The sequence below is a fragment of the Microbispora siamensis genome (assembly GCF_016863095.1).
GTDB classification, from domain to species: domain Bacteria; phylum Actinomycetota; class Actinomycetes; order Streptosporangiales; family Streptosporangiaceae; genus Microbispora; species Microbispora siamensis.
This window is the reverse complement of sequence record NZ_BOOF01000039.1, coordinates 54,892-111,994: the sequence shown is the minus strand read 5'-3', so window position 1 is coordinate 111,994 and position 57,103 is coordinate 54,892. Positions and strand designations below refer to the sequence as shown.

Genomic DNA, 57,103 nt, shown 5'->3' with positions numbered 1-57,103 from the left:
ACCTGATGAACCAGGGGGTGGCGCCCACGGCCGGCGTGGCCGTGGGATGGGCGCTGCAGGTCGACAATCCGGGCCTGCCGGCGAAGACCGTCCTGTCCTACAAGCCCGAGAAGCGGCCGGTCGGCGTACGAACCACCATCGACTACGCGGTGCAGGCCGCGGCGGCCCGGGCGCTCGACGGCGTGCAGCGGGCCGCCATCGTCGCCGTACGGCCGTCCACGGGGGAGATTCTCGCAGTCTCCGACAAGCTGGGTGACCGGGCGGCGTTCGAGCGCAAGTACGCCCCCGGTTCGACGTTCAAGACGATCACGGCGGCGGCGCTGCTCAACAACGGGCTGTCTCCCGACAGCACGGTGGACTGCCCGGCGGTCTACCAGATCCCCTTCCACCGGCCGATCCACAACTACAAGGACGAGAACCACGGGACGGTCACCCTGCGGCAGGCGTTCGCCCTGTCGTGCAACACCACGTTCGTCCGGCTGACCATCGAGCGGCTGAACGGTGACACGCTGGTCGATCAGGCCAGGGCGTTCGGCTTCCGCGCGCAGGGGGACAGCAGCGACACGAGCACGTGCGGCAGCCTGCAGCGGCCGGAGAACCCCGACGCGCTCGCCGAGGACTCCTTCGGACAGGGCACGGTCGAGGCGACTCCGCTGTGCATGGCGCTGGTCGCCGCCGCCGTGGAGAGCGGGGAGTGGCGGCAGGCCCGCCCGCTGGCGGACGAGGCGCCGCAGGGGGAGCTGCAAAATAGCGTGCCCCTGCCGTCGAACGTGGCGGAAGGACTGCGCTCGCTGATGAGCGCGGTCACGGTCGACGGGACCGCCGCCGGTTCCGAGCTGCCCCCAGGGGTCGCGGGCAAGACCGGCACCGCCGAGGACGGGCAGGGCGGGCAGGACCACGCCTGGTTCATCGGCTATCGGGGTGACCTCGCCTTCGCCGTGTTCGTCGAGCACGGCGGCACCGGCCGCGGTGCCGCCGTCCCCATCGCCGCCCGCTTCCTGAAAGCCCTTTAGGACTCTCAGACGCCGGGCCAGGCGAACCGGTGCGTGTGGATCCCGAAGTAGGTGAACGCCTCGGCCCTGGTGACGCCCGGCACCCGCTTGACGTGGTCGTTGAGCACGCTGAGCAGCTCGGCCGGTTCCCGGCACACCACCTCGACGAACAGGTCGAACGAGCCCGCCGTGAGCACCACGTAGATCACCCCGGACAGCTCGCTGATCCGGTCGGCGACCTCGTGCACGTCGCTGTCGACGCGGACGCCGATCAGCGCCATGACCGGCAGGCCCAGCGCCATCGGGTCGGTGACCCCGACGATCTGGACGACGCCCTCGTCGCGCAGCCGCTGCACCCGCTGCCGTACGGCGGGGGCGGACAGGCCGGTGGCCTCGGCGAGCGCGGCGTAGGAAGCCCGGCCGTCCCGCTGCAGCTCGCGCAGCAGGACCCGGTCGATCTCGTCCAGGGTCATGCGACCAGGTCGGCGACGGCCGCCGCGAAGACCTCGTGGTGCCGGTCGACGTCGGCCTCGGTGGTGGCGGGGGACATCAGCGCCATGTTGTGGAACGGCGTGAGCAGCACGCCCCGGTTGGCCAGGTAGACGTGCAGGTAGTCGTCCAGGTCGGGGTCGCCGGCCGCGTTCGACTCGCCGCCGTTGCGGGGGGCCGGGCTGGTGAATCGATACTCGGCGCGCGCCCCGAGCTGCGTGACCGACCACGGCAGGCCGTGCGCGTCGATCACCTCCTGGACGCCCTTCGTGAAGCGGGTCGCCAGCTCGGTCATGGCGGCGAACGCGTCGTCGGTGAGCACGTGCTCCAGCGTGGCGCGCATCGCGGCGACCGACAGGGCGTTGCCGGCCAGCGTGCCGCCGACCCCGCCCATGTCGACCAGGTCGAGCCCGTCCATCGCCTCGATGCGCGCGGCGACCTCGGCGGACAGGCCGTAACCGCCACTCGGGATGCCGCCGCCGATCGCCTTGCCGATCGTCACGATGTCGGGCTGCAGGTCCCACGCCTTCGTGCAGCCGCCCGGGCCCGCCGAGAAGGTGTGCGTCTCGTCGTTGATCAGCAGGCTGCCGTACCGCCGGGTCAGCTCCCTGACGCCCTCCAGGTAGCCCGGCTCGGGCAGCACGATCCCGATGTTGGTGAGGGCGGGCTCCATGAGGACCGCCGCGACGTCGCCGTACGCCAGTTCGCGCTCCAGCGAGGGCAGGTCGTTGAACTCCACGACGCGCGAGGTGACGGTGGGATCGACCGGCGCGCCGACGTTGCCCTCGCGGGACACCTGGCGGCCGTCCTGGTCGACGACGATCAGCACCTCGTCCACGCTGCCGTGGTAGCAGTAGCTGTTCACGAGGATCTTGGGCCTGCCGGTGATCGCCCTGGCCAGCCGGATCGCCCATCGGTTGGCGTCCGTGGCCGTCAGCGAGAAGCTCCAGTAGGGCAGGCCGAACCGGCGGCCGAGCTCGGCGCCGACCCAGGCGGCGTCCTCGGTCGGCATCATCACCGTGGCGCCGCCCCGGCGGCCGAACCGGTCGGCCACGGCGTCCACGGTCGCCTGAGGGGAGTGCCCGGCCATCGCGCCGGTGTCGCCGAGGCAGAGGTCGACGTACTCGTGGCCGTCGAGGTCGGTGACGCGGGCGCCGCGGGCCTCGGCCAGGTAGAGCGGGAAGCCCGCGGCCGTCTTGTTCATCCACGTCATCGGCACGCCGCCGAACAGGTGGCCTCTCGCCTGCTCGTACGCGGCGGCCGAGCGCGGGTTGCGCTCCCGGAACGCGTCGCGCTCGCGGTCGAGCAGCCGGGCCAGGCGAGTACGGTCGATCATCATCCCTGCCTCAGAAAAGATCGCTGCACTCCGTGCAGAACCACGAAATCTGAAGCAAAGGTACACAAACGCTTCCGAATCGTCACCCCATGGCCGCGAGCGTCCGTCGCAGTCCCTCCACGATCGCGGCCAGTCCGACCTCGAAGGACAGGTCCGCCGGCGGGCGTCCGCTTGTGGTCGCGGCGTCGTCGCGGGCGCGCACCGTGGCGGCGAAGACGGGGACCTGCGCGGCCAGCGGCCCGGCGTCGAACATGTCGGGCGGCGCCACCAGGTCGAGCGCCGAGCCGAGGATGAACGACTCCACGGCGACCATCACGGGGATGACCATCGCCTCCGGCCAGCCGCCGCGCCGCAGCCCGCCGACGACCTCCTCGTACATCCGCAGCGTCCGCAGGGCTCCGGTGATCGGCAGCGTGGCCAGCAGGGAGATCGCGGGCGGGTGGGCGGCGAACGCGTCGCGGTAGCCGTGGGCCCACCGCACCAGCGCCTCGTCCCAGGGCAGCACGGCGAACATCGAGGCGTCGATGGCGTCGGAGACGATCTCGCGGACCGCCGCCAGGATGTCGTCCTTGCCGCTCACGTGGTTGTAGAGCGAGGACGGCCGCACGCCCAGCCGTTCGGCGAGGGCGGCCATGGAGAAACCCTCGGCTCCGGCGTCGTCGATGAGGGCCAGCGCGGCCCGCGCGATGGCCTCCCTGCTCAACACCGGCTTCGCCGGCCGTCCCACTCGCCGCCGCATTCGGCCCGGAGCCCCCTTCCGCTTTGCCCGCCGACAACCTATCCTCATCCCACTAAACGAACGTCATTCGATTTATCGGGACGCCCATGTCGCGCATCCTGCTTCGCCGCACCCTCTTTCACGGCGGCACCATCTGGACGGGCACCAGCACGACCACCGACGCCCTGTCCGTACGGGACGGCCGGATAGAAGCACTCGGAGCCGCCGCCCTGGCGGGAACCCACGACGACCGTGTCGACCTACGCGGCGGGATGCTGTTACCGGCCTTCGGCGACGGCCACTGCCATCCCGACCACGCCGGGTTCGAGGCGTTGGGCCCGCAGGTCAGAGGGCTGAGCACGGTCGCGGAGATCGTCGAGGAGGTCCGCCGCCACGCCGACGCGCATCCCGGCGACGGGTGGATCATCGGAGGCGGCTACGACGCCACGATCGTCCCCGACGGCCTGTTCGACGCCCGGTGGCTGGACGAGGCGGTGCCCGACCGGCCGGTCGCGCTGCGGGCCTGGGACTACCACACGTTGTGGTGCAACTCCGAGGCCATGCGGCGGGCCGGCCTGGACGCCTCGACGCCCGACACCCCCCGCGGCCGGTTCGCCCGCCGCCCGGACGGCGAGCTGCTCGGAACCATGATGGAGTGGGACGCGGTGGACGCGGTCCTCGCCGCCGCCCCCGACCGCACCACCGAGGACCTCGTCACCGCGCTCGCCGCCGCCACCCAGGCGTACGCGGCGGCCGGGGTCACCTGGATCCAGGACGCGTGGGTGGAGCACGGCACGGTCGAGGCCTACCTGGAGGCGGCCCGCCGCGGGCTGCTGGCCACCCGGGTCAACCTCGCCTTCCGCGCGGATCCCGTGCGGTGGCGCGAGCAACTCGCCGAGTTCGCCGCCGATTGCGAGCGGGTGCGAACGCTCGGGCACGACCGGCTCACCGCCCGCACCGTCAAATTCTTCATCGACGGCATCCTGGAGAACCGCACGGCGTCGCTGCTCGCGCCATACAGCGACGATCCCTGCACCCGGGGCATGCCCGTCTGGCCGTACGGCGAGCTGATCGAGGCCCTGACGGCGGTGGACGCGATGGGCCTGCAGGCGCACCTGCACGCGATCGGCGACGCGGGCATCCGCACCGCGCTGGACGCGATCGAGCACGTGACGCGGGTGAACGGCCCGCGTGACCGCAGGCCGGTGATCGCCCACGTGCAGGTGCTCGCGGAGGAGGACCTGCCCAGGTTCGCCAGGCTCGGCGTGATCGCCAACCTCCAGCCCCTGTGGGCGCGCACCGATCCCCCGATGACGAAGCTGACCTTCCCCAGGATCGGGCCGGATCGGGCCCGGCGGCAGTACCTCATCGGTTCGCTGCTGCGCTCCGGAGTGCACGTATCCTTCGGCAGCGACTGGCCGGTGAGCGACCACCGCCCGCTTGCCGGGCTGCCGGTCGCGGTGACGCGGGAGAACGCCGAGCGTGAGCCGTCCGGCGGCTGGCTGCCCGAGGAGCGGATCGGCATCGAGGAGGCGCTGTCGGCGTACACCGCGGGGGTCGCCCACCAGGCGTTCGCCGAGGAGGAGCGCGGCACCCTGGCCCCCGGAAAGGTGGCCGACCTGGTCTGGCTGGACGGCGACGTCCGGCGGCTGGACCCCCATGACATCGCGGAGACGACGACCGTCCTCGGCACGTGGGCGGCCGGCGTGAGAACCTTCCTCCCAGCCAACAGGAGTGGCGTATGACCGAACCCGCCGGACTGAAGCGCGTCCTCGGCGTTCCCGGACTGACCTTGTTCGGGCTGACCTACCTCGCCCCGGTCGCCGTCTTCACCACCTATGGCGCCGTCACCCAGGTCACCGAGGGCCACCTGCCGGCGGCCTACGTGGTCGCCCTCGTGGTCATGCTGTTCACGGCGTTCAGCTACGGCAGGATGGCCAGGGCGTACCCCACCGCCGGGTCCGCCTACACCTACACCCAGCAGACCTTCGGCGGTCACATCGGCTTCATGACCGGGTGGACGCTGATGCTGGACTACCTGTTCCTCCCGATGATCAACTTCCTGCTCATCGGGATCTACCTCAACAGCCAGTTCCCCGAGGTGCCCCAGTGGATCTTCACCCTGGCGGCGCTGCTGCTGGTGCTCGTGCTCAACGTCGTCGGCATCACGGTGATGAACCGGGTCAACGTCCTGGTCGTCGGGCTGTCGGTGGTGCTGATCGTGGTGTTCGCCGCGCTGTCGCTGAAGCACCTGGCCGGTCACCCCGCGCCGTCGCCCTTCGCGCCCTTCACCCCGGGTTCGGGCGTGTTCGCGGGCGCGGCGATCCTGGCGCTGAGCTTCCTCGGGTTCGACGCCGTCTCGACCCTGTCGGAGGAGGCGAGGGAGCCCCGCCGGGCGATCCCCCGCGCCATCGTGCTCACCACGCTCATCGGCGGCCTGCTGTTCATCCTGGTCGCGTGGATGGGCAGCCTCGTCCACCCCGGCTACGACGACTTCGCCAACGCGGACACGGCGGGTGTGGACATCATGTCCGCGCTCGGCGGCGCCGCGTTCGAGACGATCTTCGTCGGGATCTACGTGGTCGGCGCCTTCGGGTCGGCCATGACCACCCAGGCGAGCGTCTCGCGCATCCTCTACTCGATGGGGCGTGACGGCGTGCTGCCCCGGGCGGCCTTCGCCCGGCTGCACCCGCGCTTCCGCACCCCGATCGTCGCCACCGCCGTGGTGTCGGCGGTCTCGCTCGTCGCGCTGTTCATCAGCCTGGACAACGCCGTGGTCATGGTCAACTTCGGCGCGCTCATCGCCTTCTCCATGGTCAACCTCACGGTCGTCAAGCACTACGTGCTCGACGAGGGGCGCCGCTCGGCCGCCGACCTGGTCAGGTACGGCCTGGTCCCGCTGGTGGGCTTCGCGCTGACGATCTGGCTGTGGACCAGCCTCTCGGGCGTCACGTTCACGGTCGGCCTGATCTGGATGGCGGTGGGGTTCGTCTATCTCCTCGCGCTGACGAGGATGTTCACCCGCAGGCCGCCCGTGATGAGCTTCTCGGATGCGGAACCTACCCTCGCGGCCTGAAAAATGTCCTCTTCAGGTGCTATCTAAGTGGAAACTATTCACATAGACGGCCAGATGTGAGGGAATCATCTCGTTTCCCAGTATGAGGCGGAGGCGAAATGGACCCCACCACTGTGCACGACGCCCTCGCACGGCACCTGCTCGTCGACGGCTACCGTCTCGTGCTCGACCTGGACAGGAGCGCCGGCTCCTGGCTGGTCGACGCCCGGGACGGCCGGAGGTATCTCGACTTCTACACGTTCTTCGCGTCGTCGCCCCTCGGGGTGAACCCGTTCGCCGACGACCCGGAGTTCGTCGCACTGCTCGGCCGGGTGGCCGCCAACAAGCCGGCCAACTCCGACATGTACACCGTCCACCTCGCCGAGTTCGTGGAGACGTTCCGGCGGGTGCTCGGCGACCCCGAACTGCCGCACCTGTTCTTCGTCGAGGGCGGGTCGGCGGCCGTGGAGAACGCGCTCAAGTGCGCCTTCGACTGGAAGAGCCGCTGGAATGAGGCCCACGGCCGCCACCCCGGCCTCGGCACCCGGGTCCTCCACCTCACCCGGGCCTTCCACGGCCGCGGTGGCTACACGCTCTCGCTCACCAACACCGATCCCGTCAAGACCGACAGGTTCCCCCGGTTCTGCTGGCCGCGCGTCGACGTCCCCGCCATCCACTTCGGGGACGTCGAGCGGGCGGAGGAGCGGGCGCTGGCGCAGGCCAGGGAGGCGTTCGAGCGGTTCCGCCACGACATCGCCTGCTTCATCGCCGAGCCGATCCAGGGCGAGGGCGGCGACAACCACATGCGCCCCGAGTTCCTCCAGGCGATGCAGGCGCTCTGCCACGAGTACGAGGCCCTGTTCGTCGTGGACGAGGTGCAGACCGGCGTCGGCCTGACCGGGACCCCCTGGGCGTACCAGCAGCTCGGCCTGGCCCCCGACATCGTGGCCTTCGCGAAGAAGGTCCAGGTCGGCGGCATCATGGCGGGCCGCAGGGTGGACCTCGTGCCCGACAACGTGTTCCGGGTCAGCGGCAGGATCAACTCCACCTGGGGCGGCGGCCTGGTCGACATGGTGCGCTCCCGCCGGATGCTCGAGATCATCGAGCGGGACGGCCTGATCCCGAGGGCGGCGATCCTGGGCGAGAAGCTGCTGGGCGCCCTCCAGGGACTGGAGGCCGAGGGCCTGGTCGCCAACGCGCGCGGACGCGGGCTGATGTGCGCCTTCGACGTCCCCGACCCCGGAGCTCTGGTCACCCGGCTCCGGGAGGAACGCGCGATCCTGGTCCTGCGCTGCGGTGAGCGGTCCGTACGGCTACGCCCTGCCCTGTCCGTCCAGCCCGACGAGCTTGAGTACGGGCTGGACGGCCTGCGCGCCGTCCTCACCGGGGATCTGGCCGGGGGCTGACGGCGCCGCGGGCGCGGGTTCGCCGCGCCAGCGGCAGATGGCCGTCATCCTCGAGTCCACGCCCAGCTTGGCGTAGATGCGGTTGACGTGGTTCTTCACGGTCTTCTCGCTCAGGAACAGCAGCCGGGCGATCTCGCCATTGGAGCGACCGGTCGCGATCAGCTCCATGACCTCGGTCTCCCGCTTGCTCAGCCCCATTGCGGTGCGGTCGTCTGTGCGGTCGTCGATTCTCATCCGGCCTCCGTAGAAGACGATCAGAGATCGCCGAGGCCCCCGCACGGCGGTTGTGAGGCAGCATAACCCGCATCGTCCACCTTTGGGGAAAAGTGAACTGACTTGCCCGGGTCAACGCCCCCCATGGACCGTGACGGTCTCGAGGTGCGGATCGGCGGCGATCTCCGCCTCGGTGAAGCGCTCGGTCACCCACCCGCCGCGCGAGAACAGGGCCGTCTGGTCGGTGTGGTGGGGCGAGGCGGGGTTGGCGGACAGGGAGTAGGTGAGGACGGTCCGCGTGCGCGGGCCTTCGGGAGTGAGCGCGACGGCCATCATGAAGCTGGATCCGGTGTTCACCTCCGGGTAGCGTCCGTCCGCGCCCAGCGGTCCGCCCGTGCGCACCCGGTCGAAGCAGCCCTCCCCTTCCGTGCAGCCGGGAATCGGGATCGAGGCGTAGCTCTGCGCCTGCCCGGGGGTGAGCGTCAGGGGGATCCGGTTGGACGTGAAGTGGAGCACGGCGTCGGCGAGGGCCTGCCGCACGGCCGGGTCGTCGGTTTTGAGCCCGCTCGGGGTGGTCAGCGGACGCGCGGGGTCGAAAGGCACCCGCCAGGGGCTGAAGGCCGGCTCTCCCGGCTTGGTGGGACGGCCCAGCCGGGTGAAGAACTCGCGCCACAGGACGGCGCCCTCGCCGTCCAGGGTGGCGCGCCCGTTCCACTTCCCCAGCGTCCGGCAGGCCTCGCGCGCGTCCCGGAGTTCGGAGTCGGTACGGCACAGCTTCAGCAGGTCGTCGCGCATGAGCTCGAAAGTGAGGTTGCGCTTGCCGCGCACCGTGGCCTGCAGGGTCTCTAGCGTGAAGCCGGGCGCGCCGAGCCCGTCGGTCCCGGACAGCCGCTGGGCGATCATGTCGAGGCCGACCCGGGGACGCGGCTCCAGTTCGGTGCCCGTCTCGCCGTACGCCTTGGGATAGCCGGTGAGCGGCTTCGCCGGGTTCGTCATCCAGTAGGTGTTGTTGGAGTTGGCCACGTAGTCGGCGCGGACCAGCCTCGGCTGGTTGCCCGGCCCGAAGACGCCCGGCACGACGGCGTCGCCGTCCCTGCCCCACAGGCACGCGGAGGTCGAGCCGTCCAGGACGTACGCCTCGAGGCCCGGAACGGGCGAGGGCTTGGCGCAGCGCTTCGCCTCGGCGTCGGTGACGTGGGGGACGACCGAGGTATCGGCGAAGTAGGCGGTTCCGCTCGCGTCGGTGGCGAGGGTGTGGACGAACGGCATCCCCTGGTGGGTCCGCTGGGCCGCCCGCAGCTCGTCGAGGCTGCCCGCCCTGGCCATCGCCAGCCACTCGTCGGCCGCCCGCAGGTTGGCGGCGTTCGCGTCGGCCAGCGCGTACGCGGCCTCGTCGGTACGCCCGACGGCGAGCACCGGGCCGTAGCGGGAGGTGCGGAGCGTGTGGCCGGAGACGGTGCCGTCCGGCAGGGTGACCTCCACCTCCTGCTCGCCCATCGGCTCCGCCCGGCCGTCCACCAGGTAGCTGTGGTCGTCCGCGAGCTTCAGCCGGTAGACGGTGAAGCGCTGCGCGTGGGAGACGGTGTGGGTCCAGGCGACCCTGGCGTTGTGGCCGATCTGGACGACCGGCGTGCCGTACAGGCTGCCGCCGGAGACGTCGAGCACGCCGGGGATGGTGAGCTGCACCTGGTAGAAGCGGCGGATCCCCTTCCAGGGGAAGTGCGGGTCGGCCAGCACCATGCCGCCGTTCCCGCGCGTGGCCTGACGGCCGAGGGCCCAGGCGTTGCTGCCCGCGGCCGGCTGGGGCCGCGGTCCCTCGCCCTCGGCCTCGCCGACCCCGGCGATGGCCTCCTTGAACTGCGAGCTGCCGACCATGCGGTCGAGGTCGAGCAGGTTGTTCCACATGTCGGTGGCGGTGATCGGGCCGACCCACGCCTTGCCCCGGCACGTGGGGTCGGGAAGGTTCTCCACGCCCGTGTCCGCGAGGTAGCGGTTGTATCCGGCGACGTAGCCGTCCACCAGGCGGCGCAGCTCGTCGCTCGGGCCGACCGGCGCGGGCCGGGCCAGCAGCCGCCGTACGACGCCGGATTCGGCGACGCTCTTGTAGTAGACGTCGCTGGCGAGGTTGGCGACCGGGCGGACCGGGTCGTCGGACTCGGCCTTCGGGCCGAAGTAACGGGAGCGTTCGCCGCGCAGCGTCACCACCCAGGAGGCCAGCGTGCACAGGTTGTCCTGGGCGAAGGCGTAGCCGTACCCGAATCCGAGGCCGCCGTAGTCCTTGGCGGTGACGTGCGGGATGCCGTACTCGGTGCGCCGGATCGTGGCCGAGTAACTCCCGTCGGCCGCCGCGGCGGGCACGGGAGGGGCGAGTAACGCCAGCGAGATCGCCGCGGCAGGCATGAGCTTCATGGGGCTCCTATTCGAAACGCGCGTTGTCGGGCGTGGTCATGCGCCGCAGCAGCGGCAGCGTCGTGAGGATCACCAGGAGGGAGGCGGCCAGGCCGCCGCCGAGGGAGGCGAAGTAGACGGGTCCCGGCATCGCGAACGACGCGCTCTTCATCGCGAGGGCGTCGATGAGCGGCTCGGCCACACCGAAGCCGGCGCCGGCGGCGAGCGCGGCGGCCAGCACGAGCGGCAGCGCCGACTCCAGCAGCACCACCGCGGCCAGGGTGCGCGTGGGCGTGCCCGCCAGCCGCAGCAGGGTGAACGGCTGCCTGCGCTCCACCAGCCCGCCGCCGGCCGCCACCACGAGGCCGCAGGCGCCGGCGACCAGGGTGAGCCCGACCATGGCCAGCGCGACGTTCTCCGCCCGGGTGTACAGGTCCGCCCTGACCTGGGCGACCTCGGCGAAGGTCATCGGCGCTTCGACGGTGTAGCCGGCCAGCAGGGTGCGCAGCCGCTCCAACGTCGCGGGATCGCGTGTGGTGATCATGACGGCCGCCAGGTCGAGCCCGTCGGCGGAGGCGGGCGGGCTGGCCGGGCCCGCCAGTGGAAGGAGTCTGTCGACGGTGAGGGGGTTGTCGGCGCCGACGATGCGGGCGAAGTTGCCCGCCACGGCCCGGGCGCCCCTGCCGTCGATGTTCACAGGGCAGCGGCCGAGCACGGGGAAGCGGGCCAGATCGGCGCACTCGACGACGTACGGCGCGGGCGGCGGGCCGTCGGGCCGCGGGGGGACGACTTCCATGTCCGCTCTGGCGTAGATCGGCAGCACGTCCACGCCCGGTCGGGCGCGCAGCCGGGCGAGCAGCTCGGTCCCCGCCCGGGGTGACAGGCCGGAGACGCCAGGCCGGGAGAACCTGGCGCCCAGGACGTCGTTGAGCGTGCCCCCGGCCACCTTCTGCTGCCCGGCGACCACCGTCGGCACGAGGGCCGCGATCGTCGTCCCGATGAACACCGCCAGCACCAGCCCGCTCACCGACCTGAAGGCGGTCTTCGGATCGGCGGCCAGGCGCCGCGCGGCCAGCAGCGTCGCCCCGCCCCGGGTCAGCCGGGCGGCCAGGCGTGCGGCGACCATGGTCAGCCAGGGTCCGGCCAGCATCAGCCCGACCATGACCAGCGCGAGCGCGGCGACGGCCAGCAGGTCGTCGGGCTTGCCGTTGCGGTACACCGGGCCCAAGAACATCCCCAGACCCGCCAGCAGCGGGATCACCCGCCACGCTCGCGGCGGGGACGCGGCGGTCTTCCTCGCCACGCCGAGCGGCGAGATCCGCACCCGGCGCAGCGACCACAGGGCGGCGCAGGCGGCCACCACCGGCACGCCGCCGAGCACGGCCGCGTACTGCCAGAGGTGCGGGGCGACCAGTTCGGGGAAGAACCGGGCACCGGTGATCCGCACCCCGGTCACGGCAGGCCGTACGAGCTGGAAGATCGCGAAACCGGCCAGTGTGCCGGTCAGCGCGCCCAGCGCGGCGTCCACCGCCGCGAGCACGTTGACCTGCCGCGTGGTGGCGCCGACCAGGCGGATCGCGGCGAAGCGGGTCTCGCGGCGGGCCGCGGCCAGCCGGGTGGCGGTGCCCACGAGCACCAGCAGCGGGACGATCAGCCCGACGGCGGCGAGGCCGAAGCCGAACCGGTAGACGTCCGCGCTCTCGTCGACCGCGGGCATGGTGGAAACCGTGTCGACCTGCCTGGCCCCGGGCATGGCGGCGACCTGGTCCGGCGTCCGTCCCACCACGACGACCAGCTCGTCGGGCCCGGACAGCGCCGCGTCGCCGATCAGGCCGGCGCGGGTGCCGGGGAAGCGGGCGGCCAGTTCCTCAGGGGGTGCCGAGTCCAGCAGCGCGGCCAGCGCGGGCGAGGCGTAATACTGCCCCGGGCCGGGCATGCGGGACAGGCCGGGGATGACCGGTGCCCGCGCGCCGAGCGCGGCGGCGTCCAGCCTCTTGATCGTCCGGCCCCCGTAGAAGTCCTCGTGATAGTTCCACAGCGCGCCGTCGGCCGTCGCGTCGAGGGCCCAGCCGCTGGGCGCCGAGCCGTTCGTGCACTCCCAGCAGGCACGGCCGTCGGTGGCCAGGAAGGCGTTGAACAGCGACAGCGTGGCCAGCAGCACGGCGACGCCCGCCGCCACGCCGGCGACGATCAGCGCCAGCCTGGCCGCCGCCTCCCTGCCGCTGCTCAGCGACAGCCGCAGGCCCAGCCGGATCATCGGACGGCCCCGGTCGTGTACGGGTCGGAGACACGGCCGTCGCGCACCACGACCTCCCGGTCGGCGCAGGCGGCCACGCGGGCGTCGTGGGTCACCACGATCACGGTGGCGCCCTCCTCACGGGCCAGGCCCACCAGCAGGTTCATCACGTGCTCGCCGGTGAGCGTGTCCAGCGCGCCGGTCGGCTCGTCGGCGAAGACCACCCGAGGCCGGGTGACCAGCGCTCTGGCGATCGCAACGCGCTGCGCCTGCCCGCCGGACAGCTCCCCGGTGCGCCGGCCGCCCAGGTCGGCCAGCTCCAGCCGCTCCAGCCATTCGGCCGCCCGCCGCTCGGCGTGCTTTCTCCTGGTGCGGCCCAGCAGCAGCGGCAGCATCACGTTGTCGGTGACGGTCAGCTCCGGCACGAGCTGGCCGAACTGGAAGACGAAGCCGAAGGCGGTGCGCCGCAGTTCGCTGCGGCGGCCGTCGTCCAGCGTGTCCAGGCGGCGTCCGTCGAACCACACCTCGCCGCTGTCCGGCGTGAAGATGCCGGCCAGGCAGTGCAGCAGCGTCGACTTGCCCGAGCCGCTGGGACCCATGACCGCCACGACCTCGCCCGCGGCCACCGACAGGTCCGCCTCCCGCAGCGCGGGCGTGCTGCCGTAGGAACGGCTGACCTTCCGAGCCTCGATGATCACGACGCCCGCACCGTCTCGGCCAGGGCCCCCAGCCGGGCCTGGGTGACGTCGATCCATCGCAGGTCCGCCTCCAGGTGGAACATGGCGTGGTCGGCCAGCAGGGCGTCGGTCAGGGAGCCGCCGCGCTTGACCTCCGTCAGTTCCCGCATGCGCCGCATGTGCGTGGCGCGCTGCGCGTCCAGGTAGCCGGCCGCGTCCCGGCCCAGCATCAGCGCCAGCACGACCTTGGTGAACAGCACCGTCTGCAGGTACGGCTCGGCCGCGACCGGCTCGGCCAGCCACGTGGCGACCTCCTGCCTGCCCAGGGGGGTGATGGCGTAGCGCTTGCGGTCCGGCCCGTCGCCCGGTTCGCTCTGCCCGGTGACCTTGCCGTCCCTGGCCAGGCGGCCGAGCGTGGAGTACACCTGCCCGAACGGCAGTGGCCTGCCCCGGCCGAAGAAGGTGTCGTAGTCGCGTTTCAGGTCGTATCCGTGGCTCGGCTCCCGTTCGAGCAGGCCGAGCAACGCGAGGGGAACGGTCATGCCCGCAGTCTATACACCGAGGGTATATACGCGGGTGATAGCTGACGATGAAAAAGCGAACGGCCGGTCCGTCGGGACCGGCCGTTCGCCATTGGGGTGAGTGATGGGACTTGAACCCACGACATCCAGGACCACAACCTGGCGCTCTGCCAGCTGAGCTACACCCACCATGTCCGCCGTGCGAGGCGTACGAAGAAAGTGTAGCGGTATTTCGGAGTCCTCCGCGCCCTCAATACCGCTCGCCCTCCGCGTCAGGGCGTCAGGACCCGGAGACGGTCTCCGCGACCTCGCGGGCGGTGGCGGAGTCGGGGCCGGGCTGTGGCACGAAGACCGCGGCCCGGTAGTAGCGCAGCTCCCGGATGCTCTCGGTGATGTCGGCCAGGGCGCGGTGCCCGCCCTGCTTCTCCGGCGAGGCGAAGTAGACCCGGGGATACCAGCGGCGGGCCAGTTCCTTAATCGACGAGACGTCGACCATCCGGTAGTGCAGGAACGCGTCCACCAGCGGCATGTCCCGGGCGATGAACGCGCGGTCGGTCGCGATGGAGTTGCCGCACAGCGGCGCCTTCTTGGCCTCGGGCACGTGCGAGCGGATGTAGTCGAGCACGACGGCCTCGGCCTCCGCAAGGGTCACCCCCGTCGCGAGCGCCCGCAGCAGTCCGGAGGTCGTGTGCATCTCGCGCACGACCTCGGACATCTGCTCCAGCGTCTCGGCGGGGGGCTTGATGACGACGTCCACGCCCTCATCCAGCTGGTTCAGCTCGCTGTCGGTGACGATACAGGCCACCTCGATCAGCGCGTCACGGCCGAGGTCGAGCCCGGTCATCTCACAGTCGATCCAGACCAGCGGGTCAGTCATGGCTCAAGAGTAATGCTGAAGGGTAATGCGGACGTCACTGAGATTGGAGCGAGTCCTCGACGCGCTTGATGACCGACTGGTCCAGGTTGTCCGGCACCGAGACGTACAGCATCGCGGGACGGGCGTTCTGACCGCGGTCCACCAGGATGATCGCGCCCTTCTCCTTCTTCCACTTCAGGTTGTTGGCCTCGGCGACCTTGGTGAAGTCCATCTCGAACTCGAGGACCCAGCCCTGCTTGCCGCTCACGGTCAGCGCCTCGTTGCGCAGGATCTTGCGATCGTGCTGGATGCCGTACCAGCCCTGGTCGTAGGTGAGCAGCAGCCCTTGAGCGAGCCGCCCGAGGCCCTGGGCGCCGCTGTAGGGGAAGATCTGGGGCACCTCGGCCGTGTAGACGCTGCCGACCCAGTCGTTGCCCCTGCCGTCGTAGTTCGCCTGGGACGTCGCCTGGCAGCCGCTCGTCCACAGCGGACTCGTCGGGTCGGCGGGGTTGTTGACGTCCTTCGACTCCGGCACCTGCCACTTGTCGCCCGGGTACGCGTACGACAGGCCGGTCGCCGGGTCCTGGATGCGGCCACCGGACGGCTGGGGGAGCTGGGGCAGCGGCGGGGCGGACTGCTGCGGTTCCTGCCGGGGCGGCACGGTCTGGTCGAGCTGCGGGGCCGTCGCGGTGGCGTCCGGCCGGGCGACGGTCACGCCGGCGCGATCGCGCAGGACGATGACCGCGCCGCCGATGACCAGCGCGAGCACGACCACCGCCGCGATGCCGCCCACGATCCACGGCCAGACCGGCGCCGTACGCCGCGGCGCGCCGAACTCGGGCATCGGAAGCTGTGCCGTGTGGTTCGGAGGCCCCCACTGCGGCTGCGTCCACTGTGGGGCCTGCTGCGGGGCCTGCTGCGGGACATGCTGAGGAGCCTGCTGTGGGGCCTGTTGCGGGGCCTGGGGCGGCGCCCCGGCCTCCTGCCCGTGAGCGTGGGTGGCGTCGGTCCACTGGGTGCCGTCCCACCAACGGAGGAGAGGGGAGCCGTACGGGTCCGGATACCAGCCGGCGGGGGTCGTCGTCATGCGCGCCACACTAATGAAATCAGCATTTGTAGGTGAAACTTGCCCTGTCCTGGATCGGCTTTCCGGACGACGTGGGGGACAGGACCCGGAGCGTGGCCGTGCCCTTGAACGACCCCGATCCGGTCACCTTCCAGTGCAGGGGGAGGTCCACCGACGTGTCTCCCGAGGAGATCCGCTGCTCCTGCTCCAGCGGCTTGCGGTCGTCGCTGCGGATCCAGAGGTAGCGGATCGTCCCGGCCTCGCCGTTGGTCGTGACGACGCCGACGAAGTCGGCCTTGCCGTCGCAGTGCACCGTCTTCTTGGGCGCCTTGACGTCGACGTCGCTCACCGCGAGCGGCGCGCCCGGCGTCTGACGCAGCCACAGGATCACCGCCGCGATCAGGATCGCCAGCAGCAGCGTCCCCGCCCACGCCGTCGTACGCCTCCGGCGCCGCCGGGGAGCCGTCTCGCCGGTCTGGGTGGCCGTGATGGCGTTGGAGGTCTGCCCGGCCCGCCAGATCTGCGCCGCGGTGGTCTCGGTGGGCACACCCGGCCCGAACCGCATCATCACGTCGCCGGGGCCGTCCGCCGCACCCGGCAGATCGAGCAGGGTCACCGCCTCCCCGCCGGAAGAGCCGGCCGCCGCGCCGGCGGGGAACTCGGGGGACGCGGGCGCGGAGAAGCCGTGTGCCGCCTGGGCCAGTCGTTCCCTGCCCAGGCCGGGGAACGCGTCGCGCTCGGCGAGCAGGGTGTCTCGCGCGGCGGCCAGCCCATGGGCCGCGGCGGCGGACGCGTGCCGCAGCGCCGCCGCGGCGTGCCCCTGACCGCAGTTCGCGGCGAGCGCGCCGGCGAGCGCGACCCATGCCGCGACGTCCTGCTCCGCGGACGCGTGCTCGCCCCGCAGCGCCCGCAGCAGGCCGCGCTCGGCCAGCAGCACCGAGCCGTCCTCCCCGATCACGACGGTTCCGGCATGCAGCGCGCCGTGGGCCGACCCGGCGGAGTGCACGGCGAGCAGCGTCTGCGCGGTCTCCAGAAGCACGGTCGCCGCGCCGCCCGGGTCCAGGCGGCCGGCGGCCATCAGGTCGGCGACGGCCGGCGTCGCCCGCGAGGTGATCAGCCAGACCTCGTCACGCGCGGCCACCAGGTCGATCACGGGCAGCAGCCCGATCGGGCCGCCTCCCTGGAGACGCACGTCGGTGCCGACCGCCGCGACGAGGCGTTCACGTGCCTCGGCCGTCGCGACGGTCCGGGGATCGAAGCGCAGCACCCCGGACGGCCGCCCGTCGGGGGAGACGGCGTCCGCCCAGGTGCCGACCTCGCTGGGCCGGGTGCGGCCGGTGAGCCGGTGCCCCGCGACCGTCACGCCTTCTCGCATGCTCACATGGCCAGTGTGGCGGGAACGAGGCCGGTCGTCACCAGGCCGGCGCCGGGTGAGAGCGTCAGCGTGGGCGGGTTGTCGGGCGAGGGCTCGGTCGAGGGCTGCGTCGAAGGCTGTGGCGAGGGCTGGGTGGAGGGCTGCGTCGTGGGCGGATTGGAAGTCGGCGTGGGCTTGGGCTGCCTGGTCGTCTGCGGGTTGCCGGGCGGGTCCACCGTGACCGTGGGCTCGTCCGAGGGAACGGGCTTGGGCGACGGCTTCGGCGTGGGCTTGGTGGTGGGTTTGGCCGTGGGTCTGGTCGTGGGCTTGGCGGTCGGCTTCGGCTTCGGCGAGGGGCTGGGCCTGCGGGTCGGCTGGGTCACGGTGGGCTGCACGGCCGGCGTCGGGGACGCGCCCGGCTTGGGGCTGGTGGCCGCCGGGGTGGAGGTGGCCTCCTCAGGCTCCTCGGTGGGGTCGCCGCCGGAGTCGTCCTCGACCTCGATGGACGAGGGGTCGACCGCGGGCGGGCTCGACGTCTCGATCGTCGTCCCGGCCTGCAGGGTCGTGCCGCCGCTCATGGTCTGGACCAGCGCCACCGTTCCGCCCGCGATCACGAGCATCCCGGCGAGGGTGAGACCGATCTTCATGCGGGTCTGGCTCAGCAGCCCGCCGAGCCTCGTCTCGGCCAGCGCGGTGCCGGTCTCCGGGGCCTTCTCCTTCAGCGGGAAGAACGGCACGAGCAGCCCGGCGAGCGCCGCGAGCCTGCGCCGTCCGCGCTCCTCCCAGGCCGGGCCGTACGCGCCGGAGGCGACGGCCTCGAGCGCCCGCAGGAACTCCTCGGCCGACGCGAACCGGTCCTCCGGCCGCTTGGCCATGCCGCGCTCCACGAGGTCGCGCAGCGGAGGCGGCACCTCGTCGATCGGGGGAGGGGTGGCCTGGTGCTGGCGGGCCAGCGCGGCCATGTTCTGCGCCCGGAACGGGCGGCCGCCGGTGAGGCACTCGAAGAAGACGACGGTGGCGGCGTAGACGTCGCTCGCCGGTCCGGCCTTGCCGCCCGACCACTGCTCCGGGGCCATGTACGGCGGCGTCCCCGCCGCCCTGACCCCCTCGCCGGACTGCGCTGCGATGCCGAAGTCGACGAGCTTGCTGGTGCCGTCGGCCTCGACCATGACGTTCTCGGGCTTGTAGTCCCGGTGGACGACGCCGATGGAGTGCGCCGCGGCCAGGCCGAGCAGCGAGCCCTTCAGCACGGTCAGCGCGGCCTCGGGGCCGGTCGGGCCCTCGGAGCGGAGCATCGCGCGCAGCGAGACGCCGTCGATGAGCTCCATGACGATGGCGGCGCCGCGCGCGGTCTCGACGTACTCGTAGAAGCGCGCCGCGTGAGGATTGGGCTCCATGGCGGCGAGCAGGCGGGCCTCGTGCCGGAAACGGGCGACGAAGTGGAGGTCCGTCATCATCTCGTCGGACAGGTACTTGATCGCCACGGGGACGTCGTCGGCGTCGTGCCGTGCGAGCACCACCCGCCCGGCGCCCCCCGTGCCGAGTTCACGGATCTCCGTATAGCCGGGGACGCGCCAGGCGCCCGTCTGGCCGTGCATAACGGTCTGTCTCCTCATCGCCTGGGGCCCCCGCCAAATGACGAGACCGTAGCTTAGTGACGGACCGCCCAATGCGCCGAGAAGTCATGATTTAGTCAGTCGCTCCTGTCAGGAGCGGCGGCCCCGATCCTCGACGTGCGGGGGAACCGGGATGCCGGGCGCGAGGCGGGGGTCGGGCTCGGGAACGCCCCACGACACGGTGAGCGGCAGCACGCCCGCCCAGACGGGCAGGCCGTAGTCCTCCTCGTCGTCCTTCGGCGGCCCCTGCCTGACCTTCACGGACGCCTCCTCCAGGGACAGGGCGACCACGGCGGTGGCGGCCATCTCCTTGCGGTCCGGCAGGCGTACGACGTCCCACTGCCCGGGGGCGAGCTGCTCGGTGATGGCCCGCAGGCCGGCGAGCCGTTCCTCGGGGTCGTCCACCATCCGGGCGAGGCCGTAGACCATCGCGGACCGGTAGTTCACGGAGTGGTGGAACGCGGAGCGCGCCAGCACGATCCCGTCGAGGTGGGTCACGGTGACGCAGACCGGGTTGCCGAGCGCGGCCCGCAGCGAGGTCGCGCCCGTGGAGCCGTGCAGGTAGAGGGTGTCGCCGATCCGCCCGTAGCCGGTGGGGATCACCATGGGGGACCCGCCGGCCAGCACTCCGAGGTGACAGATGAGCCCGGCGTCCAGGATCGCGTACAGGTCGGCGCGGTCCGTGCGGGCGCGGTCCTTCGAGCGGTTAAGGGTGGTACGGGCGGTTGTGGAGAGCATGTCCGTTACGTTAGGTCGAAGTGGACCGGTGGAACACGTCCACTCCGCGCCGATACGGAGAGACCACTTTGCGTCTGACCATCGATGTGCCGCTGGCGGTGGACCGCGCGTCCCCGGTGCCGCTCGCCGTCCAGGTGGCCGGCCAACTGCGGGAGGCCATGCGCACCGGCCGGCTCAGGGCGGGGGAGCGGCTGCCGTCCACGCGGGGCCTCGCCGCCCTGCTGGGGGTCAGCAGGACCGTCGCGACCGACGCGTACCAGCAGTTGTACGCCGAGGGGTGGCTGGACGGGCGGCACGGCTCGGGCACCTACGTGGCCGACGACACCCTGCCGTACGAGAAGCCCGTCGCGCAGGCGGCCAAGGCTCGCGGGGCCGTCCACCGCGCGCCGGCGCCCCCGGGAGTGGTGGACCTGCGGCCGGGCCGTCCGTGGGTGCTCGGGTACGACGAGGCGGCCTGGCGGCGGGCCTGGCGCTCGGCCGGCGAGCTCGCGCTGAACGCGTTCCCCGACCCCTACGGCCATCCGGAGCTGCGTGAACTGCTGGCCGAGCACCTGCGCAGGGCCAGGGCCGTACCGGTGGGCGCGGGGAACGTCATGGTCACCAGGGGCACTGGCAACGGCCTCGACCTGATCGCCGCCACGCTGCTCGGCCCGGGAAGCCGGGCCGGGGTGGAGGAGCCGGGCTGGCGGGCCGCGCGGCGGATCTTCGCCTCCCGGGGCGCGGAGGTGGTGCCCTGCCCGGTGGACGAGCAGGGCGTGATCGTCGAGGCGCTCCCCGACGACCTGCGGGTGCTCTACACCACGCCCGCGCACCAGTTCCCGGTCGGCGGCAGGCTGCCGATCCCGCGCAGGGAGAAGCTGCTCGCCTGGGCGCGCAGGACCGGCGCGATCGTCGTCGAGGACGACTACGACGCCGAGTTCCGCTACGACGTCGCGCCGCTGCCCGCGCTCTACGGGCTCGACCCCGGGCGGGTGGTGCTGCTCGGCACGCTGTCGAAGTCGCTCGGTCCCGACGTCGGGCTCGGCTGGCTGGTCGCCCCCGCCGGCCTGCTCGACGCCGTCGCCGAGCGCCGGATGCACCTCGCCGACCGCACGTCCGGGCCGGTCCAGCGGGCCGTGGCGACCCTGCTGGAACGCGGCGACCTCGACCGGCACCTGCGCAGGATGCGGCTGGAGTACGCCCGCCGGAGGGCGGCCATCGTCGAGGCGCTCGGGCCGTACGTCCGGGGCGACACGGCCGGGCTCCACGTGATGGTCACCCTGCCCGCCGGCGTGGTCCCCGGCCTCGTACGGCAGGCCGGGGAACGCGGCGTGCTCCTGGACACCACCGAACCCCACCACCTCGGGCCGCCTCGGGTGCACGGCCTCGTGCTGGGTTACGGCTCGGCCTCCAGGGCCGACGTACGGCGCGGGTGCGCGGTGATCAGGGAGCTCATACCTCCTGAAGGAGCCTGAGTTCGCTCCTGGGCAGGGGGACCTCCAGGTTGAGCGCCTCCTCGCCGATGATGCGGGCGATGTCGATCGATCCCGGGTCGCCCTCCCGGGTGCCCGGCACCTGGGAGTGGCCGAAGTGGCCGCCCCGCGCCCACAGCCGTTTGCTGCGCTCGGCGGCCAGGGAGTGCGGATAGGGCAGCGGAGGGCCGGCCGGCCAGCGGCGCGGCACCTCCCAGGAGTCGAGCCAGGCCAGGATGTCGTCCAGGCCGTCGAGCTTGGTGTCGGTGAACGGTTCCCTCGCCGAGCCGATGACTTGGATCTGCACGCAGACCCGTCCGTTCCTGCCGCGGTCCGCGGCGAGCCCGCCGCCCGCCCTGGTGGGCGGGAGCAACTGGACGATCTCCCCGGTCACCGGGTTCCACACCAGGTGGGAGGGCCGGCGGAGCTGGATCAGCCGCTGGGCGACGGATCTGGCCGAGACCCCTTGGGGATCGGCGGGCCAGATGAACCAGACGGTCCTCGGGGCTCCTCCGAGCATCGCTCCGGAGTCCCCGGGGGAGGGAAGTCGGCTTGCGCCGGGCAGCCATGCTTGGGCCACAATGCCCCCTCAAATCCTCGGTCGCGTCGTTTTTCCCCTTTCAAACTTCCGCTGACACCTCGCGAATCCTGATTGTTACTGGCGGGTGCCAATCTTCCAACTTTGGTGTAACAACTGGTGATCCTGTGACGGATGCGTCAGGAAGAGGGGGTGGCCGCGGCGTCGCCGGCCGGAGGCGGGCTGTCGCCCGATCCGCCCGACGACCCGCCTGGGGACTCGGTCGTGGGGCGGGACGTGGGACCGGTCGTGGTGTCGGGTGTCGGGTCGGGCACCGGGCCGGCGTCGCCGTTCCCCTCCTGGCCGTCCCAGGCCACCCGGCACGAGGGCCGGCCGGCCGAGGACTGGCCGGCCGTGGACTCGAAGGTCACCACGCCCCTGCCCGCGACGCCGGGATCGACGACGGCGAGCGTGACCCGGCCGCTCGCGCCCGCGCGGAGCCTGCCGTGCCGGGGCGAGACCGCGATCCCGCCCGAGGTGACCGCCGTCCACTCGACCACGGCGTTGCGCGCGGCCAGCGTGATCGACGCGCCCGCGGCCCCGCCCAGGTCTCCGGGGCACAGCGCCGTCAGCGCCGGCCTGGGCGCGCGTGGCGTACGGGTGGGAGACGTGGGAGACGGCCGCGACCGCCCCGAGGGTGCGGTGGTGTGGGGCGGGGCGGTCGCGGCCGATTGGGGGGAACTGTCCGGTGGGGGTGTCTCGTCGCCGGAGGCGGCGGGTGTGGCCGTGGGCGGGTCGCTTTCCTCCGGGCCCAGCGCCAGGTCTTCGGAATCTCCGGGGGCAGGGTTTCCGAGGGCAGGGTTTCCGGGTGCCGCCGTCGGAGGTACGCGTATCGCCTCGAGCCGTTCGGCCGGAGCCTGACCGGAGACCAGCGCGAGCCCGCCGGCCGCGCCGAACACGCAGACGGCGGCGAGCATGACCGGGGCGGTGCGCAGCGGGCGGGAGCGGGCCCGCCCGCGGCCTGTCCGCCCGCGCCCTGTCCGCCCGCGCCCTGTCCGTCCGTGCTCTGTCCGTACGCGCCCTGCTCTCCCGCCGGTGTTCGCCGGGAAACCGCGCCGGTCGAACTCGGCGGTGGCGACAGCGGCGACGGCGGCGGTGGCGGCGGCGCCGTCGCGCCGGTCGGCCTGAAGCGCGGACTCGACCACCCGGCGGCGCAGCGAGAGCGGGGGGAAGGCGACGGGGATCATGTCGAGCAGCCGCTCGGCCGACACGTGCCTGCCCCGCCCCTCGCGGCAGATCTCACAGGCCGCGATGTGCCTGCTCAACCGCTTGCGTACGGGAGGACCGAGGGGACCGTCCTGCCAGGCGGCGCCCACGCCGTGGTCGACTAGGGCCGACAGCTCCGGGCAGTGGGCCCGGCCGACCCTGGCCAGCACGAGGGCCGCGGCGGCGTTCTCCAGGTGATCGCGGGCCCGGGTGAGCCGTGCCGACACCTGCCGGGAGGCGAGCCCGAGGACCGATCCGATCTCGGCAGCCGTCAGGCCGTGCCGTACGGCGAGTTCGAGCACCTCGCGCTCGTGGTCGCCGAGCTCCCCCAGCGCCTCCCGCACCAGCGCGGCGAGCGGCGGGTCCGCGGACTCCTCCACCTCGATGACGGGCCCGGTGACGGGCCCGGCCGATCTCCGGGCGGCGCTGTGGAACCGGGTCAGCGCGTACAGCCACGCCCGCAGCCGGGCCGGTTCCTTCAGCCGGTCCGCGCAGCAGGACGCGGCCACGAGCGCGTCGTGCACCGCCCGCGCCGCCGCGTCGAGGTCGCGCACCAGCGCGTACGCGTAGTCGCTCAGCCGGTCGGCGTAGGCGTCGTACAGCGCGGCCGTGGCCTGGGCGTCGGTGCCGCCCCCGCGCCGCAGCGCCTCCAGCAGTCGGTGGTCGTCGGCTCGCCCGACGCCGGGCCATTCGGGCAACGAACATTCCTCCCCGTGTGACGGAACCTGGTCTCGCCGGTCCCCACACGAGTGGGACGCCGTCCCCTCTGGCGTCGTTTACGGATCACAGGCTCATGCCCAACGGGTATGACCTGCGAAAACAGCGACTCTTGTTACTGGAGTCTGCGAGCGATGCCCTTGAGGAAGATGTTGCGGATCTCCAGGACAGTCTGCGGGAAGTAGGCGGCGCCGCCGGTCGCCTTGGCGATGGAGGTCATCTGCGCCCGGTCCTCGTCCTTCTGCGTGTTGAACGAGATGATCAGGATGCTCACCGGCCGCTTGGGGTCGTAGGCGGCCTTCAGCTTCCGCAGGATCTCGGTGTTGGAGATGCCGCCGTTCGGGTCGTCGTTGCCGACGCCGTCGGTGAACAGCAGGATCGTGTTGACCTTGTCGGGCTCGTACTCCTTGGTCATCTTCTGGTAGGCGGCCCAGAGGGTGTCGTTCAGGCCGGTGTTGCCCGTGGGGATGGCCTTCGCCTGGCGCAGCGCCTGAGCGATCACCTCGCGGCGGGTCACCCCGTTGATCTGCTGGGCCAGCGGCCCGATCTGCACGACGGGCTTCCAGTCGACCCCCTCGCCGCGCAGGTTGTCGGAGAAGGCCCAGATGCCCATCTCGGCCTTGTCCGGGAAGAGCTTCAGGCCCTCGACGGTGAGGTCGCTGATCGCGCGCATCCGCGAGACGCCGGTCTTGTCGGCGGGCAGCGCCATGGTCCCGGAGATGTCAATGAGGGAGAGCAGCCTGGTGCCGAGCTTGATCTGGTGCCACGCCTGCGAGAGGCGGGTGACGGTCGCGGCGTCCGGCAGCGGGATCGCGGCCGGCTTCTTGGCGTTCACGCCGTTGTCGGGCTTCAGCAGGCTGCCGCCCTTGCCGTCGGGCGTGCGGAAGCCGTAGTCCTGGACGGTCTTCCTGCCGTTGGGCGAGGTCACCTCGGTCGCCAGGGCCTGGGCGGCCTTGCGCGTCGTGGCGTCCTTCGCCGTGACGAAGATCGGGTAGTCGAGGCTGACCGTGCCCTCGGCCGGGTAGAGCGCGACCGCCGGGTTCGAGGGGGTCGTCGTCGTGTTGTACGACCACACGGCCTGCTCGGACGTCACGCCCACCGGGATGCGGGCCGCGGCCTTGGTCAGCGTGGCGAACATGCTGTCGGGGGTCGACACGGTCGACTCCGACAACTGGCGGAGCACGCCCACGAGCGTCTCCTCGCTGCCGCCTCCCTGCGTGAGCACGGCGGACCCGGCCAGCAGCGCGCCGAGGCCGGCGGCGTTCTGCGTGGGGTCGAGCGCGAGCACGCGCACCTTCCGCGCCAGGCCGTCGGGGTTGGCGGCGTTCGCCGCGCTCATCAGGCCGGTCCAGCTCGGGCTGAAGGCCGACTGGAGCTTGTCCGCGCCGGTCCTGGAGGCGGCCAGCACGACGGGGGTGCTGGCGGCGTTCCCTGCGGGCTCGGGCGCGTCCTTGAGTCCGCTCAGCCACAGGCTGGAGTCGGGGATCCACAGGTCGGGCTCCAGCTTGCCGCTGGTGGGGCCGGTGCCCGCCATCGCATTGGCGACGTCGGCCGACTCGGCGGCCTTGACCGTGACGGCGACGCACTTGCCGTCGACGGCCCTGCCCGACTTGCCGAACCTGGTGGCGATCTTCTGGACGGCCGGCTGGATGTCGGGCGAGGCGACGACCGAGAGCTTGACCTTCTCGCCGGCGCAGCCCGGGCTCTTGTTCACCACCACGTACGCGGCGACGCCGAGGAGCACGGCCAGGGCGACCGCTCCGGCCAGCGGGACGAACACCGTCCCCCGCCCGGCCCGCCGCCGCGGCGGCGGCGGGGGCTCGTACTGGGGGTCGAAGCCGCCATCGAGTTCGTCAGTGCGGTGTCGTCCGCCCACGGTGCTCTCTCCGGTGTCGACTGGCCGTAACAGGTTTAGGGAACGATACTGGCAAAAGTCATAACTTGCGCCTGGTGTGCGGGAGTGTTCTACCTGGCCGTACGCTGAAGCCCGTGGTCATCCCGGTCGAGGACGCCGCCGATCCGCGCCTGTCGGACTACGTGCGGCTGCGCGACGTCGATCTGCGCAAGAGCGTCGAGAGCGAGCGCGGGCTGTTCGTCGCCGAGGGCGAGAAGGTCATCAGGCGGGCGATCGGCGCGGGCCATCCCGTGCGCTCGGTGCTGACGACGGCGAAGTGGCTCGACGCGCTGGCCGACGTCGTCGGGGACGCCACCGTCTACGTGGTCTCCGACCGGGTGATGGAGGGGATCACCGGCTTCCAGGTTCACCGGGGCGCGCTCGCCGCGATGGAGCGCACCCCGCTTCCCGCCGTCGGCGAACTCCTCACGGGCGCGGGGCCGCGGATCCTCGTCCTGGAGGACCTGGTGGACCACGGCAACGTGGGGGCGATCTTCCGCTGCGCGGCGGCGCTCGGCGTCGGCGCGATCGTGCTGTCGCCGCGCTGCGCCGACCCCCTCTACCGCAGGGCCGTCAAGGTGTCGATGGGGGCGGTGTTCGCGATCCCGTACGCTCGGATGACCGACTGGCACGGCGGCCTGGCGGAGATCAGGGCGGCCGGGTTCCGCCTGCTGGCGCTCACGCCCGATCAGTCGGCCGTGCCGCTGGACAAGGCGCCGCTGTCCGGCCGGGTCGCGCTGATGCTCGGCTCGGAGGGCGACGGGCTGTCGTCCCACTGGCTGCACGAGGCCGACCAGCCCGTCTGCATCCCGATGAGCTCACGGGCGATGGACCTCGGCGTCGACTCCCTCAACGTGGTGGCCGCCGCGGCCATCGCCTGCCACGGCCTGCTCAGGGGAGCGTGACCCCCGCCCCCTCGGAAACAGCCCCCTCGGAGACCCAGTCGAGGAGCTTGCGCGCCGTGGCGAACCTCGCCTTGTCGCTGCGCTCGCCGAGCACGACTCCCACGTACGTGCGCCCGCCCCGGATAGCGGCGAACGACAGGCAGTAGCCGGCCTGGTTGGTGAAGCCGGTCTTCAGCCCCACCGCGCCGTCGTCCAGCAGGTCGTTGGTGTTGCGCCACACGTGCCCCCGGTGGCCGGCCGACTTCCCGACCACCCGCTTGGGCGTCTTGGCGACGGACGCGATCACGGGGTCGCGCAGCGCCGCCAGGGCCAGCGTCGCCTGGTCACGGGCGGTGGAATATCCCTTCGACGGCAGTCCGTCCGGGTTGGTGTAGCGGGTGTCGCGCAGGCCGAGAGCCCGCGCCGCGTCGTTCATCTTGGCGACGAACTTCGTCGTCCCCGGGCCGTACCGCTCGGCCAGGGCGTGGGCGGCGTCCGCGCCCGAGGGGAGCATGAGCCCGTAGAGCAAATCGCGCACTGTGAGCCGCTCGCCCGCCCGCAGGCCCGCCGTCGTGGCCCCGCCGGCCGTCGCGTACCGCACGTCGGCCTTCGTGATCGTCACCACGTCGTCCAGCCGGGCCTGCCGCCGGACCACGTAGGCGGTCATGACCTTGGTCAGGCTCGCGACCGGCACCCGGCGCGTCTCGCGCTTGGCGAACTGGACCGTTCCGTCCGTGGTGTCCACCAGGTAGGCCTCCCTGGCCGTGACCGACGGGCCCTGCGTGGTCTTGGTGGGCGCGGTCTTGATGGGCGCGGCCTGGGCGGGCGCTGCGGCGGTCCCTGCCGTGACGAGGGCGGCGGCCAGCGCGATGATTACCCCGTTACGCATCCCGACATGATCGCACGGCTTCGGGCGCGGCGGGCGCGTCCCCGTTCCGGCCCCTCTTCCGGCGGCGCCGTACGAGGAGGGCGACGGCCAGGGCCACGACGGCGACCGCGGCGACGGCCAGCGCGGGGGACCGGGCCGCCAGCGACAGCCAGGCCCACAGCAGCGAGTAGAGGCCGAAGGAGGTCACCGGCACCCAGGTCAGGCAGCCGAGCGCGCTGGCCACCACGTACCAGCGGTAGTCCACCCGCAGCGCCCCCGCGACCCACGGCAGCGTGTGCCGCAGGCCGGGCACCCAGAAGCAGCCGTACACGGCGAGCGCACCCCACCGGCGCACCACGTTCTCCACGCGCTCGATGCGCTCCCGGCCGATCCTGCGGCCCACGCGCGAGCGGTAGAGCGCCTCGCCGAGCCTGCGGCCGACCCAGTAGTACACCTGGAACGCGCCGAACAGCGCGACCGCGCCGACCGCGACGACCAGCCACAGAGGGAGGCCGAACACGGAGGCGGCCGTAGGGTCTGGGATCCGCACGTGCTCTCACCGCCGGTCATGGGGGCAGTCATTAAGGCAAGCCTCACCTTAGCGCCCCGGATCGCACTGATTGCAAGCCGATGTCAACCGGTGATCAATCCGCCCTTTGTACACCTGAGGGGACGAGAGGCGACGGGTTCGCGTTGAGACAGGGGCCTTCGCGAACTCTCCCTCCCCTTCGCCTCCTGCTCACCTGTCCGCGAGCGCCTCGCGGGCCTCGGCGACCCAGCGGGGCACGCCCACCCGCTCGGCCACGGCCAGCGCCTTGTCGTAGTGGTCGCGGGCCGGCAGGCCGAGCCGTACGGCGAGGTCGCCGAGCGTCTTCGCCACCGGCCACAGGGCGACCACCCCGGTGCCGGCCCCGGCGATGCGGTCGCGGAACGGCGCCAGCTTCTCGTACGCCTCCCGCATCCGGCCCTCGTCGTCCAGCAGCATCCCGGCGAGCGCCCGCCAGATGAGGGCGAGCTCGTAGAGGAAGTCGGTGCGGACCGGTTCCCGGCTCGCGGCGACCACGCGCGCGTCCCTGAGGTGCCCGGCCGAGGCGAGCGCCACGGCGTAGGCGTCCGGCGTCCACTTCGCGCCGCGCTGGTGGGCCTCGCCCAGCGGCTCGGCCATCTCGGCGGCCCGCCCGTCCACCAGGTGCAGGCAGAACGTGGCGATCAACGGGAGGTCCTGGCGGCCTTCGAGCATGCCGGCCCGCGCGGTCAGCCGCGCCGCGTTCCGGTAGGCCCGCTCGGCCCCCGCGTAGTCACCGGTGATCATCAGCCGCTGCCCGGCGTACCACGCGCCGACGGCCGCCGGGGCGGGCAGGGCGTACTGCCGTCCGAGGCGTTCGGCCTGCGCGAGGTGCTCGTCGGCCTCGGCGAAGTCGCCGCGGGCCGCCGCGCACTCCAGCAGTACGAGGTGCGCCAGCGTCTGCACCGCGATCTGGCCCGACTCCGCCCCGACCCGCAGCAGCTCACGGCCGATGGTCTCGCGCTCGTCGACCTGCGTCAGCGTGTACGACTGCCGCAGCCGGCCGCTCAGCGCCATCGCCAGCAGCGCGGGGTCACCGCTCGACCGAGCCAGCTCCTCGGCCTCCAGCGACGCCTGGTAACCGCGCTCGGTGGCCGACCCCTCCAGCTCCAGGGCCAGCGTCGCGAGCAGGCTGGCCCGCAGCGACTGCTCGCCCTCCGGCAGCTCGACCAGGGCCTTCTCGGTGACGTCGACGATCTCCCAGGCCGTGCGCGTGAAGTCGCGGGCGATCCCCTTGTGCGGCACCGCGAGCGCCGCCGCGACCCGGGCGGTCAGCTCCAGATCGCCGAGGGGGAGCGCGACCGACATCGCCTCCCCCCGGTGCGCGCGGGCGGCGGTCATGTCCCCGCACAGCGCCAGCGCCCTGATCATCCGCAGCTGAAGCTCCAGCCGGTCGCGCACCGATCCACCGCCCGCGTGCGCCCGGCCTGTGTGAGCACGGTCGAAGGCGGCGATGGCCTGCTGCCAGAGCGTCGCGGCCTCCCGGTGGGCGAACCTGCGCTCGGCCTGCTCGGCCGCCAGCCCGGCGTACCGTACGGCCTTCGCGGCGGTCTCCACCGTGCCCGCCGCGTCGTAGTGATGGGCCAGCGCGGCCACGTCGTTCGGGCTGCGCTGCTCGATCACGGAGGCGACCGCGGCGTGCAGGCGCGAGCGGCGCAGCCGGGAGGCGTCCGAGTAGATCGTGTCCCTGACCAGGTCGTGGTCGAACCTCAGCAGGCCGGGGCCCGGCTCGGTCACCAGCCCGGCGAGCAGGGCCGCCTCGACCGCGTCCACCACGGCGTCCTCGTCGCCGGACACGTCGACCAGGACGTCCACGTCCACGTCGCGGCCGATCACGGCGGCCTGCAGCAACACCTGCTGGGCCCGCTCGGGCAACCGGGCGATGCGCCGCCGCAGCACGTCGCGCACGCCCGAGGGCACCTCGGAGATGTCGGCCTCGGCCTCGAACAGCCGGGCCGTCTCCTTGACGAAGAACGGGTTGCCCCCGGCCCGCTCGACGATCGTGCTGACGACCTCGTCGTCCACCTCGCGCACGCAGGTGGCCCGGACGAGCTCCGCCACCGCGGCGTCGTCGAGGCCGCCGAGCCCCACGCGTACGGGGTCGAGCCTGGCCAGCGCGGCCAGCACGTCCTGCTGCTGGTCGTTGAGTTCGCCGTCGCGGCAGGTCACCACGACGAGCACGCGGCTGGCCGCGAGCAGGCTGGGCAGCGCGCGCAGCAGCGCGAGCGTCTGGTCGTCTGCCCAGTGCAGGTCCTCCAGGAGGATCAGCAGCGGGGCCTCGCGCGCCACGGCCGACAGGTAGCCGCCGACGGCCCGGTGCAGCCGGAAGCCGCCGGACGCCTCGTCGTCGGCGCTCGTCGATCGGCTTCCGGCGGCGGCGTCGTCGAGCAGCGGCGCGAGCAGCGCGGCGTACTCGCCCGCGCCCCTGCGGGCGACCAGGGCGCGCAGCACCTCGACCCAGGCCCAGCCGGGTGGGGTCGCCGTGCTGTCGGGGCAGCCTCCGGTCGCCCCTATCCAGCCGTCGCCCTCCAGTCGCTCGAACAGCCGCCGCACCAGCGTCGTCTTCCCAGCGCCGGGATCTCCGCTGATCACGGCGACGGTGAACCGGCCCGCCTGGGCGCGGGGCACGGCGGCGGCGAGCGCGGCCAGTTCGGCGTCGCGGCCGACGAACGGCTCGGGTTCCAGGGGCGGGGCGTCGCCGGTGGCGAGCGGCCGGGGCGGCCAGGTCGCGCTGATCTCGGCGGGCCGCCGGGGCGCGGGCAGCACGAGGTCGAGCCCGGGGTCCTGGGCCAGGATGTCCGACTCCAGCTTCCGCAGCGCCGGCCCGGGGTCGATGCCCAGCTCGTCGGACAGGATCGTGCGGGCCCGGCGCAGTGCGGCGAGCGCGTCGCCCTGCCGCCCGCACCGGTACAGGCCGAGCGCGAGCAGCCGCCAGCCCTCCTCGCGCAGGGCGTGCTCGGTGGTCAGCGCCTCCAGGTCGGGCACGGTCTCGGCGTGCAGGCCCATCCGCAGCCCGGCGTCGGCGTGCCGCTCCCTGGCCACCAGGCGCAGCTCGCTCAGCCGCGCCACCTCCGCCTCCGCCCAGGACTGGTCGGCGAAGTCCGAGTACGGCGTGCCCTGCCAGAGCGCGAGCGCCGAGTCCAGCCGGGCCCGGGCGGCCTGCGGGCTCTCCTCCAGCCGCTCTCCGGCCGAGCGGACCATGGCCTCGAAGCGCAGCGCGTCCACCTGTTCGGGGGCGGCGCGCAGGGCGTACCCCGACGCGACGGTCACGAGCAGGCGGTTGGGCCCGCCGCGCGGGCGGTTCGGCTCGAGCACGCGGCGCAGCCGGGAGATGTAGACCTGTAACCCCGACTGGGCGCCCTTGGCGGTGTCGTCGTCCCACAGGTCGAACAGCAGGGTGTCCACGGGCACGACCTGGCCGCGCGCCACGAGCAGGCGGGCCAGCACCGCGCGCTGCCGCAGCCCGCCGAGGTCGAGCTCGTCGGCGCCGGCGTGCGCCCCCACCGGTCCGAGGACCCGGAACGACACCGGGCTCGTCGGCGGGCTCATCGGGCGCACCTCCGCTGTCGTGCGTCGTGCCTGCCGGCCGCCGCTGGTCGTCCTATCTCAGGCGTCACCGTATGCGCGCCCGCGAAGGGGCACAAGGCATTCACCAACCCGGACACCCTCACCTTCTCGCCCCGCGAGTGTAGGAGATCGGCAGGGTGACCCGCAGTTGATCAGCGGACGCGGGTGCGGTGCGGGGAGGCGGCCGATCCCGCCTCCGCGGCTGCGGCGCGGGTCTCCCGCCTGCGCAGCAGGGCCCATCCGCCGAGCGCGAGCCCGCCCCACGGGATCTCGATGGTGTAGGTCCAGAAGCCGAACAGCACGGCGGCCGCGGTGGCCCCGCCGGCGGGCTGGCCGAACGCCCCGATCAGCAGCGTGGCGACGCCCCCCTCCATGATCCCCGCCCCGCTGGGCGTGACGAGGGCGCTGGTGAGGACGCGGCTCAGCGCGAAGACGGCGACGGTCTCGGCCGGTCCCGGATAGGAGTCGGTGGCGACCAGGCAGGCGGCCATGATCAGGCACTGCAGGACGAGGAAGGCGACCATCCCGAGCGACAGGCCCGCCCACCGGCTGTGGATGATGTCGGCCGTGTCCCTGCGCAGCCGTTCGATCGCCGCCGACGCCGCGTGCTCCGCCGGGCGGAACCGCGAGGGCGCGAGCCGTACGATCCCGTCGAGGACGCGGCCGAGGACGGCGGCGGCGCGGTCCCAGTACAGCGCCGTGGCGACGACGGCGACGAGGACGAGGATCGAGACGGCCCCGACCCAGCCCGCGTTGGCGACCGTGGGATTGGTGGCCTTGCCCGCGATCAGCAGGCACAGGATCCCCACGGCGGGCAGGATGAACCGGAACAGCGAGTTCCAGATGCCGGTGACCAGCGTGTAGACCACGATCGGCCGGTTGGCGAAGCCCCAGCCGCGGGTCATGCCGAACGTCAGGGCCACGCCCGCCGCCCCGCCGAACGGCAGCAGGTTGCTGACCGCGCTTCCCGCCGCGTTGAGCGTGAGCGCCTGCATGTGCGTGAGGCCGGGCAGCGCGGAGGTCATCACGAACGTGTACGCCCACAGGCTCGCCAGCCACAGGACGGTCATCAGCGCGATCATCTGCCACCCGAGACCGCCGAACTGGTGGCCGATCTCGGTCCAGCTCACGGTGGCGCCGGTCAGCGTGTGCACGATCTCCGGGAGATAGAGCACCAGCGCCGCGGCCAGCCCGAGCGACACCACAGACAGCGCGATCTGCAGCCACTTCCTGTTCACCCGCGTACGCCCCCAGTCCGGTGTCGGTCCTCTCCAGTCTGCCGGGCCTCCGGGGCGGCCGTATCCTCCTGGCGGAGGATCACGACCCTTAAGGGAGTGTCTGCGGGCTGCCGTCGAACGGATGCCGCAGGCGAGTGCCTCGGGGCAGGCCGCGGCGTACGTACCACTCGGTGCCGAAGACGAAGCGGTAGGCGAATCCGGGGATCTTCAGCATCGCTCCCAGCGTCCGGTCGCCGTCGCCGCCGGTGGCCTGGGTGGCGTGGGCCGCCATCGCCGCCCGCTTCGCCTTGGCGTACTTGCGCACGTTGACCCGGTGCGTGATCGCGTCCCGGGGCGAGTAGGCGCGTTCGAAGCTCCGCACGTCGATCGCCGGGTAGAACCGGGAGGCCAGCCGTACGCCCCTGAGCAGCAGGTCGCGGTCGACCGTCGCCTCCAGCACGATGGGCGTCCCGGCGATCTCGGCGGCCCGGCTGCCGACCCGGTAGACCTGCACGTGGTCGGGGTGGCCGTAGCCGCCGGCCGGGTCGTAGATCGTGAGCAGGTCGGCCGTCTCCTCCTTGAGCACCGCGGCCAGCCGTTGCGCCGCCTCCTCGATGTCGGCGTCGATGAACGCGTTGTCCGGCCGGTCGTCGGCCACGCCGCCGTCGATCGCCAGGCCGGAGTCGCCGTAGCCGAGCAGCATGACCCGGGCGCAGCCCAGGGCCGCGGCCGAGCGGTGCAGTTCGTCCATGCGGGCCCTGCCCAGTTCCTCGCCGTGCGGGAGGTCGGCGAGGCCGCGCTCGCCGGCCGTCGCGACGACGAGCACCACGCGGTGCCCCTCGTTGGCCAGCATGGCCATGGTCCCGGCGGTCAGCAGCGCCTCGTCGTCGGGATGGGCGTGGAAGAACACCGCCGTCCTCATCGCGCCCCACGGAACGTCGTCATCGCGTGCTCCACTCGTCTGCGCCGCCGGTTCCGCCCATGATCCCACGTGGCCCGGGTCGCGTGACGCCGCCCTCCCCGTGAGCAGTCCGAATGGGCGTGCGGTTTGATGGGCGTGGCGCGCTCTGACACGCTGACCCGGTGAGGATTCTTCACGTCAGCGACTGCTACCTGCCACGGCTCGGAGGGATCGAGGTGCAGGTCGCCGACCTCGTCAGGGCTCAGCGTGAGGCGGGCCACACGGTCGAGGTGGTGACGGCGACCCCGGGGGAGCGGCTGCCCGGAGTGCACCGGGTGGTCGCGAACCTCCCGTTCGACCTGCCGGTCCATCCGCGCGGCACGCAGCACCTGCTCCGGATCATGACGAGCGGACGGTTCGACGTGGTGCACGTCCACACGGGGGCGGTCTCGCCGTTCGCGTGGATGGGAGTGCGCGCGGCGGTCCGGGCCGGGCTCCCGGTGGTCGCGACCGTCCACAGCATGTGGGACCCGGTCACCCGGGGCGTCTACCGGGCGCTGCAGGCGGCCTTCGAGTGGCGGCGCTGGGGCCTGGTCCTCACCGCCGTCAGCGAGGCCGCCGCGCGCCCCATCCGCGCCGTCGCCGGACCCCGGGTGCCCGTGCAGGTGGTGTCGAACGGCCTTGACGTGACCTCGTGGCGGCCCGAGCCCGGCGCCGTACGGGACGCCGGGGACGAGACGGTGCATGTGGTGGCGGTGGGCAGGCTGGCGCCGCGCAAGCAGCCGTTGCGGCTGCTCAAGCTGATGGAGACGGCGCGCAACCGGGTGCCGAGGGACATCGCGATGCGCGCGACGATCGTGGGCGACGGCCCCGCTCGCGGGCGCATGGAGCGCTACCTGCGGGCGCGCCGGATGGGGTGGGTGTCCCTGCCGGGCAGGTACAGCCGGGAGCAGATCAAGGATCTGCTGGCCGTGGCCGACGTGTTCGTGGCCCCGGCCCCGCGCGAGTCGTTCGGCCTGGCCGCGCTGGAGGCTCGCGCGGCCGGCGTGCCGGTGGTCGCGCGGGCGCAGAGCGGCGTGGCCGACTTCGTCAGGCCGGGCAAGGAGGGCCTGCTGGGCCGCACGTTCGACGACCTCGTCGCCTCGGTCGTGCGGCTGGCTCGCGACTCCGCCCTGCGTCAGTCGATCGCCGAGCACAACAGGGAGACGGAGCCGGTCCGGTGCTCCTGGCCCGCCGTGCTCGAGGGCTTCGCCCACTGCTACGAGCTGGCCAGGAACTGATCCGGGCCACCGGGGTCTAGTAGGGGAGGACCCTTCCCGAGGGGGTGCGCAGGTCGACCGGGGCGGGAGTTCTCGGTGGCCGCGGTCGCGGCACGATCTGCACCTTCTTCATCGGGGCCCTCCTTTCGGCGGTGTCCGTCAGCTGGTGCCGTCATGATTCCCATGAATTGGCCGAAATTATCCTCCGCGCGTCAGTTCTTGTTCTTGTAACGTGCGCTTCTCGGTCACCCGGGCGTCGCAGGCGGCCGTCGGAGCTACTCGCAGGCCGTGGTCCTGTCCGCGCCCGGGCCGCCGTTGCAGTCGTCGGTGCCGGCCCCGCCGTTGAGGCCGTCGCGGCCGCTGCCCCCGTTCAACTCGTCGTTGCCGGCGTTGCCGCTCAGGTCGTCGTCGCCCGCGCCGCCGTTGAGCTCGTCGTCGCCCGCGCCCCCGCGCAGTTCGTCGTCCCCGGGGCCGCCGTTGACCTCGTCGTTTCCGGCGTCACCGCGTACGTCGTCCGCGCCCTTGCCGCCGTCGAGGGTGTCGTCGTCGTTTCCGCCGCGCAACACGTCGTCGCCCGCCTCGCCGCGCAGGCGGTCGTTGCCGTCCCCGCCGCGCAGGTCGTCGTCGCCCCCGCCGCCGCGCAGGTCGTCCCTGCCGCGCCCGCCCCTGAGCTCGTCGTCGCCGTCGCCGCCGTACACCACGGTGGGCAGGGGGACGTTGATGTCCGCCGCGATGACGACGACGTCGTCCCCGTCGCCGGCCACGACCTTGATCTTCTTGATCACGTTGCCCACCAGGACGGCCTCCCCGTTGCGGGGATCGGGGCTGCAGCCCTTGATCGGGCCCGCCTCGTCCTGGACCGCCAGGGAGTAGCCGGTGAGCCCGGGCGCCTGGACGGTCACCTCGTTGGCCACCCCCGGCGTCGCCGTGTAGATGAGCGTGGCCTGGGAGACCGTGCACGTGCCGGCGTAGGCGGGCTCGGCCGCCGCGGCGCCGGCCGGGGGAAAGGCGAGCGCCAGCACCGCCGCCGGTGCCACGAGCAGCCGTCGGCGTGCGAACAGATGGGTGGTCATCGGGGAGTCCCTTCACGAACCGGGGCAAAGTGAACCTCAGGGTTGTACGCATCGTGAGACGGGTCAATAGACAGCACGGCGGGAAAGGGAACGGTCCACGTCGCGAGGCCGGGCCCGGCCGGGATGTGAGCGCTCACCCGCCGGCCGGGCGATCAAGATCTATCTGATAAGCGCGGCGTGCTCGATTTGGCGCCGTTTCGCGAGCGCCCTCTCGATGTGCTGCTCCATGATCCGCGCGCGTTCGTGATCTCCCTGCCGGACGCTGGCGGCGGCGAGATTACGGACCACCCGGAGTACGGCTCCCGCGACTTCCTGCAGATGCGTTTCCCGATGCCAGGTCTCGCTGAGCGGATCGAGGCCGAGGACATTCAGCATGGCCCGGACCGACCGGCATTTCCCGGCCGCCCGCTCGCGGTCCCCGGCCGCCAGTGCCGCGTTGCCCTCGGCCACCGCGCCGTGCACGGCCGCGAGGGCTTGCGGCACGTTCAGGTCGTTGTCCATGGCCTCGCTGAACTGCGGGGGAAGGGACGCGGCGGGGTCGGAGCCCACCCGCAGCACGAACCTCTCGACACGCCGGTAGGCCGCCGCCGCCTCGTCGAGGGCGTCGGGGCTGAATTCCACCGGCGACCGGTAATGGGCCGCCGCCAGGTAATAGCGGAGTTCGGCCGGCCGTACGCGGTCGAGCAGGGCGGGGACGGCCAGCGGATTGCGGAGGTGTTTGCGTATCTTCTCGCCCCGGTGCGTCACCGGCCCGTTGTGCAGCCAGAATCGTGCGAACGAATCACCGGCGGCCTGCGACTGGGCCATCTCGTTCTCGTGGTGCGGGAATATGAGATTGGCCCCGCCGCCGTGGATGTCGAATTCCGCGCCCAGATATCTGCGGGCCATCGCGGAACATTCCAGGTGCCACCCCGGGCGCCCCTCGCCCCAGGGTGAGTTCCACACCGGCTCGCCGGGTTTGGCGCTCTTCCACAGTGCGAAATCGCGCGGATCGCGTTTCCCGTGCTCGTTCTCCTCGGCCGCCCGCAGATGCCTTGCCTGCTGGCGTGAAAGCGACCCGTAATGCGGGTAGGAGCCCACCGAGAAATAGACGTTGCCGTCGGACTCGTAGGCGTGCCCGGACGCGACGAGCTGCTCGACCATCTCGATCATCTCCGGGATGTGTCCCGTCGCCCGCGGCTCCACGCTGGGCGGAAGGCATCCCAGGGCGGTGTACGTGCGGACGAAGGCGCGGTGGACGGGATCGGTGATCCGCCACCAGGGAACGCCCTCGGAAATGGCCCGGTTGATTATCTTGTCCTCGATGTCGGTGACGTTCCGGCAGAGCAGGACCTCGTATCCGCTGATTTTCAGCCAGCGATGCAGGATGTCGAAATTCACCTGCGACCTGAGCTGCCCCACGTGCGGCGGAACGACGACGGTGGGACCGCAGAGATAAATCGACACTATTCCAGGAATTCGGGGGACGAAATCGCGGACGGCGCGGCGATGCGTATCGTAAAGGCGAAGACCCACCTAGCCGAGGGTAAGCGACTTATCCGCTCGCTGTCGATAGCACGGGCCGACCCCGACCCGCACAGCGGGAAATGGCGATTGTGAGGCCGGGGAATAAGGACGATCCGCCCGCTGGTTGGGGCAGGCATGGAGTCGACGAAACGGGGCCGCGTCCGGGTGGAGACGACGGCCAAGCGCGTGCGCGTCTACGTCGAGGGCCGGGCGGTGGCCGACACCACCCGGGCCCTGCTGGTCTGGGAGGCCCCCTACTACCCGACGTACTACTTCCCGGCGGACGACGTCCGCGTGGAGGAGCTGAAGGCCACCGGAGAGACGCGGCACTCGCCCAGCAGGGGCGACGCGGCGGTCCACGACGTGGCCGGCCGGCCGGGCGCCGCCCTCGTGTACGGGGACGACGCGCCGCTGGAGCAGATCCGGGGCCACGTCCGGTTCGACTGGAACGCGATGGACAACTGGTTCGAGGAGGACGAGGAGGTCTTCGTCCATGCCCGCGACCCGTACACCCGGGTGGACATCCTGGCCAGTTCGCGCCACGTCCGGGTGGAGGTGGGCGGCGTGACCGTCGCGGACTCGCGCAGCCCGCGCATCCTGTTCGAGACCGGCCTGCCGCCGCGCTACTACCTGCCAAAGACGGACGTGCGGCTGGACCTGCTGCGCCCGTCCGAGACCGTGACGCACTGCCCGTACAAGGGCCGCGCGGTGTACTGGTCGGTCGGCGAGGACGAGTCCGGCAAGGACCTCGTCTGGTCGTATCCCACGCCGCTCCCGGAGTCCCAGAAGATCGCCGGGCTGGTCGCCTTCTACGACGAGAAGGTGGACGTGTACGTCGACGGCGTCCTCCAGGACCGCCCGAAGTCCAAGTTCGCCTGACCCCCGCTGCCGCTGAGGCGAGGCCTCAGCGGCGGATGACGTGCAGGACGCTGGCGATGCGCTCGGCGGCGGTGACCACGTCGGAGGCGTGCCCGATCCGGCCGGCCCAGGACAGCCAGTACCACCACTCGCCGTCGCTGGCGTTGGACGCGAGCACGTCCTCGGCCATCGTGGGCTCCATGGGGTTGATGACGCGCAGACGCGGATAGAGGCCGGCCGGCGCCGTCAGGCGTACCTGGAAGGAGTGGGCCTCGAGCTGCGCGGCGAGCCTCTCCAGGTGGTCCATCGCCTCGCTGCGGTCTACCGTCGTCATGGTCAGCCTCCGGGGAACGTCAGGACCTATCACCGGAAAGGGTGAACCCGCAACGACCCACCGGCAATCGTGCGGATTCCCCGAAACCGTGCAATAACCAGGGAACTAACCCGGATTCCGTGGAACACACGCGGGTTCGCGAACACGAAGGCATAACAGTCCCGGGGGGTTGTGTGCCTGCGCGTTTAACGTGGGGAAACAACCGTAAACGGGGACCGCTTCACCAGTGGAGGGCGTGCACATGGCCCGCGGAGAGCACTCACCCGCTTGCGCGCGTCGCTGGCGCGAACAGGCACAGGTACGGCAGTGGACGCTCTGGCAGACCGTCCAGGCGATCCACGGGTGTTGCGGCGTCAGCCTGCTGAAGGCCCACCGGCTCGGCCGGGGGTGGTCGGCCCGGCAGGCCATCGAGGAGCTGGAGCACCTGTGCGAGCAGCAGAACCTCGGCCATCCGCGAGCGAGCATCGACCTGCTGAACGCCTGGGAGAACAACCGGGCCCGCCCGCGTCCCCAGACCATCGACCTGCTGGCCCGGCTCTATCGGGCCAACGCCGTACGGCTCGGCCTGGCCGCCGACTACTGCGAGGACCCGGGCGGGCAGAAGATCGTCGTGGTGGGCCCGGGCCAGACCGCCGAGCAGGCCCGGGCCGAGGACCCGGCCGCCGACGACGCGGAGCGCCGGGCGCTGTTCCACCAGGCGATGCTGATGGGCACGCCGAGCGGCCGGTTCTTCGCGGAGATCGAGGGCCTGCGCCACGACCTCGACCGCACGCTGGCCGGGGGCACGGTGAGCGAGGACCAACTCGACCGGCTGGACGAGCAGGTGCTGCGCTACCGCAGGGAGTACATGACGACCCCGCCGACGCCGATGCTCTGCCGGGTCATGCTGGAGATATCCGACGTGCGCCGGCTGAGCGCCGTCCGCCAGCCGTCGTCGGTGCAGCGCCGCCTGCTCACCGCGACCACGATGCTCACCCTGCTCGCCGCCGACGCGCTGATGAAACTGGGTGACACCCGCCAGGCCCACGCCTGGTACGGCACCGCCCGCGCCGCCTCCGACGACGTGGGCGACCTGCGGCTGCGTGCGCTCGTGCGGGCCCAGCAGACCATGCTCCTCTACTACTACGGCGACCTGAACGAGACCGTGCGGCTGGCCCGCGAGGCGCGGATGCTGGCCGGCTCGGCCCCCAGCTCGCCGGCGGCGCTGGCGGCGGCGGCCGAGGCCCGCGCGCTGGCCAGGATGGGGGACGGCAAGGCCGCGAGGATCGCGCTCGCCGAGGCGGAGCAGATCTTCGCCCGCATGCGCGGCATCAGCCAGGACGATCTGGCCTTCGTCTTCACCGAGAAGCGGTTGAAGTTCTACCGCACCGGCACGCTGATCGAGCTGGGGGACGCCCAGCAGGTGCAGGGCATCGACGGGTTCCCCCGGGGCTTCCAGACCATCGACCCGGCGCTGATCCTGCTCGACCAGGCGAGCCACCTGGCCAGGAACGGCGACCACGAGGAGGCCTGCAGAATCGCGGCGGACGCGCTGCGGCAGGTGCCCGCCGAGCACCGCACCTCGATCGTCGTCACCCGGGCCAGGGCCCTGCTGGCGGACGCCGACCCCGCGCTGCCCGCCGTACGGCGCCTGCGGAGGGTGCTGTCGGAGTCGTCGCCCACGCTCGCCCTCAGCGGGCTGTTCCCCGCTGCGGACCTCCCCGTCGCCGAGAACGCTGAGAACGCCTGAAACCGCCATGAGGACGATGGAGCCGGCACCGCTGGCCGAGGAGGCGTTCGGGGTCCTGCGCGAGGTCTGCGCGAAGATCGGGGTGGACGCGCGGGGCGCGCGGCTCCTGCGGCTGCGCAGCAACGCCGTCTTCAAACTGCGAGGGGACACGGCGCGCGGGGAGATGGTGGTGCGGATCGCGACCGCGCCGGACGCGCTGACCCGGCTGCCGGTGGTCGTGGCGGTCGCCCGCTGGCTCGCCGACCGGGGCTTCCCGACGGTGCGGCCCGCCGACGAGATCGCCGACCAGCCGATCGTGCACGACGGCCGGGCGGTCACCTTCTGGCGGTACGTCCCCTCGCGCGGCCGCCCGACGACCCGGCAGCTCGGCCGGGTGCTGCGCAGCCTGCACCGCGAGCCGGTGCCGCCGGTGGGGCTGCGGACGCTCACCGACCCGCTCGCCGAGGTCCGGCACGCGGTGGAGCACCGGGCCGAGGTGCTGACCGCCGGCCAGCGGTCCTGGCTGAGCGACCGCATCGAGGAGCTCACCGGGCGCTGGCGCGACCTGGACACCGGCTCGCCGGTGCTGCTGCACGGCGACGCCTGGATCGACAATCTGCTGCGCTGCCAGGACGGGCACGTGGTGCTGTGCGACTGGGACGGCGTGGCCGTCGGCCCGCGCGAGTGGGACCTGGTGCACACCTACCACGGGCAGCGCCGCTTCGGCCTGTCGGCGGCCGACGTGGACGAGTTCGCCCGCGCGTACGGCTCGGACCTGCGGCTGTGGCCCGGCTACAGCACGCTGATGGAGGTGCGGGACATGTACGCCGTGGGCATCCATATCCGCAACGCCTCCGGCGACCCGTTCTCCCGGCAGGAGCTGCCCCGGCGGCTCGACTCGCTCACTCGCGGTGACGGGCACGCCCGCTGGTATATGGCCGCACCGGCATAGCCTCGGGTAATCGCGGGTACTCTCCGTACAGGCTGCGAGTGTCGCAGTGGACAATTCCTGAAAACATGGTTTGTAAAAAGCGCACCCGGGTCATCCCGGCGGCGGATATGCGCGCACTTCCAGCGTCTCACGCGGTCGCGCAAAGAATCCGCTACGCAGCCTCATGCTCCCGACCTGGGAACATGGCGTAGCTTCCAAGAAGGAGAAGCAGTTGTCTGAAGGCACTGTCAAGTGGTTCAACGCCGAAAAGGGCTTCGGTTTCATCGCTCCGGACGACGGCACCGCTGACGTGTTCGTTCATTATTCGGCGATCAACTCGAACGGTTACCGTACGCTGGACCAGAACCAGAGAGTCAGCTACGTGACCGTTCAGGGCAACAAGGGACCGCAGGCCGAACAGGTCACGCCGCTCTAGGACGTGACACACGGTGACATCGCGGCCGTGACCGGCCGCGCCGGCGGTACCACGTCGGCCCGCGCCGCTCCGGCGGCGCGGGCCCGATGTTTTGCCGTTCTTTTACCGGGCATCGGGAACGGTCATGAGACTGAGCATGACCTCCGATCTGTGGTGGAAGAACGCGGTCGTGTACTGCCTCGACATCGAGACGTTCGCCGACGGCAACGGCGACGGGATCGGTGACTTCAGGGGCGCGATCCAGCGCATCGACCATCTGGACCGGATGGGCGTGACGTGCATCTGGCTGATGCCGTTCTTCCCGACGCCGGACAAGGACGACGGCTACGACATCACCGACTTCTACAGCGTCGATCCCCGCCTCGGCACGCTCGGCGACTTCGTCGAGTTCATGCGGGTGGCCAGGGACCGCGGCATCAGGGTCATCGCCGATCTCGTCGTCAACCACACCTCCGACCAGCATCCCTGGTTCAAGGAGGCGCGCTCCAGCCGGGACTCCCGCTATCGGGACTGGTACATCTGGTCCGACAAGCCGGAGCCCGACGATCCCAAGGGCATCGTGTTCCCCGACAAGGAGGACAGCCTCTGGGAGTACGACGAGAAGACCGAGCAGTACTACTTCCACCGGTTCTACCGGTTCCAGCCCGACCTGAACACCACCAACCCCGAGGTGCAGGACGAGATCTCCCGGATCCTCGGGTTCTGGATGGAGCTGGGCCTTTCCGGCTTCCGGGTGGACGCCGTGCCGTTCCTCGTCGAGCAGGTCACCGACAGCGGCGACCTGCCCGACCCGCACGAGTTCTTCGCCTGCCTGCGGGCCTTCCTCAGCCGCCGCGACGGCAGCGCCATCCTCCTCGGCGAGGTGAACCTGCCGTACGACGACCTGGTGCGCTACTTCGGCAACGATCTCGGCGACGAGATCACGATGTGCTTCGACTTCATCACCATGCAGCGGACGTACCTGTCGCTGGCCCGCCAGGATTCCGGCCCGCTGGCCGCCGCCCTGCGGGAGCGCCCCAAGGCGCCCAGGGACTCCCAGTGGGCGACGTTCGTCCGCAACCACGACGAGCTCACGCTCGACAAACTGAGCGACGCCGAGCGCGAGGAGGTCTTCGCGGCCTTCGGCCCGGACAAGGACATGCAGTTGTTCGGCCGGGGCCTGCGCCGGCGCCTGCCCACCATGCTGGGCGGCGACCTCGACCGGATCAAGATGGTCTACAGCCTGCTGTTCTCCCTGCCGGGCACCCCGGTGCTCTTCTACGGCGAGGAGATCGGCATGGGGGAGAACCTGGAGCTGGAAGGCCGCCAGGCGGTCCGGACGCCCATGCAGTGGACCCCGCACCGGAACGGCGGCTTCAGCGACGCCGACCCCTCGAAGGTGCAGATCCCCATGCCCACCGGGGACTACGGCCCCGAGAAGGTCAACGTCAGCGCGCAGGAGCGCGACCCCGACTCGCTGCTGTCGTGGATCACCCGGCTGATCCGGCACTACCGCGACTGCCCCGAGTTCGCGTGGGGCGAGTACGCGGTGCTCGACACCGGCGTGGACGCCGTGTTCGCCCACCGCGCCGACTGCGACGGCGAGACGGTCGTGGCCGTGCACAACCTCGCCGAGACCGAGGTCGAGGTGGAGATCGGGCTGGACGGGCTCGACTCGTCCAAGGTGCTGACCGACCTGCTGGTGGACGGCACGGTCGAGATCTCCGACGACGGCCGGGCCCGCTTCCCCATGGGCAGGTACGGCTGCCGCTGGTTCCGCGCCTCCACCCCCGAGACGGCCCCGGCCGATTCCGCCGACGTCTCCTAAGGGATCCCTCAGGGGCGGCTCGGGTGGATCTCCGATGGGCCGCCGTCCTCCCCACGGCCAGAGTGAAGAGCCATGGGGATGGTCTTGGGATACGTGCTGGTGGCGACCGGCGCCGTCGCGATGTTCGCGTTACACCTGGTGGCCGGGCTCGACCCGCTCACGGCCATGATCAGCGAGTACGTCTTCGCGCCGCACGGATGGCTGCTGCCGGTCTCGCTGACGTCGATCGCCGCGGGCTCGGCCGTGCTCGCCGTACGGCTGGCGCGGCTGGACCGGCGCGCGGCGCTGCTGGTGGGCGTGTGGAGCGCCTGCCTGCTGCTGGTGGCCGGGTTCCCGACCGATCGGCCGGGGCTGTCGCTGTCGCTCTCCGGCGGCATTCACCGCTATGCCGCCTTCGCCGCTTTCGTCAGCCTGCCGCTGGCCGGGCTGCTCGTCGCCCGGACCACCCGTTCCCGTCTGGTGCGCGTGCTGTGCGCCGTCGCGCTCGGCTCGCTGCTCCTCGTGGTCCTGCCGTACGCCTTCCGGATGCTGCACCTCGACCCCGGCACGGTGCCGGCCGGGCTCACCCAGCGCCTCACCGTTGTCTCGGAGGTGGCGGCGCTGGTGAGCATGTCGATGTCGGCGGCAAGCTTGACGGCAAGGTCAGCCGCCGCAGCTCTGGTAGGTGAAGGTGCCGGCCCTGACCTTGTAGGAGTCACGCACCCGGGTCTTACCCGTCCGGGTGTCGACCCTGAGGATGGTCACGTGGTCGACCTTGGCCGAGCGGATGAGGTGGAGCGTGACCTCGTGCTCTCCGGTCCAGTCGATCATCTCGACCGCGGCGTCCGACGGCAGGGAGAAGCCGACGGAGCCCGTCGTCTGGTCGGTGGTGGCGTCGTAGAAGCGCAGCCGCGCCTTCTTGCCGGCCCCGGTGACGAACGCGACCGTGCGGTCGTCGGAGGACAGCGCCCACGGCACGTTGGCGGCCACGATCTGGGGCGGGACGACGCGGGCAAGCTCGTCGCCCTCGGCGTCGTAGACGCCCAGCCCGGTGGTGTTCTCGTCGGTGTCCTGCTCCACGAGGACGGCTGAGCCGTCGCCGCTGAAGCCGCTGAACGTGCCGAACGCCGAGATCGTGCCGGTCTCGCGCGCCCCCGGGACGTCGAAGATCCGGGCCCTGTTGCTGCCGTCCTTCACGCTGTAGCCCAGGATCAGGCGGGCGCCGTCCTGGGAGAGCCGCACCCAGGCGTCGTCCATGCCGACGCCGCGGGGGAGAAGCTTCTTCGGCATGACGTGCACAGGACCCATGGCGTGCGCAGAGCCGTGGAACTCGCGCACCACCAGGCGGTGGTCGGACTTGCGGAAGTAGGCCACCGACTCGCCGTCGCCGCTCACCGAGAGCGGGGCCTGCATCTCCTTGTTCGGCTTGCCCTTGGCGGTCAGCGGCCACACCATCGCATCCTTCAGCGCCACCCGCTTGCCGTCGAGCAGGTCCAGCCGCCAGGTGTGGCACGGCGTCGTGGCGCCGTCCTTGGCCGTGCAGGCGTCCACCGAGGCGTACCGAATCGTGTGGTGCGTCGAGTGGTGCGCGGCCGCGGCGGCGGGCGTGGCCGCCGCGGAGATCGTGAGCGTGGACAGGGCGAGGCCGATCAGCCCCAGCGTGATCGGCCCCGATGTGATGGGCAGGGTGGGGTGCCGCATGACTGTCTCCTTTCTGGGAGGTCATGCATTGGACCCGCCCCGGACCTCTCCGGTTCGTCACAAGTCGATTGCGTACGCCTGGCCGTCGAGCATCTCGAGCGCGTCCTCGATGGCCCGGTGGAAGGTCGGATAGGCGTACATCATGTGCCGCAGCCGCGTCGTGGGGATCTCGTTCTGCACCGCCACCACCAGAGCGCCGAGCACCTCCCCGCCGGCCGGCCCGGCGCTCGTGGCGCCGACCAGCACGCCGCGCCGCGCGTCCTCCACCAGCTTGACGAAGCCCTCGTGCCCGGCCCCGTGGATCCAGCCCCGAGCCGACTCCTCGACGGAGGCGAAGCCCACCCGCACGTCGAGCCCGGCCTCCCGGGCCTCCCGCTCCGTCAGGCCGACCGAGGCCACCTCGGGGTCGGTGAACGTGACCCTGGGCACCGCCCGGTAGTCGGCCGGAGGGCCGCCCTCGCCGAGGATGTCGCGGGCCGCGATCCTGCCCTGGTAGACGGCGACGTGTGTATACGCTCCCCGGCCGGTCACGTCGCCCACCGCCCACACGCCGTCGGCGGCCCGCATCCGCCCGTCCACGGTGACGAACCGGGCGCTCTCGTCGAGGCCCGCGTCGCCGGCGCCGATCGCGGCCAGGTCGGTCCTGCGCCCGGTGGCGACCAGCAGACGTACGGCGTGGAGGGTCCGGCCGTCCTCCAGCGTGAGGGTGAAGCCGCCCTCGTCGTGCCGCACCCGCTCGGCCGCGACGCCGGTGTGCGTCTCGAGGCCCTCGCCGGCGAACACCCGGGCCAGCAGCACGCCCGCCTCGGGCTCCTCCCGCGCCAGCAGGCGGTCGGCGGCCTCCACGACCGTCACCCGCGTGCCGAACCGGGCGAACACCTGGGCGAGTTCGCAGCCGATCGCCCCGCCGCCGAGCACGATCAGCGACTCGGGCACGTGCCGTGCCACGACGGCGTCCCGGTTCGTCCAGTACGGCGTGTCCTCCAGGCCGTCGATCGGGGGGACGGCGGGACTGGTCCCGGTCGCGAGGACGATCCCGCGCCGCGCCCGCAGCACCCGGCCGTCCACGGTCACCTCCCGTGGCCCGGTGATCCGGCCGCGGCCGCGTACGAGGTGGACGCCCGCGCTCTCGAAGTGCTCCGCCCTGGCGTCGTCGCTCCAGCCGTCGGTGGCCTCGCCGCTGATCCGGTCGATCACTGGGGCCCACTTGGGGGAGACCCGGACCGAGCCGGCCATGCCGGGCACCCGCCGCGCCTCGGCCAGCAGCCCCGCGGCACGCACCATCATCTTGGAGGGGACGCAGCCCCAGTAGGCGCACTCGCCCCCGATCAGGCCGGCCTCCACGCCGGCGACGCTGAGGCCGGCCTCCGCGAGCCGTCCCGCGACGTCCTCCCCACCGGGTCCCAGGCCGAGCACCACCACGTCGTACATGCCGTCCATGCCGGTCAACTGCCCAGGCAGGCGGAGCCGTACCGCGCGGGAGACCCGGGATGACACGAGGGGCGGGCCCGACGCGGGCCCGCCCCTTACCGTGCGCGGTCGGTCAGATGAGACCGAGAGCCCGTACGGCGTCCCGCTCCTCGACCAGCTCGTTGACCGAGGCGTCGATCCGCTCACGGGAGAACGCGTCGATCTCCAGGCCCTGGACGATCTCCCAGCGGCCGTTCCTGGACACCACGGGGAAGGAGGAGATGAGGCCCTCCGGCACACCGTAGGAGCCGTCGGACGGGATGGCGGCCGAGGTCCAGTCGCCCTCGGGCGTGCCGTTCACCCAGTCGTACACGTGGTCGATCGCCGCGTTGGCCGCGGACGCCGCCGAGGACGCGCCGCGCGCCTCGATGATGGCGGCGCCGCGCTTGGCGACGGTCGGGATGAAGGTGTCGCGCAGCCACTCCTGCTCGACCTGCTCGGCCGCGATCTTGCCGCCGACCTCGGCGTGGAAGAGGTCCGGGTACTGCGTGGCGGAGTGGTTGCCCCAGATCGTCATCTTCTTGATCTCGGTCACCGGCACGTTCAGCTTGCCCGCGAGCTGCGAGAGCGCGCGGTTGTGGTCGAGACGGGTCATCGCGGTGAACCGCTCGGCCGGAACGTCGGGAGCCGCGGACTGCGCGATGAGCGCGTTGGTGTTGGCAGGGTTGCCCACGACGAGCACGCGGATGTCGTCGGCCGCGTGGTCGTTGATGGCCTTGCCCTGCGGGCCGAAGATGCCGCCGTTGGCCTCGAGAAGGTCGCCGCGCTCCATGCCCTTCGTACGCGGGCGGGCGCCGACGAGCAGCGCGACGTTGGCGCCGTCGAAGGCCTTGGCCGGGTCGTCGGAGATTTCGATGCCCCGCAGCAGCGGGAACGCGCAGTCGTCGAGCTCCATCGCGGTGCCCTCGGCCGCCTTGACGGCCTGCGGGATCTCCAGAAGGCTGAGCTTCACCGGGGTGTCTGCCCCGAGGAGCTGGCCCGAGGCGACGCGGAAGAGCAGCGCGTAACCGATCTGGCCGGCCGCGCCGGTGACGGTCACTTTGACGGTCATGACGATCCCCATTCGCGATATGTGTGACTCACGGATGCTACCCGTCGGCCCGTATCCCCTCGTGAGCAGGTGGGCACAGCGGTGTTTCCCGCGTCGCTCGCCGGCTTGCTCGGTTTCCGGCTTCCGCGCGTCGGGGGCGGTCTGGAGGGGACATCCGGCCCCTGGCCACGCGTTTCGCCTGCGAAAGGGTGAAACTTTCACGAAACACGCAGGTGACTTCAGCCGTAACGGCGTGACGGAATCCCTGCTCGGACGCGGGGTGAACGCCGGGCCGCGACTTCGCCGCACATCCGCCCTTGACGGGTCTCTGTACGGCGCCGGGGGCGGTGCCTATGGTTCGTGGGAGCGCTCCCAAGCGCAGTATTCATCGCCAGGAGGACCTTCCCAATGAGATCCACCCCCCGACCGGGAGCCGTGAGCTCCACGGTGCGCCGCGGCCTGGTCGCGGCGGCCGTGCTCGCGCTCGGTTCCACGGCGGCCGTCGCCACCGCCACATCGGCGAGTGCCGCGGTCTCGTGCAAAGTCAACTACACCGCCAGCGAGTGGCAGGGCGGCATGTCCGCCAACCTGACCATTCAGAACCTGGGCGACGCGCTCAGCAACTGGACGCTCACGTTCACCTTCCCGAACAGCAGCCAGAAGGTCAGCCAGGGCTGGTCGGCCAACTGGAGCCAGTCGGGCAGCAACGTGACCGCGACCGCCCTGGACTGGAACAAGTCCCTGTCCACCGGCGGCTCGACGAGCATCGGCTTCAACGGGTCCTGGAGCGGCAGCAACCCGGCGCCGACCGACTTCAAGATCAACGGCGTCTCCTGCAACGGCACCCCGCAGTCGCCGTCGCCGTCGCCGTCGGCCTCGCCGTCGAAGTCCCCCTCGCCGTCCCCCTCGGCCTCTCCCTCCGCTTCTCCCTCGGCCTCCCCCTCCGCCTCTCCGTCGGCCTCGCCGTCGCCGTCGCCCTCTCCGTCCACCTCGCCGCCGCCGCCCGGGACCCATGTGGACAACCCGTACGACGGTGCGACGGGCTACGTGAACCCGGACTGGTCGGCCAGCGCGAAGTCCGAGCCGGGCGGCTCGCGGGTGGCCAACATCTCCACGGCGGTCTGGCTGGACCGCATCGCCGCGATCAGCTCCGGCTCGGCCGGCAACAACAGCATGGGCCTGCGTGACCACCTCGATGAGGCGGTCAAGCAGGACGCGGCCAACGGCAGCGCGCCTCTCACGATCCAGGTCGTCATCTACGACCTGCCGAACCGCGACTGCTCGGCGCTCGCCTCCAACGGCGAGCTGAAGATCGCGCAGAACGGCCTCGCGCGATACAAGAGCGAGTACATCGACGTGATCGCCGGAATCATGGCGGACCCGAAGTACTCGAACCTCCGCATCGTGACGGTCATCGAGCCCGACTCGCTGCCGAACCTGATCACCAACGTGAACGCGTTCCAGGCGTGCCAGGAGGCCCAGTCCTCGGGCGCCTACGTCCAGGGCGTGCAGTACGCGCTGAACAAGCTGCACGCGATCTCGAACGTGTACACCTACGTGGACGCGGCGCACCACGCCTGGCTCGGCTGGGACAGCAACTTCCAGCCGATGGTGAACCTCTTCTACCAGGTCGCGTCCGGCACCACCGCGGGCGTGAAGAGCATTGACGGTTTCATCGTGAACACCGCCAACTTCTCCGCGACGGTTGAGCCGTACTTCAACATCAACACCACCGTGAACGGCCAGTCGGTGCGCCAGTCCAAGTGGGTCGACTGGAACTGGTACGTGGACGAGCAGTCCTTCGCGGTCGGTCTCCGCAACGCCCTGGTGGCGAAGGGCTTCCCGAACACCATCGGCATGCTGATCGACACCTCCCGCAACGGCTGGGGCGGCGCGGCCCGGCCGACCAAGGCCAGCACCTCCACCGACGTCAACACCTTCGTCAACGAGTCGCGCGTCGACCGCCGCATCCACGCCGGCAACTGGTGCAACCAGTCCGGTGCCGGCATGGGCGAGCGGCCGAAGGCGAACCCCGCCGCCGGTCTCGACGCCTACGTCTGGATCAAGCCTCCGGGTGAGTCCGACGGCTCCAGCACCGCCATCAACAACGACGAGGGCAAGGGCTTCGACCGGATGTGCGACCCGACCTACACCGGTAACAACCTGAACGGCAACAACATGTCCGGTGCTCTGCCGAACGCCCCGGTCTCGGGCCACTGGTTCTCCGCGCAGTTCCAGCAGCTCATGCAGAACGCCTACCCGCCGCTCTCGTAACCCGAGGCGTGCCAGGCGCACAAGAAAGCGGGCCCCGTCGCACTGCGGCGGGGCCCGCCCCTTTTCCCGGCCCTGTTTTCCGGCCACGTGGCCGGGTCAGGTGTAGTGGTTCGACCGGCTGCTCCGGGTGAGCTTGAGCACGACCGACACGATCAGCGCGATGGCGCCGATGATCAGAACCCACTTCAGCGCCCCGAAGATGAGCCCGATGACGGAGCCGAGAAGGAAGAACCCGACGATTACGGCTGCGGCGATGAGGAGAATGCGTCCCATACCTTCACCGTACGGGCCGCCCTCCCGCCGATCACAGGGCCGAAGGCCAAGTTCAGGGCAGACTCAGGGTCATCTCAGGGTGGGGGAGGGGGCCCGCTGGAGCGTCAGTCGTTGGCGTGCAGCGCGGCGTTGAGCTCGATGCCCCTGCTGTCGCGGGACACCGCCTCGACCGCCCCGGTCGTCGAGTTGCGGCGCAGCAGCAGGCCCGACTTGCCCGACAGCTCCCTGGCCTTCACGACCGACCCGTCCGGCAGGGTGACCTTGGTGCCCGCCGTGACGTACAGCCCGGCCTCCACCACGCAGTCGTCGCCCAGCGAGATGCCGATGCCGGAGTTGGCCCCGAGCAGGCAGCGCTCGCCGATCGAGATGACCTCCTTGCCGCCGCCGGACAGCGTGCCCATGATCGAGGCGCCGCCGCCCACGTCGGATCCGTCGCCCACGACGACCCCCGCCGAGATGCGGCCCTCCACCATGGAGGCGCCGAGCGTGCCGGCGTTGTAGTTGACGAAGCCCTCGTGCATGACCGTGGTGCCGCTCGCCAGGTGGGCGCCGAGCCGTACGCGGTCGGCGTCGGCGACCCGCACCCCGGAGGGCAGCACGTAGTCGACCATGCGGGGGAACTTGTCCACGCCGTAGACGGTCACCGGACCACGGGCCCGCAGGCGCAGCCGTACCTCCTCGAAGCCCTCCACCTTGCACGGGCCGTGGTTGGTCCACACGACGTTGGCCAGCAGCCCGAAGATCCCGTCGAGGTTCACCGTGCGCGGCCGGACCAGACGGTGGGACAGCAGGTGCAGGCGCAGGTACACGTCGTGCGCATCGACCGGCGGGGCCGACAGGTCGGCGATGCCGGTGCGCACGGCCACGACCTCGACGCCCCTGGCGGGGTCGGGGCCGACCAGTTCCGCCATGCCCTCGCCGAGATCCTCGCCCGCGATCGGCTCGGTGCCCACGGCCGGGGGCTCGCCCAGCGCCGGGAAGGGGAACCAGGTGTCCAGCACGGTGCCGTCCGCGGCGATCGTGGCGAGGCCGATGCCGTACGCACCCGAGCTGGTGGAGTCGATAGCTGTCATGTGCACCTACGCTACCGGCTCACGACGCGGCATCACCTGGGCGGACGAGGCCCGACTCGTAGGCGTACCGGACGGCCTGGGCGCGGTCGCGCAGGCCGAGCTTGGCCAGCAGGCGGTTCATGTGCGTGCTCACCGTCGCCTCGGTGATCGACAGCGTGTCCGCGATCTCGCCGTTCGACAGCCCCCGTGCCACCAGGCGCAGCACCTGCTCCTCCCGCGCGGTGAGTCCCGTCTCGGGCGGCGGCGCGGCGGGCTGCGCGCGGCGGTAGGCGTCGACGACCCGGCCCGTGACGGCGGGGTCGAGCAGCACCTCCCCACGGGCGGCGCTGCGGATCGCGGCGAACAGGTGCTCGGGTGGCGAGACCTTCAGCAGGAAGCCGCTGACCCCGGTGTGCAGGGCCCGGTCGAGGTTCTCGTCGGTGTCGTATGTCGTCAGCGCGATCACGCGCGGCGGCTCGGGCGCGGACAGGATCCGCCGGGCCGCCTCCAGGCCGTCGAGCCGCGGCATGGCGATGTCGAGCAGCACGACGTCGGGCCGCAGGCTCCGGGCCAGCTCGACGGCGCGTTCGCCGTCGGACGCCTCGCCCAGCACGGCGAGGTCCGGCTGGGTGCCGATCACCAGCCGCAGCCCGGCCCGGACCATCGCCTGGTCGTCGGCGATCAGGATGCCGATCACGTTCACCGCCTCGCTCACAGGGGGAGCACCGCCCGGACGCCGAACCCGCCCGAGGCGAGCGGTCCCGCGGTCAGCGTGCCGTGGAACAGCGAGGCCCGCTCCCGCATGCCGATCAGCCCGTGCCCGCCTTCCTGCCCGGCGCCGCGTGCCCGCGCCCGTGCCCGGCCCTCGCGGGGGCCCAGGTCGACGATCTCCAGGTGGAGCTCTCCGGGGCGGTAGTCCACGGAGACCGTCGCCCGGGTCGGGCCCGCGTGCTTGAGCGCGTTGGTCAGCGCCTCCTGCACGATGCGGTAGGCCGACAGGTCGAGCCCGGCGGGTAGCGGCACGGCGTCTCCGCGCACCTCCAGCGTCACGTCGAGCCCCGCGGCCCTGACCTGGTCCAGCAGGTCGTCCAGCCGGTCGAGGCCGGCCTGCGGGCCTGGGTCGGCCATCGGCCCGCGCAGCAGGCCGAGCATCCGGCGCAGCTCGTCCACGGCGCCCCGGCCCGTCTCCTCGATCGACGCGAGCACCTGCCGCTCACGCTCCTGGTCCTCGCGCAGCATGAGCCGTACGCCGCCGGTCTGCATGGTCATCACGCTGACGCTGTGGGCGACGATGTCATGCAGTTCGCGGGCGATGCGGGCGCGTTCCTCCGCCACGGCCTCGCGGGCCAGCAACTCGCCGCGTTCGGCGGCCTGGACGGCGAGCACGCGGTGGCGGCGCACGGCCAGACCCGCTCCGGCCGCGATCGCGGACATCACCACGGCCACGGCGATGTCGCCCGCCCCCGCCGGAGGCTGGGAGGCCGCCAGCATGGAGACGACGTACGCGCCGCTCGCGACCAGGCCGGCGACGGCCTTCACGCTGCGCGGCCGTACCTCCGACAGCAGGGTGAACAGCAGCACGAGCTCGGTGTAGAACTGCCAGGCCGCCGCCATCTGAGGAGCCACGACGAACAGCAGGACGTTGACGGCGGAGTAGACGAAAAGGATCGCGAACGGAGCGCGGCGCCGGAACAGCACCGCGACGGCGGCGGCGACCCCGGCGGCGATCCACAGGGGGAGAGCGTCACGCGAGGGGCCCATCGAGCGCCCGCCGACCTCCTCGGCGATCGCGAACAGGCCCACGACCACCGCGACGAGCCAGTCGACGAGAGTGGGGGGACGGCGGTGGGGCATGGGGGAGAGAGTAATGGTGCAGAAGAGTGACGGTCGTCCCGAATGCGCCCTTCCACAAATCCGCCTGTAGGCGGACAGGTGGTCAAAGTGTGCTTTGACGACGGGGTGCGGGACCGCTTCGTACGGTCCTCCGCATGCTTACCAACGCGAACACCTTCCGCCGCGTCGCGGCGGGCACGAGCCTCATCCTCGCCCCGCTCTGCCTGCTCCTCGGCATGGCCGTCGACCCGTCCGAACCCGGGGTCGACGACCCCCTCGCGTACGCGCACAATCCGGTCGCCGTGGGCGTCAGCGCGACGCTCCTCCACTACGCGTGGGTTCTGTGGGTGCCCGGCGTGATCGGCCTCGTCCACCTCGTACGCAAGAAGGGCGTGGTGCTGGCCAACATCGCGGGCGTGATCACGGTCCTCGGCCTCATCAACTTCTCGGCGCTGATGATCTCGGACTTCTTCGACGTCGTGGCGTTCCAGATGCTGCCGGTGGACCAGGCGGAGAAGCTCATGCAGGACGGGGCTCAGCCCGCGATGATCATCGGCTGGCAGATGCCCGGCATGATCGGGTCGTTCCTCGGCCTCGTGCTCGTGGCCGTCGCGTACGCCTGGGGAGGCCGGGCCGGGTGGTGGTTCCCGGCCGGCGTGCTCGTCGGCATCATCGTCTGGCTGTTCGGCGCGAGCGCGTGGAACCTCGTGCTGGGCCTCGGCGGCCCGGTCATCCTGCTGGTCGTCTTCGGAATCGTCGGCGTCTCGATGATCCGTATGCGCGATGAGGAGTGGGCGACCTCCGCTGCCGCGTGACCTGCGTTAACGCACTGTTTCAATGGGTTTCAGGTTGAAGGGGGGGATTACGGGGAAAGCTGACTCGGCACGACCGAGTCGCGTAAACATCGGCCCGATGGGGGGCGAATGACCGACGTGCAGAGGTACGCCCGGGACTGCTTCCGCGGGGTCACCTCCGACCGGTTGGGCGTCGAGCTGGAGTTTCTGGTCTTCGACGCGGACAACCCCGCGCTTCCCGTCCCCATCGCCCGGATCGCGGGCGCGCTCCCCGCGCTCCCGGGTGGCAGCCGGGTGACGTTCGAGCCGGGCGGGCAGCTCGAACTGTCCGCCCCGCCGGACGTCCTGCCCGCCGCGATCGCGAAGCTCACCGCCGACGTCGACGCCGTACGGCGCGCGCTCGCCCGGGCCGGGCTGCGGCTGGGCGGCCGCGGCCTGGACGCCCTTCGCCCGCCCCTGCGGCAGTTACGAGAGCCCAGGTATGAGGCGATGGCCGCGTTCCTGGACTGGCCGGACGGCCTGACGATGATGTGCTCGACGGCGTCGGTCCAGGTCAACCTGGACTTCGGCGAGGACCCGCGAATCCGCTGGGAACGGTCCCACGTGCTCGGCCCCGTGCTGGTCGCGGCCTTCGCCAACTCGCCCGCCGGAGGGTGGGTCTCCGGCCGCCAGGCCGTGTGGAGCAGGCTCGACCCGAGCAGGACGGCGCCGGTCGCACGGAACGGCGACCCGGTGGACGACTGGGCGCGCTACCTCCTCGACGCCCGTCTCATGCTGGTCCGGGGGGACGGCGGCCTCCTGCCGGTCCTCGACGGCTCGGCGTTCCGTGACTTCGCCCGCGTGGCCGGGCGGCCCCCCGGCGAGGCCGACCTCGCCTACCACGCCACCACGCTCTTCCCGCCCGTACGGCCACGGGGCTGGCTGGAGGTGCGCTACCTCGACGCGCAGGGGGCCACCGAGTGGCCCGTGTGCGTGGCCGTCGTCCACGCGCTCGTCACCGACGATCGGGCCGCCGAGGCCGCCATGGAGGCGGCCCGGCCGGTCGCCCACCGGTGGGCGGACGCCGCCCGCCTCGGTCTCGCCGACCCCGATCTGCGCCGCTCCGCCTCGGCCTGCTTCGCCGCCGCCGCCGAGGCCCTGCCCCGCCTCGGGGCCGAGCCCTCGCTGGTCGCCCGGGTCCGCGCGTTCGCCTCTCGGCACATCGAATCCGGCCGATCGCCGGCCGCCGACCAGATGGAGGAGATGTTCGCGTGACCGATCTCGACGCCGTCCTGGGCAACGCCGGCCCGACCGGCCTGAAGGAGCGGATCGCGGCCGAGCTCGCCGCCGTACGCGAGCGGTCGCTCACCTACACCGACGCGGACGACGACATGCTCGTGCGCCAGCACTCGCCCCTGATGTCGCCGCTGGTCTGGGACCTGGCGCACGTCGGCAACTACGAGGAGCTGTGGGTCCTGCGCGAGGTGGGCGGCATCGAACCGCTGCGCCCGGAGATCGACCACCTCTACGACGCGTTCAAGTATCCGCGCAAGGACCGGCCGTCGCTCCCGCTGCTCGGCCCCGCCGAGGCGAGGAAGTACATCTCCGGCGTGCGCGGCCGGGTGCTCGACGTCCTCGACCGGGTGGACCTGACCGACCCCGATCCGCTGCGGGCGGGCGGCTACGTCTTCGGGCTGGTGCTGCAGCACGAGCACCAGCACGACGAGACCATGCTCGCCACGCTCCAGCTCTCCCGGCGGCCCGGCCTGGTCCGCGACGGGGAGCTGCCGCCGGGCAGGCCCGCCGCCGAGCCCGAGGTGCACATCCCCGCCGGGGTCTTCACGATGGGCACCGACACCGTGGCCTGGGCGTACGACAACGAGCGGCCCGCCCACCGGATGTACCTGCCGGGCTACTGGATCGACCGCCATCCCGTCACCAACGGGGCCTACCTGGAGTTCGTCGAGGACGGCGGCTACCGCGACCCGCGCTGGTGGCTGCCGCAGGGCTGGGAGTGGGTCGAGCGCAACGGCGTGGAGGCCCCGCTGTTCTGGACGCGCGACGGCGACACCTGGTGGCGGATCCGCTTCGGCCGGGAGGAGCCCGTGCCGCCGGACGAGCCGGTGCAGCACGTCTCCTGGTACGAGGCCGACGCGTACGCCCGGTGGGCGGGCAAACGCCTGCCGACCGAGGCCGAGTGGGAGAAGGCGTGCGGAGGCCGCACGTACCCCTGGGGCGAGGCCGATCCCGGCCACCTCGCGCGCTGGGCCAACCTCGGCCACCGCGCGGCCCGGCCCGCGCCCGCCGGGGCGTACCCGGACGGCGCCAGTCCCTACGGGGTCGAGCAGCTCATCGGGGACGTGTGGGAGTGGACCGACTCCTGGTTCCAGCCCTATCCCGGCTACCGGTGCTTCCCCTACGAGGAGTACAGCAAGGTCTTCTTCGGGGAGACCTACCGGGTGCTGCGCGGCGGTTCGTGGGCCACCCATCCCTGCGCCGTCCGCACGACCTTCCGCAACTGGGACTACCCGATCCGGCGGCAGATCTTCGCCGGGTTCCGCTGCGCCCGCTCGGAGGAGTGAGGGGATGTGCCGCCACGCGGCGTGGCTGGGCCCGACGAGGTCCCTGACCACGCTCATCAGCGACCCTGAACACGGCCTGCTGCGCCAGTCGTACGCCCCGCGCCTGCAGAAGTACGGCACGGTGAACGCCGACGGGTTCGGCTTCGGCTGGTACGACGGGTCCCGGCCCGTGCGCTACCGCCGTACGGTGCCCATCTGGGCGGACGCCAACATGCCCGGCCTCGCCGCGGCGGCCCGCTCGTCCTGCCTGATCGCGGCGGTGCGGTCGGCCACGGTCGGGATGCCGATCGAGGAGACGGCCACCGCGCCGTTCGCCGACGGGCCCTGGCTGCTCAGCCACAACGGGCGGGTCAGGCGCGAGGCCGTCCGGCCCCTCGCGGCCGACGCGGAGAGCGTGTGTGACTCGGCGTGGCTCGCCGCGGCCGTGTTCACCCGGTTGCGGGACGGCCTGCCGCTCGCCGACGTCCTGCCCGCCGTCGTCCGCGCGGCCGCGGAGGGCGACCCGGAGGCGCGGCTCAACCTGCTCGTCACGGGAGGTTCCCACCTGGCCGCCGTCGCGTGGGGCGACACGTTGTTCACGCACCTGGAGGAGGGGGTGCTCGTCGCGAGCGAGCCGCTTGACGACCGGCCGGGCTGGCGGGCCGTGCCCGACCGCAGCCTGCTGCTCGCGTCTCCCGACGGCGTTTCGGTGACACCCATCGATTGAGAGGCGACCA

Annotated in this window: 49 protein-coding genes, 1 tRNA gene and 1 pseudogene (2 of these 51 running past the window's edge); 19 read left to right on the top strand and 32 right to left on the bottom strand. The window is 72.0% G+C overall.

Translation table 11 applies throughout. The features are described from left to right. Positions 1-1,013: the 3' portion of a penicillin-binding transpeptidase domain-containing protein gene (locus tag Msi02_RS30470; protein ID WP_204051413.1), read on the top strand. The gene continues 643 nt to the left of window position 1, outside the view; the window shows 1,013 of its 1,656 coding nt (coding positions 644-1,656); its start codon lies beyond the left edge, outside the window; it ends in the stop codon at positions 1,011-1,013. Positions 1,014-1,018: 5 nt separating this feature from the next. On the opposite strand, the gene Msi02_RS30465 is transcribed toward Msi02_RS30470, so the two are convergent. From Msi02_RS30465 to Msi02_RS30455, 3 genes are all read right to left on the bottom strand, one after another. Further along, on the bottom strand, positions 1,019-1,465 hold the full coding sequence (locus Msi02_RS30465; protein WP_204051412.1) for an Lrp/AsnC family transcriptional regulator: 447 nt from the start codon (positions 1,463-1,465) through the stop codon (positions 1,019-1,021). Further along, on the bottom strand, positions 1,462-2,817 hold the full coding sequence (locus tag Msi02_RS30460; RefSeq protein WP_204051411.1) for a transaminase: 1,356 nt from the start codon (positions 2,815-2,817) through the stop codon (positions 1,462-1,464). The genes Msi02_RS30465 and Msi02_RS30460 overlap by 4 nt, the downstream gene beginning before the upstream one ends. 82 nt (positions 2,818-2,899) lie before the next feature. Then, entirely contained in the window at positions 2,900-3,520 is a 621-nt protein-coding gene (locus tag Msi02_RS30455; protein WP_204051410.1) for a TetR/AcrR family transcriptional regulator, read from the bottom strand. A gap of 122 nt (positions 3,521-3,642) precedes the next feature. Here Msi02_RS30455 and Msi02_RS30450 point away from each other — a divergent pair, with 122 nt between their 5' ends. The 3 genes from Msi02_RS30450 (at position 3,643) to lat (ending at position 7,996) form a co-directional block, all read left to right on the top strand. Beyond that, the gene (locus tag Msi02_RS30450; protein WP_204051409.1) at positions 3,643-5,280 is read left to right on the top strand and encodes an amidohydrolase; all 1,638 of its coding nucleotides are present in this window, start codon (positions 3,643-3,645) and stop codon (positions 5,278-5,280) included. Next, positions 5,277-6,611, top strand: a complete 1,335-nt coding sequence (locus Msi02_RS30445; RefSeq protein ID WP_079320319.1) for an APC family permease — start codon at positions 5,277-5,279, stop codon at positions 6,609-6,611. The genes Msi02_RS30450 and Msi02_RS30445 overlap by 4 nt, the downstream gene beginning before the upstream one ends. Before the next feature lie 98 nt (positions 6,612-6,709). Continuing rightward, on the top strand, positions 6,710-7,996 hold the full coding sequence (gene lat, locus Msi02_RS30440; RefSeq protein ID WP_204051408.1) for an L-lysine 6-transaminase: 1,287 nt from the start codon (positions 6,710-6,712) through the stop codon (positions 7,994-7,996). Here the strand turns inward: lat and Msi02_RS44060 are convergent. The 11 genes from Msi02_RS44060 to Msi02_RS30385 all read right to left on the bottom strand — a co-directional run bounded on the left by Msi02_RS44060 (position 7,904) and on the right by Msi02_RS30385 (position 19,661). After that, positions 7,904-8,230, bottom strand: a complete 327-nt coding sequence (locus Msi02_RS44060) for a helix-turn-helix domain-containing protein (RefSeq protein ID WP_275414185.1) — start codon at positions 8,228-8,230, stop codon at positions 7,904-7,906. The two genes, lat and Msi02_RS44060, sit on opposite strands and share 93 nt — an antisense overlap. A 111-nt stretch (positions 8,231-8,341) precedes the next feature. Further along, positions 8,342-10,618, bottom strand: a complete 2,277-nt coding sequence (locus Msi02_RS30430) for a penicillin acylase family protein (RefSeq protein WP_239108823.1) — start codon at positions 10,616-10,618, stop codon at positions 8,342-8,344. Positions 10,619-10,625: 7 nt separating this feature from the next. Continuing rightward, positions 10,626-12,854 carry an FtsX-like permease family protein gene (locus Msi02_RS30425; RefSeq protein WP_204051407.1) on the bottom strand — a complete coding sequence of 743 codons (2,229 nt, stop codon included), beginning with the start codon at positions 12,852-12,854 and terminating at the stop codon, positions 10,626-10,628. After that, complete coding sequence (locus Msi02_RS30420; RefSeq protein WP_204051406.1) at positions 12,851-13,531, bottom strand: ABC transporter ATP-binding protein; 681 nt, start codon at positions 13,529-13,531, stop codon at positions 12,851-12,853. The genes Msi02_RS30425 and Msi02_RS30420 overlap by 4 nt, the downstream gene beginning before the upstream one ends. Beyond that, entirely contained in the window at positions 13,528-14,052 is a 525-nt protein-coding gene (locus tag Msi02_RS30415; protein WP_079320323.1) for a PadR family transcriptional regulator, read from the bottom strand. The genes Msi02_RS30420 and Msi02_RS30415 overlap by 4 nt, the downstream gene beginning before the upstream one ends. Before the next feature lie 92 nt (positions 14,053-14,144). After that, positions 14,145-14,220, bottom strand: a tRNA-His gene (locus Msi02_RS30410). A gap of 91 nt (positions 14,221-14,311) precedes the next feature. Further along, entirely contained in the window at positions 14,312-14,908 is a 597-nt protein-coding gene (orn, locus tag Msi02_RS30405) for an oligoribonuclease (RefSeq protein ID WP_079320324.1), read from the bottom strand. Between the two features lie 34 nt (positions 14,909-14,942). Continuing rightward, positions 14,943-15,974: a DUF2510 domain-containing protein gene (locus Msi02_RS30400; RefSeq protein ID WP_204051405.1), complete on the bottom strand. Its 1,032-nt coding sequence runs from the start codon at positions 15,972-15,974 to the stop codon at positions 14,943-14,945. A 19-nt stretch (positions 15,975-15,993) separates the two neighbouring features. Further along, positions 15,994-17,334, bottom strand: coding sequence for a protein kinase family protein (locus tag Msi02_RS30395; protein WP_204051404.1), 1,341 nt, complete (start codon positions 17,332-17,334; stop codon positions 15,994-15,996). Next, positions 17,331-18,905 (bottom strand): serine/threonine protein kinase, encoded by a 1,575-nt coding sequence (locus Msi02_RS44055; RefSeq protein ID WP_204051403.1) that lies wholly within the window; start codon positions 18,903-18,905, stop codon positions 17,331-17,333. Before Msi02_RS44055 ends, Msi02_RS30395 begins: the two co-directional genes overlap by 4 nt. A 108-nt stretch (positions 18,906-19,013) precedes the next feature. Next, on the bottom strand, positions 19,014-19,661 hold the full coding sequence (locus tag Msi02_RS30385; RefSeq protein ID WP_204051402.1) for a pyridoxamine 5'-phosphate oxidase family protein: 648 nt from the start codon (positions 19,659-19,661) through the stop codon (positions 19,014-19,016). A 68-nt stretch (positions 19,662-19,729) separates the two neighbouring features. Between Msi02_RS30385 and pdxR the strand changes: the two genes are divergently transcribed. Continuing rightward, on the top strand, positions 19,730-21,115 hold the full coding sequence (pdxR, locus tag Msi02_RS30380; protein WP_204051401.1) for a MocR-like pyridoxine biosynthesis transcription factor PdxR: 1,386 nt from the start codon (positions 19,730-19,732) through the stop codon (positions 21,113-21,115). Here the strand turns inward: pdxR and Msi02_RS30375 are convergent. The 3 genes from Msi02_RS30375 to Msi02_RS30365 form a co-directional block, all read right to left on the bottom strand. Beyond that, complete coding sequence (locus Msi02_RS30375; protein ID WP_079320330.1) at positions 21,093-21,632, bottom strand: hypothetical protein; 540 nt, start codon at positions 21,630-21,632, stop codon at positions 21,093-21,095. The two genes, pdxR and Msi02_RS30375, sit on opposite strands and share 23 nt — an antisense overlap. Before the next feature lie 197 nt (positions 21,633-21,829). Continuing rightward, positions 21,830-23,593: a sigma-70 family RNA polymerase sigma factor gene (locus tag Msi02_RS30370; protein ID WP_204051400.1), complete on the bottom strand. Its 1,764-nt coding sequence runs from the start codon at positions 23,591-23,593 to the stop codon at positions 21,830-21,832. Positions 23,594-23,727: 134 nt separating this feature from the next. Further along, complete coding sequence (locus tag Msi02_RS30365; protein WP_239108822.1) at positions 23,728-25,488, bottom strand: substrate-binding and VWA domain-containing protein; 1,761 nt, start codon at positions 25,486-25,488, stop codon at positions 23,728-23,730. Between the two features lie 113 nt (positions 25,489-25,601). On the opposite strand from Msi02_RS30365, the gene Msi02_RS30360 reads away from it, so the two are divergent. Beyond that, positions 25,602-26,411, top strand: coding sequence for a TrmH family RNA methyltransferase (locus Msi02_RS30360; RefSeq protein WP_204051399.1), 810 nt, complete (start codon positions 25,602-25,604; stop codon positions 26,409-26,411). On the opposite strand, the gene Msi02_RS30355 is transcribed toward Msi02_RS30360, so the two are convergent. The 5 genes from Msi02_RS30355 to Msi02_RS30335 all read right to left on the bottom strand — a co-directional run bounded on the left by Msi02_RS30355 (position 26,398) and on the right by Msi02_RS30335 (position 33,529). Beyond that, positions 26,398-27,279, bottom strand: coding sequence for a D-alanyl-D-alanine carboxypeptidase family protein (locus tag Msi02_RS30355; RefSeq protein WP_204051398.1), 882 nt, complete (start codon positions 27,277-27,279; stop codon positions 26,398-26,400). The two genes, Msi02_RS30360 and Msi02_RS30355, sit on opposite strands and share 14 nt — an antisense overlap. Beyond that, on the bottom strand, positions 27,272-27,778 hold the full coding sequence (locus Msi02_RS30350; RefSeq protein ID WP_239108821.1) for a DedA family protein: 507 nt from the start codon (positions 27,776-27,778) through the stop codon (positions 27,272-27,274). The genes Msi02_RS30355 and Msi02_RS30350 overlap by 8 nt, the downstream gene beginning before the upstream one ends. A gap of 219 nt (positions 27,779-27,997) precedes the next feature. Beyond that, positions 27,998-31,372 (bottom strand): ATP-binding protein, encoded by a 3,375-nt coding sequence (locus Msi02_RS30345; protein ID WP_204051396.1) that lies wholly within the window; start codon positions 31,370-31,372, stop codon positions 27,998-28,000. A 170-nt stretch (positions 31,373-31,542) separates the two neighbouring features. After that, complete coding sequence (locus Msi02_RS30340; protein ID WP_204051395.1) at positions 31,543-32,628, bottom strand: lysylphosphatidylglycerol synthase domain-containing protein; 1,086 nt, start codon at positions 32,626-32,628, stop codon at positions 31,543-31,545. Positions 32,629-32,716: 88 nt separating this feature from the next. Then, a complete protein-coding gene (locus Msi02_RS30335) occupies positions 32,717-33,529 on the bottom strand; it encodes a PIG-L deacetylase family protein (RefSeq protein WP_239108820.1) in 813 nt (270 codons plus the stop codon). A gap of 161 nt (positions 33,530-33,690) precedes the next feature. Between Msi02_RS30335 and Msi02_RS30330 the strand changes: the two genes are divergently transcribed. Next, positions 33,691-34,788 (top strand): glycosyltransferase family 4 protein, encoded by a 1,098-nt coding sequence (locus Msi02_RS30330; RefSeq protein ID WP_204051394.1) that lies wholly within the window; start codon positions 33,691-33,693, stop codon positions 34,786-34,788. 254 nt (positions 34,789-35,042) lie between these two features. On the opposite strand, the gene Msi02_RS30325 is transcribed toward Msi02_RS30330, so the two are convergent. Next, the gene (locus tag Msi02_RS30325) at positions 35,043-35,840 is read right to left on the bottom strand and encodes a calcium-binding protein (RefSeq protein ID WP_204051393.1); all 798 of its coding nucleotides are present in this window, start codon (positions 35,838-35,840) and stop codon (positions 35,043-35,045) included. A 159-nt stretch (positions 35,841-35,999) separates the two neighbouring features. Beyond that, entirely contained in the window at positions 36,000-37,355 is a 1,356-nt protein-coding gene (gene cysS / locus Msi02_RS30320; protein WP_204051392.1) for a cysteine--tRNA ligase, read from the bottom strand. Positions 37,356-37,481: 126 nt separating this feature from the next. On the opposite strand from cysS, the gene Msi02_RS30315 reads away from it, so the two are divergent. After that, positions 37,482-38,225: a DUF427 domain-containing protein gene (locus Msi02_RS30315; protein ID WP_079315903.1), complete on the top strand. Its 744-nt coding sequence runs from the start codon at positions 37,482-37,484 to the stop codon at positions 38,223-38,225. A 25-nt stretch (positions 38,226-38,250) separates the two neighbouring features. On the opposite strand, the gene Msi02_RS30310 is transcribed toward Msi02_RS30315, so the two are convergent. After that, positions 38,251-38,538: a hypothetical protein gene (locus Msi02_RS30310; protein ID WP_079315904.1), complete on the bottom strand. Its 288-nt coding sequence runs from the start codon at positions 38,536-38,538 to the stop codon at positions 38,251-38,253. A 241-nt stretch (positions 38,539-38,779) separates the two neighbouring features. Between Msi02_RS30310 and Msi02_RS30305 the strand changes: the two genes are divergently transcribed. The 5 genes and pseudogenes from Msi02_RS30305 to Msi02_RS44625 all read left to right on the top strand — a co-directional run. Next, a complete protein-coding gene (locus Msi02_RS30305; protein WP_204051391.1) occupies positions 38,780-40,267 on the top strand; it encodes an NsdA family TPR-like regulatory protein in 1,488 nt (495 codons plus the stop codon). Positions 40,268-40,283: 16 nt separating this feature from the next. Beyond that, positions 40,284-41,198 (top strand): phosphotransferase enzyme family protein, encoded by a 915-nt coding sequence (locus Msi02_RS30300; RefSeq protein WP_204051390.1) that lies wholly within the window; start codon positions 40,284-40,286, stop codon positions 41,196-41,198. Positions 41,199-41,409: 211 nt separating this feature from the next. Continuing rightward, the gene (locus Msi02_RS30295; protein ID WP_079315906.1) at positions 41,410-41,613 is read left to right on the top strand and encodes a cold-shock protein; all 204 of its coding nucleotides are present in this window, start codon (positions 41,410-41,412) and stop codon (positions 41,611-41,613) included. 136 nt (positions 41,614-41,749) lie between these two features. Beyond that, positions 41,750-43,420: an alpha-amylase family protein gene (locus Msi02_RS30290; protein ID WP_239108819.1), complete on the top strand. Its 1,671-nt coding sequence runs from the start codon at positions 41,750-41,752 to the stop codon at positions 43,418-43,420. 72 nt (positions 43,421-43,492) lie between these two features. Continuing rightward, positions 43,493-43,972: pseudogene (locus Msi02_RS44625) on the top strand (DUF998 domain-containing protein); the annotation flags it as partial. Between the two features lie 90 nt (positions 43,973-44,062). Here the strand turns inward: Msi02_RS44625 and Msi02_RS43530 are convergent. From Msi02_RS43530 to Msi02_RS30275, 3 genes are all read right to left on the bottom strand, one after another. Continuing rightward, positions 44,063-45,100 carry a hypothetical protein gene (locus Msi02_RS43530; RefSeq protein WP_239108817.1) on the bottom strand — a complete coding sequence of 346 codons (1,038 nt, stop codon included), beginning with the start codon at positions 45,098-45,100 and terminating at the stop codon, positions 44,063-44,065. 57 nt (positions 45,101-45,157) lie between these two features. After that, complete coding sequence (locus Msi02_RS30280; protein ID WP_204051419.1) at positions 45,158-46,540, bottom strand: dihydrolipoyl dehydrogenase family protein; 1,383 nt, start codon at positions 46,538-46,540, stop codon at positions 45,158-45,160. A 103-nt stretch (positions 46,541-46,643) separates the two neighbouring features. Further along, positions 46,644-47,621: a malate dehydrogenase gene (locus Msi02_RS30275; protein ID WP_079315954.1), complete on the bottom strand. Its 978-nt coding sequence runs from the start codon at positions 47,619-47,621 to the stop codon at positions 46,644-46,646. 414 nt (positions 47,622-48,035) lie between these two features. Here Msi02_RS30275 and Msi02_RS30270 point away from each other — a divergent pair, with 414 nt between their 5' ends. Further along, complete coding sequence (locus Msi02_RS30270) at positions 48,036-49,874, top strand: glycoside hydrolase family 6 protein (RefSeq protein ID WP_373308322.1); 1,839 nt, start codon at positions 48,036-48,038, stop codon at positions 49,872-49,874. Between the two features lie 96 nt (positions 49,875-49,970). On the opposite strand, the gene Msi02_RS30265 is transcribed toward Msi02_RS30270, so the two are convergent. From Msi02_RS30265 to Msi02_RS30250, 4 genes are all read right to left on the bottom strand, one after another. Next, entirely contained in the window at positions 49,971-50,147 is a 177-nt protein-coding gene (locus Msi02_RS30265) for a hypothetical protein (RefSeq protein ID WP_179155236.1), read from the bottom strand. Positions 50,148-50,251: 104 nt separating this feature from the next. Then, the gene (dapD, locus tag Msi02_RS30260; RefSeq protein WP_204051386.1) at positions 50,252-51,220 is read right to left on the bottom strand and encodes a 2,3,4,5-tetrahydropyridine-2,6-dicarboxylate N-succinyltransferase; all 969 of its coding nucleotides are present in this window, start codon (positions 51,218-51,220) and stop codon (positions 50,252-50,254) included. A 19-nt stretch (positions 51,221-51,239) separates the two neighbouring features. Beyond that, the gene (locus Msi02_RS30255) at positions 51,240-51,914 is read right to left on the bottom strand and encodes a response regulator (protein WP_204051385.1); all 675 of its coding nucleotides are present in this window, start codon (positions 51,912-51,914) and stop codon (positions 51,240-51,242) included. After that, positions 51,911-53,053, bottom strand: a complete 1,143-nt coding sequence (locus Msi02_RS30250; protein ID WP_204051384.1) for a sensor histidine kinase — start codon at positions 53,051-53,053, stop codon at positions 51,911-51,913. Before Msi02_RS30250 ends, Msi02_RS30255 begins: the two co-directional genes overlap by 4 nt. 134 nt (positions 53,054-53,187) lie before the next feature. Between Msi02_RS30250 and Msi02_RS30245 the strand changes: the two genes are divergently transcribed. The 5 genes from Msi02_RS30245 to egtD all read left to right on the top strand — a co-directional run. Continuing rightward, positions 53,188-53,847: a hypothetical protein gene (locus Msi02_RS30245; protein ID WP_204051383.1), complete on the top strand. Its 660-nt coding sequence runs from the start codon at positions 53,188-53,190 to the stop codon at positions 53,845-53,847. Between the two features lie 108 nt (positions 53,848-53,955). Further along, positions 53,956-55,080 carry an ergothioneine biosynthesis glutamate--cysteine ligase EgtA gene (gene egtA / locus Msi02_RS30240; protein WP_204051382.1) on the top strand — a complete coding sequence of 375 codons (1,125 nt, stop codon included), beginning with the start codon at positions 53,956-53,958 and terminating at the stop codon, positions 55,078-55,080. After that, on the top strand, positions 55,077-56,387 hold the full coding sequence (egtB, locus tag Msi02_RS30235; protein WP_239108816.1) for an ergothioneine biosynthesis protein EgtB: 1,311 nt from the start codon (positions 55,077-55,079) through the stop codon (positions 56,385-56,387). Before egtA ends, egtB begins: the two co-directional genes overlap by 4 nt. A 4-nt stretch (positions 56,388-56,391) precedes the next feature. After that, positions 56,392-57,093: an ergothioneine biosynthesis protein EgtC gene (egtC, locus tag Msi02_RS30230; RefSeq protein ID WP_204051381.1), complete on the top strand. Its 702-nt coding sequence runs from the start codon at positions 56,392-56,394 to the stop codon at positions 57,091-57,093. A 9-nt stretch (positions 57,094-57,102) separates the two neighbouring features. Continuing rightward, position 57,103: a 1-nt sliver of an L-histidine N(alpha)-methyltransferase gene (gene egtD / locus Msi02_RS30225; protein ID WP_204051380.1), read on the top strand. It continues 986 nt past the right edge of the window; only 1 of the gene's 987 nt is visible here; its start codon straddles the right edge of the window (only 1 of its three bases is visible, at position 57,103); its stop codon lies beyond the right edge, outside the window.

Bases quoted from the DNA above. Each gene is read 5' to 3' on its own strand.
- Msi02_RS30310 (WP_079315904.1), bottom strand. From the start codon at position 38,538: ATGACGACGGTAGACCGCAGCGAGGCGATGGACCACCTGGAGAGGCTC.
- Msi02_RS30275 (WP_079315954.1), bottom strand. From the start codon at position 47,621: ATGACCGTCAAAGTGACCGTCACCGGCGCGGCCGGCCAGATCGGTTAC.
- egtC (WP_204051381.1), top strand. From the start codon at position 56,392: ATGTGCCGCCACGCGGCGTGGCTGGGCCCGACGAGGTCCCTGACCACG.
- egtA (WP_204051382.1), top strand. From the start codon at position 53,956: ATGACCGACGTGCAGAGGTACGCCCGGGACTGCTTCCGCGGGGTCACC.
- orn (WP_079320324.1), bottom strand. From the start codon at position 14,908: ATGACTGACCCGCTGGTCTGGATCGACTGTGAGATGACCGGGCTCGAC.
- Msi02_RS30375 (WP_079320330.1), bottom strand. From the start codon at position 21,632: ATGCTCGGAGGAGCCCCGAGGACCGTCTGGTTCATCTGGCCCGCCGAT.
- Msi02_RS30325 (WP_204051393.1), bottom strand. From the start codon at position 35,840: ATGACCACCCATCTGTTCGCACGCCGACGGCTGCTCGTGGCACCGGCG.
- Msi02_RS30245 (WP_204051383.1), top strand. From the start codon at position 53,188: ATGCTTACCAACGCGAACACCTTCCGCCGCGTCGCGGCGGGCACGAGC.
- dapD (WP_204051386.1), bottom strand. From the start codon at position 51,220: ATGACAGCTATCGACTCCACCAGCTCGGGTGCGTACGGCATCGGCCTC.
- Msi02_RS30430 (WP_239108823.1), bottom strand. From the start codon at position 10,618: ATGAAGCTCATGCCTGCCGCGGCGATCTCGCTGGCGTTACTCGCCCCT.
- Msi02_RS30300 (WP_204051390.1), top strand. From the start codon at position 40,284: ATGGAGCCGGCACCGCTGGCCGAGGAGGCGTTCGGGGTCCTGCGCGAG.
- Msi02_RS44060 (WP_275414185.1), bottom strand. From the start codon at position 8,230: ATGAGAATCGACGACCGCACAGACGACCGCACCGCAATGGGGCTGAGC.
- Msi02_RS30445 (WP_079320319.1), top strand. From the start codon at position 5,277: ATGACCGAACCCGCCGGACTGAAGCGCGTCCTCGGCGTTCCCGGACTG.
- Msi02_RS30290 (WP_239108819.1), top strand. From the start codon at position 41,750: ATGACCTCCGATCTGTGGTGGAAGAACGCGGTCGTGTACTGCCTCGAC.
- Msi02_RS30315 (WP_079315903.1), top strand. From the start codon at position 37,482: ATGGAGTCGACGAAACGGGGCCGCGTCCGGGTGGAGACGACGGCCAAG.
- Msi02_RS30465 (WP_204051412.1), bottom strand. From the start codon at position 1,465: ATGACCCTGGACGAGATCGACCGGGTCCTGCTGCGCGAGCTGCAGCGG.
- Msi02_RS30400 (WP_204051405.1), bottom strand. From the start codon at position 15,974: ATGACGACGACCCCCGCCGGCTGGTATCCGGACCCGTACGGCTCCCCT.
- Msi02_RS30280 (WP_204051419.1), bottom strand. From the start codon at position 46,540: ATGGACGGCATGTACGACGTGGTGGTGCTCGGCCTGGGACCCGGTGGG.
- Msi02_RS30450 (WP_204051409.1), top strand. From the start codon at position 3,643: ATGTCGCGCATCCTGCTTCGCCGCACCCTCTTTCACGGCGGCACCATC.
- Msi02_RS30415 (WP_079320323.1), bottom strand. From the start codon at position 14,052: ATGACCGTTCCCCTCGCGTTGCTCGGCCTGCTCGAACGGGAGCCGAGC.
- Msi02_RS30345 (WP_204051396.1), bottom strand. From the start codon at position 31,372: ATGAGCCCGCCGACGAGCCCGGTGTCGTTCCGGGTCCTCGGACCGGTG.
- Msi02_RS30385 (WP_204051402.1), bottom strand. From the start codon at position 19,661: ATGCTCTCCACAACCGCCCGTACCACCCTTAACCGCTCGAAGGACCGC.
- Msi02_RS30265 (WP_179155236.1), bottom strand. From the start codon at position 50,147: ATGGGACGCATTCTCCTCATCGCCGCAGCCGTAATCGTCGGGTTCTTC.
- lat (WP_204051408.1), top strand. From the start codon at position 6,710: ATGGACCCCACCACTGTGCACGACGCCCTCGCACGGCACCTGCTCGTC.
- Msi02_RS44055 (WP_204051403.1), bottom strand. From the start codon at position 18,905: ATGCACGGCCAGACGGGCGCCTGGCGCGTCCCCGGCTATACGGAGATC.
- Msi02_RS43530 (WP_239108817.1), bottom strand. From the start codon at position 45,100: ATGCGGCACCCCACCCTGCCCATCACATCGGGGCCGATCACGCTGGGG.
- Msi02_RS30305 (WP_204051391.1), top strand. From the start codon at position 38,780: ATGGCCCGCGGAGAGCACTCACCCGCTTGCGCGCGTCGCTGGCGCGAA.
- Msi02_RS30460 (WP_204051411.1), bottom strand. From the start codon at position 2,817: ATGATCGACCGTACTCGCCTGGCCCGGCTGCTCGACCGCGAGCGCGAC.
- Msi02_RS30250 (WP_204051384.1), bottom strand. From the start codon at position 53,053: ATGCCCCACCGCCGTCCCCCCACTCTCGTCGACTGGCTCGTCGCGGTG.
- Msi02_RS30335 (WP_239108820.1), bottom strand. From the start codon at position 33,529: ATGAGGACGGCGGTGTTCTTCCACGCCCATCCCGACGACGAGGCGCTG.
- Msi02_RS30425 (WP_204051407.1), bottom strand. From the start codon at position 12,854: ATGATCCGGCTGGGCCTGCGGCTGTCGCTGAGCAGCGGCAGGGAGGCG.
- Msi02_RS30355 (WP_204051398.1), bottom strand. From the start codon at position 27,279: ATGCGTAACGGGGTAATCATCGCGCTGGCCGCCGCCCTCGTCACGGCA.